The 57,671-nt window shown below is 70.9% G+C and carries 46 protein-coding genes; 22 read left to right on the top strand and 24 right to left on the bottom strand.

Annotated features, from left to right (window positions below):
* Positions 1–190: 190 nt before the first annotated feature.
* Both ACW9TB_RS14430 and ACW9TB_RS14435 read right to left on the bottom strand, forming a co-directional pair.
* The gene (locus ACW9TB_RS14430) at positions 191–2,962 is read right to left on the bottom strand and encodes an AAA family ATPase (protein WP_472748513.1); all 2,772 of its coding nucleotides are present in this window, start codon (positions 2,960–2,962) and stop codon (positions 191–193) included.
* A 175-nt stretch (positions 2,963–3,137) separates the two neighbouring features.
* Complete coding sequence (locus tag ACW9TB_RS14435; RefSeq protein ID WP_472748514.1) at positions 3,138–3,830, bottom strand: hypothetical protein; 693 nt, start codon at positions 3,828–3,830, stop codon at positions 3,138–3,140.
* Positions 3,831–4,361: 531 nt separating this feature from the next.
* Here ACW9TB_RS14435 and ACW9TB_RS14440 point away from each other — a divergent pair.
* Positions 4,362–5,642 carry a hypothetical protein gene (locus ACW9TB_RS14440; RefSeq protein ID WP_472748515.1) on the top strand — a complete coding sequence of 427 codons (1,281 nt, stop codon included), beginning with the start codon at positions 4,362–4,364 and terminating at the stop codon, positions 5,640–5,642.
* A gap of 19 nt (positions 5,643–5,661) precedes the next feature.
* Positions 5,662–6,183 carry an NUDIX domain-containing protein gene (locus tag ACW9TB_RS14445; protein ID WP_472748516.1) on the top strand — a complete coding sequence of 174 codons (522 nt, stop codon included), beginning with the start codon at positions 5,662–5,664 and terminating at the stop codon, positions 6,181–6,183.
* A 349-nt stretch (positions 6,184–6,532) separates the two neighbouring features.
* On the opposite strand, the gene ACW9TB_RS14450 is transcribed toward ACW9TB_RS14445, so the two are convergent.
* Positions 6,533–8,077 carry an MFS transporter gene (locus tag ACW9TB_RS14450; RefSeq protein ID WP_472748517.1) on the bottom strand — a complete coding sequence of 515 codons (1,545 nt, stop codon included), beginning with the start codon at positions 8,075–8,077 and terminating at the stop codon, positions 6,533–6,535.
* A gap of 362 nt (positions 8,078–8,439) precedes the next feature.
* Positions 8,440–11,643, bottom strand: a complete 3,204-nt coding sequence (locus ACW9TB_RS14455) for an AfsR/SARP family transcriptional regulator (RefSeq protein WP_472748518.1) — start codon at positions 11,641–11,643, stop codon at positions 8,440–8,442.
* 224 nt (positions 11,644–11,867) lie between these two features.
* Here ACW9TB_RS14455 and ACW9TB_RS14460 point away from each other — a divergent pair, with 224 nt between their 5' ends.
* Complete coding sequence (locus ACW9TB_RS14460; protein ID WP_472748519.1) at positions 11,868–12,194, top strand: carboxymuconolactone decarboxylase family protein; 327 nt, start codon at positions 11,868–11,870, stop codon at positions 12,192–12,194.
* Between the two features lie 211 nt (positions 12,195–12,405).
* Here the strand turns inward: ACW9TB_RS14460 and ACW9TB_RS14465 are convergent, their stop codons facing one another.
* The gene (locus ACW9TB_RS14465) at positions 12,406–13,665 is read right to left on the bottom strand and encodes a nucleotide sugar dehydrogenase (protein ID WP_472748520.1); all 1,260 of its coding nucleotides are present in this window, start codon (positions 13,663–13,665) and stop codon (positions 12,406–12,408) included.
* A gap of 324 nt (positions 13,666–13,989) precedes the next feature.
* Here ACW9TB_RS14465 and rffA point away from each other — a divergent pair, with 324 nt between their 5' ends.
* Complete coding sequence (gene rffA, locus ACW9TB_RS14470; protein WP_472748521.1) at positions 13,990–15,375, top strand: dTDP-4-amino-4,6-dideoxygalactose transaminase; 1,386 nt, start codon at positions 13,990–13,992, stop codon at positions 15,373–15,375.
* 139 nt (positions 15,376–15,514) lie between these two features.
* Entirely contained in the window at positions 15,515–16,390 is an 876-nt protein-coding gene (locus ACW9TB_RS14475) for a GNAT family N-acetyltransferase (RefSeq protein ID WP_472748522.1), read from the top strand.
* Here the strand turns inward: ACW9TB_RS14475 and ACW9TB_RS14480 are convergent.
* Positions 16,341–17,348 carry a glycosyltransferase family 2 protein gene (locus ACW9TB_RS14480; protein ID WP_472748523.1) on the bottom strand — a complete coding sequence of 336 codons (1,008 nt, stop codon included), beginning with the start codon at positions 17,346–17,348 and terminating at the stop codon, positions 16,341–16,343. The genes ACW9TB_RS14475 and ACW9TB_RS14480 overlap by 50 nt on opposite strands.
* A 175-nt stretch (positions 17,349–17,523) precedes the next feature.
* On the opposite strand from ACW9TB_RS14480, the gene ACW9TB_RS14485 reads away from it, so the two are divergent.
* The 5 genes from ACW9TB_RS14485 (at position 17,524) to ACW9TB_RS14505 (ending at position 23,394) form a co-directional block, all read left to right on the top strand.
* A complete protein-coding gene (locus tag ACW9TB_RS14485) occupies positions 17,524–17,898 on the top strand; it encodes a GtrA family protein (RefSeq protein ID WP_472748524.1) in 375 nt (124 codons plus the stop codon).
* A 123-nt stretch (positions 17,899–18,021) separates the two neighbouring features.
* On the top strand, positions 18,022–19,089 hold the full coding sequence (locus tag ACW9TB_RS14490) for a glucose-1-phosphate thymidylyltransferase (RefSeq protein ID WP_472748525.1): 1,068 nt from the start codon (positions 18,022–18,024) through the stop codon (positions 19,087–19,089).
* Positions 19,086–20,063, top strand: a complete 978-nt coding sequence (rfbB, locus tag ACW9TB_RS14495) for a dTDP-glucose 4,6-dehydratase (protein WP_472748526.1) — start codon at positions 19,086–19,088, stop codon at positions 20,061–20,063. Before ACW9TB_RS14490 ends, rfbB begins: the two co-directional genes overlap by 4 nt.
* Positions 20,064–20,227: 164 nt before the next feature.
* The gene (locus ACW9TB_RS14500; protein WP_472748527.1) at positions 20,228–20,932 is read left to right on the top strand and encodes a class I SAM-dependent methyltransferase; all 705 of its coding nucleotides are present in this window, start codon (positions 20,228–20,230) and stop codon (positions 20,930–20,932) included.
* A 125-nt stretch (positions 20,933–21,057) separates the two neighbouring features.
* Positions 21,058–23,394 (top strand): hypothetical protein, encoded by a 2,337-nt coding sequence (locus ACW9TB_RS14505; protein ID WP_472748528.1) that lies wholly within the window; start codon positions 21,058–21,060, stop codon positions 23,392–23,394.
* 85 nt (positions 23,395–23,479) lie between these two features.
* On the opposite strand, the gene ACW9TB_RS14510 is transcribed toward ACW9TB_RS14505, so the two are convergent.
* The 4 genes from ACW9TB_RS14510 to ACW9TB_RS14525 form a co-directional block, all read right to left on the bottom strand.
* On the bottom strand, positions 23,480–25,816 hold the full coding sequence (locus ACW9TB_RS14510) for a hypothetical protein (RefSeq protein ID WP_472748529.1): 2,337 nt from the start codon (positions 25,814–25,816) through the stop codon (positions 23,480–23,482).
* A 311-nt stretch (positions 25,817–26,127) separates the two neighbouring features.
* On the bottom strand, positions 26,128–27,261 hold the full coding sequence (locus ACW9TB_RS14515) for a glycosyltransferase (RefSeq protein WP_472748530.1): 1,134 nt from the start codon (positions 27,259–27,261) through the stop codon (positions 26,128–26,130).
* 37 nt (positions 27,262–27,298) lie between these two features.
* The gene (locus ACW9TB_RS14520) at positions 27,299–28,579 is read right to left on the bottom strand and encodes a hypothetical protein (RefSeq protein ID WP_472748531.1); all 1,281 of its coding nucleotides are present in this window, start codon (positions 28,577–28,579) and stop codon (positions 27,299–27,301) included.
* A gap of 129 nt (positions 28,580–28,708) precedes the next feature.
* Positions 28,709–29,734, bottom strand: a complete 1,026-nt coding sequence (locus ACW9TB_RS14525) for a methyltransferase domain-containing protein (RefSeq protein ID WP_472748532.1) — start codon at positions 29,732–29,734, stop codon at positions 28,709–28,711.
* 437 nt (positions 29,735–30,171) lie between these two features.
* Between ACW9TB_RS14525 and asnB the strand changes: the two genes are divergently transcribed.
* The 7 genes from asnB to ACW9TB_RS14560 all read left to right on the top strand — a co-directional run bounded on the left by asnB (position 30,172) and on the right by ACW9TB_RS14560 (position 39,552).
* Positions 30,172–32,082 (top strand): asparagine synthase (glutamine-hydrolyzing), encoded by a 1,911-nt coding sequence (gene asnB, locus ACW9TB_RS14530; protein WP_472748533.1) that lies wholly within the window; start codon positions 30,172–30,174, stop codon positions 32,080–32,082.
* A 341-nt stretch (positions 32,083–32,423) separates the two neighbouring features.
* Positions 32,424–33,737 (top strand): lipopolysaccharide biosynthesis protein, encoded by a 1,314-nt coding sequence (locus tag ACW9TB_RS14535; RefSeq protein ID WP_472748534.1) that lies wholly within the window; start codon positions 32,424–32,426, stop codon positions 33,735–33,737.
* A 140-nt stretch (positions 33,738–33,877) separates the two neighbouring features.
* Entirely contained in the window at positions 33,878–35,059 is a 1,182-nt protein-coding gene (locus ACW9TB_RS14540; RefSeq protein WP_472748535.1) for a glycosyltransferase, read from the top strand.
* Positions 35,056–36,081, top strand: coding sequence for an NAD-dependent epimerase/dehydratase family protein (locus tag ACW9TB_RS14545; protein WP_472748536.1), 1,026 nt, complete (start codon positions 35,056–35,058; stop codon positions 36,079–36,081). Before ACW9TB_RS14540 ends, ACW9TB_RS14545 begins: the two co-directional genes overlap by 4 nt.
* A gap of 57 nt (positions 36,082–36,138) precedes the next feature.
* Positions 36,139–37,128, top strand: coding sequence for an NAD-dependent epimerase/dehydratase family protein (locus ACW9TB_RS14550; RefSeq protein WP_472748537.1), 990 nt, complete (start codon positions 36,139–36,141; stop codon positions 37,126–37,128).
* Complete coding sequence (locus ACW9TB_RS14555) at positions 37,125–38,162, top strand: MraY family glycosyltransferase (RefSeq protein WP_472748538.1); 1,038 nt, start codon at positions 37,125–37,127, stop codon at positions 38,160–38,162. Before ACW9TB_RS14550 ends, ACW9TB_RS14555 begins: the two co-directional genes overlap by 4 nt.
* 1 nt (position 38,163) lies before the next feature.
* Positions 38,164–39,552: a tyrosine-protein kinase domain-containing protein gene (locus ACW9TB_RS14560; protein WP_472748539.1), complete on the top strand. Its 1,389-nt coding sequence runs from the start codon at positions 38,164–38,166 to the stop codon at positions 39,550–39,552.
* A 28-nt stretch (positions 39,553–39,580) separates the two neighbouring features.
* Here ACW9TB_RS14560 and ACW9TB_RS14565 read toward each other — a convergent pair whose 3' ends face one another.
* The 6 genes from ACW9TB_RS14565 to ACW9TB_RS14590 all read right to left on the bottom strand — a co-directional run bounded on the left by ACW9TB_RS14565 (position 39,581) and on the right by ACW9TB_RS14590 (position 47,214).
* Positions 39,581–40,282, bottom strand: coding sequence for an arsenate reductase/protein-tyrosine-phosphatase family protein (locus ACW9TB_RS14565; RefSeq protein WP_472748540.1), 702 nt, complete (start codon positions 40,280–40,282; stop codon positions 39,581–39,583).
* A 103-nt stretch (positions 40,283–40,385) separates the two neighbouring features.
* Positions 40,386–41,969 carry a DUF4012 domain-containing protein gene (locus ACW9TB_RS14570; protein WP_472748541.1) on the bottom strand — a complete coding sequence of 528 codons (1,584 nt, stop codon included), beginning with the start codon at positions 41,967–41,969 and terminating at the stop codon, positions 40,386–40,388.
* 481 nt (positions 41,970–42,450) lie between these two features.
* Positions 42,451–43,764: a hypothetical protein gene (locus tag ACW9TB_RS14575; protein WP_472748542.1), complete on the bottom strand. Its 1,314-nt coding sequence runs from the start codon at positions 43,762–43,764 to the stop codon at positions 42,451–42,453.
* Between the two features lie 178 nt (positions 43,765–43,942).
* Complete coding sequence (locus ACW9TB_RS14580; protein ID WP_472748543.1) at positions 43,943–45,142, bottom strand: PQQ-dependent sugar dehydrogenase; 1,200 nt, start codon at positions 45,140–45,142, stop codon at positions 43,943–43,945.
* Between the two features lie 154 nt (positions 45,143–45,296).
* A complete protein-coding gene (locus tag ACW9TB_RS14585; RefSeq protein WP_472748544.1) occupies positions 45,297–46,571 on the bottom strand; it encodes an MFS transporter in 1,275 nt (424 codons plus the stop codon).
* Between the two features lie 163 nt (positions 46,572–46,734).
* Positions 46,735–47,214: a GNAT family N-acetyltransferase gene (locus tag ACW9TB_RS14590; RefSeq protein WP_472748545.1), complete on the bottom strand. Its 480-nt coding sequence runs from the start codon at positions 47,212–47,214 to the stop codon at positions 46,735–46,737.
* 26 nt (positions 47,215–47,240) lie between these two features.
* Here ACW9TB_RS14590 and ACW9TB_RS14595 point away from each other — a divergent pair, with 26 nt between their 5' ends.
* The gene (locus ACW9TB_RS14595) at positions 47,241–47,777 is read left to right on the top strand and encodes a CGNR zinc finger domain-containing protein (protein WP_472748546.1); all 537 of its coding nucleotides are present in this window, start codon (positions 47,241–47,243) and stop codon (positions 47,775–47,777) included.
* A gap of 79 nt (positions 47,778–47,856) precedes the next feature.
* On the opposite strand, the gene ACW9TB_RS14600 is transcribed toward ACW9TB_RS14595, so the two are convergent.
* A complete protein-coding gene (locus ACW9TB_RS14600; protein WP_472748547.1) occupies positions 47,857–48,189 on the bottom strand; it encodes a winged helix-turn-helix domain-containing protein in 333 nt (110 codons plus the stop codon).
* Positions 48,189–48,665 (bottom strand): hypothetical protein, encoded by a 477-nt coding sequence (locus ACW9TB_RS14605; protein ID WP_472748548.1) that lies wholly within the window; start codon positions 48,663–48,665, stop codon positions 48,189–48,191. The genes ACW9TB_RS14600 and ACW9TB_RS14605 overlap by 1 nt, the downstream gene beginning before the upstream one ends.
* A gap of 1,505 nt (positions 48,666–50,170) precedes the next feature.
* Between ACW9TB_RS14605 and ACW9TB_RS14610 the strand changes: the two genes are divergently transcribed.
* Positions 50,171–50,923, top strand: coding sequence for an SDR family NAD(P)-dependent oxidoreductase (locus ACW9TB_RS14610; RefSeq protein ID WP_472748549.1), 753 nt, complete (start codon positions 50,171–50,173; stop codon positions 50,921–50,923).
* A gap of 156 nt (positions 50,924–51,079) precedes the next feature.
* On the opposite strand, the gene ACW9TB_RS14615 is transcribed toward ACW9TB_RS14610, so the two are convergent.
* On the bottom strand, positions 51,080–52,303 hold the full coding sequence (locus tag ACW9TB_RS14615; RefSeq protein ID WP_472748550.1) for an ABC transporter ATP-binding protein: 1,224 nt from the start codon (positions 52,301–52,303) through the stop codon (positions 51,080–51,082).
* A 177-nt stretch (positions 52,304–52,480) separates the two neighbouring features.
* Here ACW9TB_RS14615 and ACW9TB_RS14620 point away from each other — a divergent pair, with 177 nt between their 5' ends.
* Positions 52,481–53,479: a LacI family DNA-binding transcriptional regulator gene (locus ACW9TB_RS14620; protein ID WP_472748551.1), complete on the top strand. Its 999-nt coding sequence runs from the start codon at positions 52,481–52,483 to the stop codon at positions 53,477–53,479.
* Here ACW9TB_RS14620 and ACW9TB_RS14625 read toward each other — a convergent pair.
* Complete coding sequence (locus tag ACW9TB_RS14625) at positions 53,451–53,936, bottom strand: glutathione peroxidase (RefSeq protein WP_472748552.1); 486 nt, start codon at positions 53,934–53,936, stop codon at positions 53,451–53,453. The genes ACW9TB_RS14620 and ACW9TB_RS14625 overlap by 29 nt on opposite strands.
* 221 nt (positions 53,937–54,157) lie before the next feature.
* Here ACW9TB_RS14625 and ACW9TB_RS14630 point away from each other — a divergent pair, with 221 nt between their 5' ends.
* Both ACW9TB_RS14630 and ACW9TB_RS14635 read left to right on the top strand, forming a co-directional pair.
* On the top strand, positions 54,158–54,547 hold the full coding sequence (locus ACW9TB_RS14630) for an aggregation-promoting factor C-terminal-like domain-containing protein (RefSeq protein ID WP_472748553.1): 390 nt from the start codon (positions 54,158–54,160) through the stop codon (positions 54,545–54,547).
* 340 nt (positions 54,548–54,887) lie between these two features.
* Positions 54,888–55,382 (top strand): aggregation-promoting factor C-terminal-like domain-containing protein, encoded by a 495-nt coding sequence (locus tag ACW9TB_RS14635; protein WP_472748554.1) that lies wholly within the window; start codon positions 54,888–54,890, stop codon positions 55,380–55,382.
* A gap of 169 nt (positions 55,383–55,551) precedes the next feature.
* Here the strand turns inward: ACW9TB_RS14635 and ACW9TB_RS14640 are convergent, their stop codons facing one another.
* The 4 genes from ACW9TB_RS14640 to ACW9TB_RS14655 all read right to left on the bottom strand — a co-directional run bounded on the left by ACW9TB_RS14640 (position 55,552) and on the right by ACW9TB_RS14655 (position 57,589).
* Positions 55,552–56,271: a hypothetical protein gene (locus ACW9TB_RS14640; protein WP_472748555.1), complete on the bottom strand. Its 720-nt coding sequence runs from the start codon at positions 56,269–56,271 to the stop codon at positions 55,552–55,554.
* Between the two features lie 24 nt (positions 56,272–56,295).
* Positions 56,296–56,628, bottom strand: coding sequence for a DUF202 domain-containing protein (locus ACW9TB_RS14645; protein ID WP_472748556.1), 333 nt, complete (start codon positions 56,626–56,628; stop codon positions 56,296–56,298).
* 7 nt (positions 56,629–56,635) lie between these two features.
* Positions 56,636–56,977, bottom strand: a complete 342-nt coding sequence (locus ACW9TB_RS14650; RefSeq protein ID WP_472748557.1) for a YidH family protein — start codon at positions 56,975–56,977, stop codon at positions 56,636–56,638.
* Positions 56,978–57,187: 210 nt separating this feature from the next.
* Entirely contained in the window at positions 57,188–57,589 is a 402-nt protein-coding gene (locus ACW9TB_RS14655; RefSeq protein WP_472748558.1) for a hypothetical protein, read from the bottom strand.
* Between the last annotated feature and the right edge of the window lie 82 nt (positions 57,590–57,671).

Here is a 57,671-nt window from a genome sequence, read left to right on the forward strand (position 1 = left end):
TCCCCCGGAACCTCTGACGGACCTCCGGGGGAACCGGCCTCACGGCTCCCCCGGAACCTCTGACGGACCTCCGGGAGAACCGGCCTCACGGTTTCCCCGGAACCTCCGACCACAGCCCGTCCCGGCCTCGGCCGGGCGGGCTGTGGTCGTTTCTCCTCGTTTCCAATGATCAGCGGCCTGCGGGGAGCCCTCAGCGCGGGGGCCGCTCGTCGGTGCCGTTGTAGCCGAGGATCCGCATGGCGACCTCGGGGTCCATCGCCGCGGCGAGCAGCTGGGCCCGTTCCACGGCGCTGTCCCGCTGGGCCTCGGCCCTGGCCCTGGCCGCCTGCGACCCCCGGGTGACCGAGGCCACGATGGCCGCCCCCACGGCCGCCGCCAGTACGGCGACGAACACCACCGCGAGCGTGCCGGAACCCGGTGAGCCCGCCCGGCCCATCGCGGCCGTCCCGCCGTTGAGCACGTAGGTGCCCAGCGCCGTGAAGGCCGCCAGCGCGGCCAGGCTGGCCACGACCACGAACACCACCCGCGACCTCCCGCCACGCGGCGCGGGGGCGACGGGTGGCGGCGGTGACGCGGGCGACGGCGGTGCCGGGCGGCGCGCCGGGGTGTCGTCGCCCCAGGGCACGAAGTCCGGCTCGGCCACGGCCGCCGGGGCCACCGCGGTCGACACCGTACCCGGCATCGTGCTGGACACCGTGGAACCGTGGCCGTTGCCCGTGAGCACCGCGCCGTGGACGACCGCGGTGACGGGTTCGAGCCGGGGCAGGGCCGGTGGGACGGGCAGGGCGCGCGCCACGTGGCTGTGCTCGCGGTGCGCCCGCGCCGCCTCCAGGTGATACTCCTCGATCTCGGCGTAGAAGTCGTCAGAGACGTAGATGGAGCCGTCGATCAGCGGCCCTCGCCTGCGTTCCAGGATCGCGACCACATCGTCGCCGTTGAGTGTCTTGTGCGCCTCCAGCGCGTGCGCCAGGCACAGGACATCGCGCCGGTGCCCGCGCAGCAGTTCCTCGGTCCGGTCGAGCAGGCCCACCAGGTTGAACTCGATGCGCTCGCCCAGCACGTCGGGAGCGAGCGGCTGGCTGCCGCCCGGCGCCTTGGTGAACCCGATGCCCCCGCCACCGGGCTTGGGCATCGACTTGCCGCCCATGATCTCCAGCTCCTGCAGCGCGGGCACCGAGGTCACCCCCCGGCCCATGCCCCAGTGCGCCTCCATCAGCGCGGTGAGGTACGTCGCGGAGAACAGGTCGCCGGAGACACCGGAGGAGTTGTCCTCGCCGAAGAACATCCGCTCCCCCGCCAGGGAGGCGAGCGAGACCATGATGTCGGCCTCGTGCTCGGACTTCCAGCGGGTGAACTGGTCCTCGGGCTTGATGCTCGCGACCATGCCGAGGTAGTCGGCGCCCTTCTCGATCGTGGCGATGTCGATCTCGAGGTGGTAGCGGGTGCGGTACGCCGCCACGGCGTGGCAGGCCTCGTGCACGGCCACCGCGTGCCGCTCGCGCTCGATGTACTCCACGTCCTCGGGCGGGCCGAGCTGCTTGAGCCGCTTGGCGCGGGTCACGTCCGACCAGGTGATGACCTCCCGGCCGTCGCGTATCGCGGTGATGAGCGACTCGTTCACCAGGTCCTTGATCGTGGCACCGGTGGCGTAGGGCGTGATCGTCGCCAGCTTGTCCAGTTGCGCGTCGGTCAGCTCGTGGTCGACCTTGTCGAAGTAACCGCGGTAGGTGCGGACCCGGCCCGCCTTCGACGGGTAGCCCACCTTGTAGATGCGGTCGATACGGCCCGGCCGCAGCAGCGCCTCGTCCAGCGAGTTGGGCATGTTGGTGGCCATCATGACCAGGATCCGGTATTTCGGCGGCGGCTTGGGCCGCATGCCGAAGAGCCTTCGCACGTGCCGGTTGACGATGCCCCTCGGCTTCTTCAGGCCGGACAGCTCGGTGAGCAGCGCCTGTAGCGTGCCCGGGTCGCCACCGCCCCCGCCCATGCCGCCCATCATGAAGCGGCTGCGCCCGGTGTCGGGCTCCTTCGGCCCGGCCGCGCCCTGGCGGGTCAGCAGCCACCGGGTGTCCTCGCTGAGGTAGCCGAAGCCGTGGCATCCGGCGGTGTGCGGGGAGAAGCCGGGGCCGCCCCTGGGCCCCTGCTGCGCCAGCGAGCCGCGCTTGCCGAGAGAGTCGGCCTCGTCGAAGAAGACGATCACGCCGCCGTAGCGCAGCGAGAGCTTGCGGAGCTTCCTGAACAGCGACTTCACCTTCAGGATGCCGATGCCCATGAACATGTTGACGAACGCGCCGGGGTCGACGAACACGTACGGCTTGCCGGTCTCCCCGGCCACGGCCTCGGCCATCAGGGTCTTGCCGGTGCCCGGCGGGCCCCACAGCAGCAGGCCGCTGGGCACGTAGCCGCCGCGCTCCTCGATGGCGTCCGGTCGCTCCAGGAAGACGATGTTCTCCTTGACCCGCTCGACGACGTGGTCCTGGCCCCAGACGTCGGTGAAGCGGGTCTTGATGTCGTCGGGGAAGTACGTCTCCACGCCGCCCCGCGACAACAGCCAGAACAGGCCGATGAACTGGAAGGCGACGAAGAAGAACGCGAAGGCGAGCTGCGCCATGTACGGGAGTGCCTGCCAGAGCAGCGCGGGCGCCTGGAACAGCGCGAGCGCCGGGGAGGTGTCCAGCACCTCGCCGAGGATGAGGGCGAGCACCGCGATCCAGAACACCCACTTGATGGCGCGCGCCATCCTGAAGCGGTTCCAGTCGGAGAAACGGCGATGGGTCCAGCGCTCGAAGCCGCCGAACACGCCGCGCGTCCAGAACCGGTTGTATCCGGCGGAACGCTCGCTGACGAAGAAATGGAGCTGCCGCAGAAACTCGGCCCCCAGGAACCAGAAGATCCACGGTGCCGCGATCGCGGTGATGATCATCGCATCCTGGAACGTGATGATGCCCTCGTACGAGGCCATCTCACTCCACACCAGAATGAAATAGATGATCGTAAGAATGAGGAGGAATTTAATCCGGTCCCAGAACGGCATCTTCTTGCGCTTGTCGGGATGCGGATCCGTCGGACCGGAGCCGGGAGCCCGGAGTCCTTCGAAGTTGGGAGGTGGTGGAGGTGACTTCATGACGGGCTTCTCCTCACCCGGTGAGCCGCTTGACCTTGAACGATTGCGCGATCTTCTCGAATTCCCCGGCGCGCTTCCGGTAACAGGCGGCCGAGCAGCGGATCAGCAGGGTGGAGATCTGCTTTCCGTCCTCGGCCAGGTAGGAGGTGAGGTCGAAGGTCTCGATTCCGGCCCCCTGGATCGCGTAGTTGAACCGCACGTGCACGCCGCGCAGGCCGTCTCCCGGCTGGAGAACGTCGTCGGCGAGCAGTTCGAAGTCCTTCAACGGATAACCGGGGAGCTCCGCGAACTGCTTGCGCACCGTCTCGGTGACGGGCAGGACGGAGTCGCGCATGGTGTTCAGGGACAGCGAGTCCTGCTCATCGGGGAGAAGCTTGGCGATCCGGGCGAAGACGAACGGCTCGTCTCCGGTGCCGTAGCCGAGAAGATGGTTGGGAGACGGCTGGGTGTGGGCGTCGTAGGCGGCCGACCAGATGAGCTGCTTACGCAGCCGCGCGGTGGCCGATTCGGGATCGGCCCCGATGGTCGCCTTCTCCAGCGCCGTCTGGTCGACCTTCTGCCAGGCCGCCGGAACCTTGAAGTACGTCTGCCCCTCGTCGTGGCGGACGTAGGTGAATTCGGCACGTGCGCATCCCGTGAGCCCACCGGCCATGGCGGAGACGACCGCCACGGTTGTCACGGCGAACCCGGCCCTTGATCTTTTCACCAGGGCTGTACCTCCGCTTTACGGGTTAACGAGGTGGTTGTGCCCGCTTCTCACGCGACTCTCTCCTGTCCTGGCGTGCCTATCCAGAGAATCTTGACCAAATCTTTCCGGGAACCCGGCTTCACTTGTTACACAGTGCCGCTGTTGGATTCACGACATCATTGAACCTCGAACTTCCTTCACGGAACAGGGGCCAGAGAGGCCGCTTGGCCCACGTGCGCCCGGCTGTGAACGCAGAACAGACATGGACCCACGCATAACTCGCCCCCGGACGGACCCGCGAGAAGCCAAGGGCAATGATCTTCACCGCCATGGTCGCCCAGCTGTGTGGGAAGCCGATGTTCCGCGGTGGCCGTCGGCCGATGGATCAAACGCGGGATTCAAGTCGCTTGAACCCCTGAATACGACAGGGCGGACAAGGCAACGACCTCCGGCAGCGCGGTGACGTGCGCGCCACCAAAACCCTGAACGATCATCCCCGCCCGACGTACGCTCGGGGATACGGCGTCCATAGCGGGGAGATCACATATCGTGTCCGCCTTCGACCACACGCCCTCATGGGCGATCCGGCTGCGCGCCGAACGACGCGACCGGCTCTGGTCGCAACGGGACATGGCACGACGGCTCGCCGAAGCGGCCGACGAACGCACCCGCGCGTCCCTGCCCCAGCGTGAGTCACTGATCCGCCAGATCAAAAGCTGGGAAAAAGGCAGACACCACCCGAAAGACCCTTATCCCGTTCTCTACTCCCGAGCGTTCGGGATCACCGAAGCAGAACTCTTTACCCGTGAACCTTCGAGACTGCCGGTCACACTCCAGCGGCATCAGCTTGATGACTTACGGGCTGTGGAAGGACGCCCCCTCAACGAGGTCGCGCCGGGAACAAACAGTGCGGACATGATGGCGATGCACGCCTTCCGTATGGCTGACCTGCAAGCAGGCGGCGGACATCTATATGCGAACGTTGTCAACTATCTCCAGGCTGATTTAGCACCACGCCTGTTCGGCAGCGACAACGCGGACAACGATGCGATATTCACGGCCGCGACGGCCCTTACCGAGATGGCCGGCTGGATGGCACACGACTCCGGTCGCGACCGGCTGGCCGAACAGCACTTTGAGCGCTCTCTCAGTCTTTCGACGGTTAGCGGCGATCGCCAGCTCACGGCCCACGTTCTCAGCAGCATGAGCCACCTGTTCAGCCACATGGAAAGACCCGGGGAAGCAGTTACCCTTTCCCGTAGAGGGCAGGAGACCCTAGACGAGGGATCCGACAACCCCGGTCTTCGAGCCCGCCTGCTGACGATGGAGGCACGTGGACTGGCCATCCTCCGACAGAAAACAGAGTGCATACGACTACTGTCTCAGGCCGAGAAACTGGTGGGGAAACCATCTACCGAACCCCCTTCGCAGTGGGTGAGCAAGTTCGACGAAGGGTCGTTGGCAGGTGAGACGGCTCGTTGTATGCGGCAGCTTGGGGATCTCAACGAAGCGCGCCGACAAGCCGAACGCGTAATCACCTTGCGGTCGGCGGGCCGCACGCGCAGCCACGCATTCGGGAAGCTCGCTCTCGCAGCCGTCCTCATCAAACTGAAAAAACCAGATGAGGCTTGCACGGTCGCACGAGAAGTCCTCGAATCCACACGGTCTCTCGGCTCCTTTCTTGTGGTCAAGCAGCTCCACGAACTACGACAATCATTCATGCCGTACACCTCCGGAAACAAGGTGATTCTCGATTTCTTGACGCACTCGGAAGCGGCGCTGGAAGAACGATCGCGTCTCTATCGGTGGCGGACAAGGAGCGAGACTTGAAGTCACACGGGAGAAAATCATGAACCCGGAAGGTGCCATGTACGAGCGCGACCCACAGGCTTGGGAGTCCCACCTCGCCGAAGGAAATGCGAAACAGGCAAGGAAGCGGGTCAGCGCGGACATCATTCTTCGCGACGGCACAGGGCGAGTCCTGCTTGTCGATCCGACGTACAAACCGGACTGGGACCTGCCCGGAGGCATGGCGGAGGTCAACGAACCACCGGCAGACGCCGTACGCCGCGAACTGGCCGAAGAACTCGGACACGACGCACAGGTAGGTGACCTGTTGTGTGTGGACTGGGTTTCACCTCATGGCCCTTGGGACGATCTGCTTAGTTTCGTCTTCGACGGTGGCGTACTGAGCGACTCACAGATCGCGGATCTTCGTCTGCGCGACACCGAACTGGCCGCGTTCGAGTTCTGCGATGAGGCGCAGACGAAGGAACGACTACGGCCATATGTAAGCCGTCGGCTCGCCATGGCATTGGAAGCACTGACGACAGGACATATGCGCTACCTACAGGACGGCCACCCTCAGTAACAAATCATTCGTTTACCTCACGGGGCGCCTCCAAGCCGATGACCTCATAGACGGGGTCACTCCTGGTTACCCGATTCCGCAATCGGGAAATATCTATCAGACGAATTCCTTGATCCCTTTGAGGTTACTTAGCTTCGGCTCGCCGTAATCGCAAACAGGTTCGAATATCTCCCCTATTTCGTCAAGGACTTCCCAGACGTCCATGCCGCCTTCGTTTGGCAACCGATAGTTACCATCCGACTCGTACAAGAAGCCAGGAGACTTTCTTCGGGCTATCGGAATGAGCGCCCGCGCCAAAACTTCGCAGGGGCGCCCGTGCCGAGGATCTATGCCGGGGTGTCCGCGCGGGTTACCGGTGCGGCTCGGGGAGGAGTTCTTCGGGGATCACGTCGGGGACGCCGCGCAGGCTGACGAGCGAGACCGCCGCGAGTACGGCGATCATCGTCGCGGCGGTGATCGCCGTCACCTCGATCCCGGTGACGAAGGCCAGTCGCGCGGCCTCGGCGACAGCCTCTCCCAGCCGTCCCGGAAGCGCCGAGGCCGCCTCCAGCGCGGTGGCCAGCGACTCCGTGACGGGGGCGGCCACCTCGCCGGGCAGCCCCGCCGGGAGCCGGAGCTCGCCCCGGTAGACGCCGGTGAGGACGCTGCCCAGCACGGCGATGCCCAGCGCGCCCCCCAGTTCGAAGGACGTCTCGGAGATCGCCGCCGCGGCCCCGGCCCGTTCCCTGGGCACGCTCGCGAGCACGGTGTCGTTGGTCACCGCGAACGTCAGCCCGATGCCCACCCCGCAGACGATCATGGGGACGAGGAAGTAGAGGTAGGGGGTGTCGAGAGTGATCTGGCTGTAGCAGGCGAAGCCCGCGGCGGCCATCGCCAGGCCGAGCGCCACCACCCTGGCCCGGCCCCACCGGGTGATCAGCCCCGCCGCGAGGACCCCGCCGACCGCCGCCGACATGCCTCCAGGCAGTCCCGCGAGACCGGCCCGCAGCGGCGACCAGCCCAGGACGAGCTGGAAGTACCAGGCGAAGATCAGCGACAGCGCGGACATGCCGAAGATGGCGACGAGGTTGGCGCCGACCGAGGCGGTGAAGGCCCGGCGCCGGAAGAGGCGGACGTCGATCAGCGGCTCGGCGAGCCGGGTCTGCCGCCGGGCGAACAGCGCCAGGGCGGCGATCCCGACGGCCCCCGCCACCAGGACACCGGCGTTGGCGAGGCCGTGCACGGCGGCCTCCTTCACGGCGTAGATCACGCCGATCACCCCGGCCACGGACAGCGGCACGCTCACGAGGTCCACCCGCCCCGCGGCGGGGTTGCGCGACTCCGGGAGCACCGCGAAGCCGACGATCACGATGAGCGCCATCACCGGCAGGTTGATCAGGAAGACCGAGCCCCACCAGAAGTGGTCGAGCAGCAGTCCGCCGAGGACCGGTCCCAGGGCGAAACCCGCCGCGCCCATCCCGCTCCACAGGCCGATCGCCGTGGTCCGCTCCTTCGGGTCGGTGAAGACGTTGCGGATGATCGACAGCGTGGAGGGCATGATCGTGGCACCCGCCACACCGAGCAGGACGCGGGCGGCGATGAGCAGTTCGGGGGTGGGCGCGTAGGCGGTCACCGCCGAGGCCACGCCGAAGGCCACGGCGCCGACGAGGAGCAGCCGCCTGCGGCCGATCCGGTCGCCGACGTTGCCCATCGTGATCAGCAGCCCGGCGAGCGCGAAGCCGTACGCGTCACCGATCCACAGGATCTGGGTCGACGAGGGCCGCAGGTCCGCGACCAGTTGGGGAAGGGCGAGGTGCAGGACGGTGACGTCGACGGACAGGAGCAGTGTCGCCAGGCAGGCGACGGCGAGGGTCGCCCACCTGCGGCGATCCGTGATCGGAGAGTGGTCGTTCATGTCCGCCATCGTGATCGGCGCCGCTGACGGCCCGCGCACCCCCCGCTGACGGCCGTGGCGACAGCCGCTGCGACAGGCCACGCGCCGTCCGGGACCTCCCCTCCCCACCGGCCGGGCGGGGTCACGTGCCGAGCGTCGCTCCTTCTCGTACGCGGCGCCGCCGCTCCGGGCGGGGTCACGTGTCCAGCGTCGCGAGCACCTCGCCCGGCGACATGCAGGTCCCCGCACGCCACTCCCCCTCGTACACGGCGCCGCCGCTCCGGACGGGGTCACCTATCCAGCGTCGCGAGCACCTCGCCCGCGACACGCGGCTTCTCGCGCGTCGCTCCTCCTCCTACGCGGCGTCGCCGCTCCGAACGAGGTCACCTATCCAGCGTCGCGAGCACCTCGACCGGTGACATGCGCGTTCCCGCGTGCCACTCCTTCTCGTACGCGGTGTCGCCGGTTCGGGCGCGGACGGCCGTTGTGATGCCGGTGTCGGAGGTCGCCGCCGGGGTGCCGCTGAGGGCCGTGGCCGCGCCCAGCAGCCGGGCCGCTTCCTCGGCGTCGCCTTCCAGCAGCGCGACCTCCGCCAGGCCCTCGATCGCCGAGCCCGCCACCAACCGGTAACGCCGCAGCGCCGGTTCCAGCGCCCTGCGGTACCACGCCCTCGCCCCGGCCCCGTCCCCGCCCGCCGCGGTGATCCGGCCCAGGTCGACGATGACGCGCAACCGGACCTCCTCGGTGGTGTACCACTCCGGCGTGCACAGCTCCAGGGCCCTGAGGGCGAGGGTGAGCGCCTCGTCCAGGTCCCCGCGGAGCCTGGCGACCTCGGCGAGGCCGCGGTGGACCATGGCCATCACGTCGGGCGCCCCGGCCGGGCGGGCGTGTTCGGCCGCGCGGAGGTACTCGGCGTGAGCGGTCGCGAGGTCGCCGTCGCGTACGGTCATCGCGGCCTCGTGGCAGAGAAGCTCCGCGATGTCCTCCTCCGACCCGAGCTCCTCCGCCAGCCGGAGCGCCTCACCGGTCAGCGCGCGCGACGCGGCCCTGTCCCGCCGCAGGTCGGCGAGCCCGGCCAGTTCGGCCAGCGTGAGCGTGCTTCCCCAGCGCTCCCCGATGGAACGGAACAGCTCCAGCGCCTCCTCGAAGAAGCGCTCGGCGCTCCCTGCGTCGCCGCTGTGCAGATAGAAGTAGCCGTGCCCGAAGTGCGACAGCCCCCGCAGCCACGGCTCGGCGGCGGTGGGGACCGGCGGTGGCCCCGATGCCCAGGAGGAGATGGGCGGGCCGGTGAACATCGGCCACAGCATGCCCAGGAACGGCCACCGGTACGGCCGGTCGATCGACGGGATGAACGGGGCGATCGTCTCCAGCAGGGCGAAATACCGTGGTGACCGCGACTCACCGGAGGAGGCCACGAGCACGCACATGGCGTACTCCTCCTCCATCCCCTCGACTGGTCCCTCGGCTCGAACGGCTCCCGCCGCGGCCTCGGCGGGGAGCGAGCCGATCGCGCCCAGCAGGTCGGCGGCGAGGGCCGCGCCCTCCGAGCGGCGGCCCCGCAGCCACCAGTACATGGCGAGCCCGGCGAGCAGGCGCAGCCCCTGCCCGGTCCTGCCGGTGTCGACGGTCCAGCGCAGCGCGGCGTGCAGGTCGTCGTGCTCCTCGTCCAGCCGCCGCAGCCACTCCAGCTGCCCTGCGTCGCGCAGGTGGGAGTCCGCGGTGGCCGCCAGGTCCGCGTAGTACGAGGCGTGCGCCTCGCGGCGCGCCTCGGTCTCGCCGGTCTCGGCCAGCCGTTCCGCGCAGTACGCGCGGATGGTCTCCAGCATCCGGTAGCGCTCGCCCACCCGTTCGACGAGCGACTTCTCCGCGAGGGAACTCAGCAGGTCGACGGCCTCGTCCTCCCGCAGCCCGCACACCCGACCGGCCGCCTCCAGCGTCGCGCCGCCGACGAAGACGGTCAGCCGCCCGGCCAGCGACCGCTCGTCGTCGTCGAGCAGGTCCCAGCTCCAGGCGACCACGGCGCGCAGCGTCTGGTGCCGGGGCAGCGCGGTGCGGCTGCCGCGCGACAGCAGCCGGAACCGGTCGTCCAGCCGGGAGGCCACCTCGGCCACCGGCAGGGAGCGCAGGCGTGCCGCGGCCAGCTCCAGCGCGAGCGGCAGGCCGTCCAGGGCGCGGCAGATGCCCAGCACCTGCTCGACGTTGGCGTCGTCGACGCGGAAACCGGGGAGCACGGCCGCCGCCCTGTCGGCGAAAAGCCGTACGGCGGGGTAGGCCAGGGCGTCCGCCGCGCCGGTGCCCGTCCTCGGCACCGGCAGCGGCGCGACCGGGTGGAGCACCTCCCCGGTGATGCCGAGCGCCTCCCTGCTGGTGACCAGGACGCGCAGTCCCGGGCAGGCGGCGAGCAGGCGGTCGGCGAGCTCGGCGACCTCCGCGACCAGGTGCTCGCAGTTGTCCAGGACGAGCAGTACGGGACGGTCGGCCAGCACCGTGACCAGCCTGGCCAGGGGGGTGACCAGCGGGCGGCCGGAGGCGGGGAGCAGACCGGCGTCGCGGACGCCCAGCGCGCCGAGGACGGCCTGGGCCGCCTCCCCTCCGCCGAAGACGGGGGCCAGTTCCACGAAGCACACCTCGCCGCGCTCGCCCGCGGCGACCTCACCGGCCAGCCGGGTCTTGCCCGCGCCGCCGGGGCCGACGAGGGTGACCAGTCTCGCCTCGCCGAGCAGCGCGCGGAGCCGGGACATCTCCTTCTCCCTGCCGACGAAACTGGTCAGCGGAGCCCACAGCCCCGACCTGACGGGCGCGGCGGGACCGGCGACGGCGCCGGGAGGGACGGTGGGGGCGCCGGTGAGGGCGGGGTCGGCCCTGAGCACCGCCAGGTGCACGGCGGCCAGTTCCGCCGACGGGTCCACCCCGAACTCCTCACCGAGGATCCGCCTGGCCCCCTCGTACACCTCCAGGGCCTCGGCCTGCCTGCCCGAGCCGTACAGGGCGCGCATCAGCTGCCCGTACAGCCGTTCCCTGAAGGGGTGGGCGGCGGTCAGCCCCTGCAGCTCGGCGACCAGCTCGCGGTGGCGGCCCAGTTCCAGCTCCGCCTGAACGCGGTCCTCCACGCAGTCGAGCCTGAGCCTCTCCAGCCTGGCCGAGGGCGCCGGGGCGAACGGCGACTCCCCCACGTCGGCGAGCGCGGGACCGCGCCACAGGGAGAGCGCCTCGCCCAGCAGCCCGACGGCCCGATCGTGCTCGCCGGAGGCCAGGGCCCGGCGGCCCTCGGCGGCGAGCCCCTCGAAGCGGTGGGCGTCGACGGCGTCGGCCCCGGCCGCGAGCCGGTATCCCGCCGGGTGGAACTCGATGACCTCCTGGGCGCCGAGCGCCCTGCGCAGCCGCGAGACCTGGGACTGCAGGGCGTTGGCTGCGTTCGCGGGCGGGTCGTCGCCGTACAGGCCGCCGATCAGCCGCTCGGTGGTCACGACCCTCCCCGCGTCGAGGAGGAGCATCACGAGCAGCGCGCGCATCCCCTGCCCGCCCACGGCGACCACGCGCCCGTCGTCGAGCCGGATCCGGGTGGGGCCGAGGATGTCGAACCGCATATCCCGATTATCGGGGCAACCCGCCCGGCGCCGATCATCACCGATCGGGGTACGGGCGTGTAACGCCGGATGATCTCTGGTACGACATATATCTATATGTCAGGACTTTAAGGAAAAAAGATCTTTCCTTGTCGCCGGAAGGGGCGGGGGTCAGGCGGGGTAGGGACCCCACTGGCCGTCCCCGCCGGGAAACGGCCGCCGGGGGGCCCACACGGAGGTATTGGATGAAACAGGTCTACGGCTGGGACCACGGGGAGAACGAGCCCGGCGACCTCTTCGGGATGACCGTCGAGAACCTGTTCGCCGAGGTGTGGTCCAGGGAGGGGATCTCGAACCGTGACCGGCGCATGCTGCTGGTCGGCCTGCTCGTCGGCCAGGGCATGGACGAGGACGTCGGCCTCCAGCTGGACGCGGCGCTGCGGACCGGCGACCTCACCCCCGACGAGCTCCGCGAGATCGTCGTCTTCCTCACCCACTACGCCGGATGGCCCCGGGGCGCCAGGCTCAACAACCAGGTCGAGGAACTGATCGCCCGCGTCATGCGATCCTGACCGGGATCCGGCGGGGTTCGGCGGGGGTGCGCGCGCGGCCCTCGCCGAGACCTGGCGGAGGTCGGCGGGGCTCGGGGGTGAGCCTGCGGTCCTGACCGGGATCCGGCGGGGGTCTGCGGGGGGTGGAACGGGTGGCCGCCCGCTTCCCGTGGTCCCGGCGTCCGGGGTGCCCTGCGGTGTCTGCGGTGTCTGGAGCGTCTGTGGCGCGGGGTCACAGGCGCTCGACGTTGGGGCCCCGGCAGCGGTTGCGGGTGTCGAAGACGAGGACGCCCACCTTCTGGACGAGCTCGTAGTCGAAGCAGTCGTGGTCGGTGAGGACCACCACCGCGTCCGCCTCCGCGAGTTCCCGCTCCGAGAACTCGACGACCTCGACGCCCTGCGGCAGCAGGAAGCAGTCCACGTGCGGGTCGGCGGCCCGTACGTCCGCGCCCAGCTTGCGAAGGCCCCTGACCACGTCGATCGCGGGTGACTCGCGGCAGTCTCCGGCATTCTTCTTGTACGCGAGGCCGAGCGCGAGCACCCGGCTGCCGTTGACCGGCTTGCGCGACCGGTTCAGCGCGAGACCGACCCGGTGCACGACGTGGTCCGGCATGTGGGCGTTGATGTCGTTGGCCAGCTCCACGAACTGGAAGTTGTGCCCCAGGCTGCGCTTGACCTTCCACGACAGGTACGAGGGGTCGATCGGCAGGCAGTGCCCGCCGACGCCGGGCCCCGGGGTGAAGCGCATGTAGCCGAACGGCTTGGTGGAGGCGGCGTCGATCGCCTCCCAGACGTCGATGCCGAGCTGTTGCGCGAAGATCGACAGCTCGTTCACCAGGGCGATGTTGACGTGCCTGAAGGTGTTCTCCAGGAGCTTGCACAGCTCGGCCACCCTCGGCGAGGAGACCGGCACGACCTCGCCCACGATCCGCGAGTAGAACGCCCGGACCCGTTCCAGGGACGTCCCGTCGATGCCGGAGACCACCTTGGGGGTGTTCTCCAGGCGCCAGCGCTCGTTGCCCGGGTCGATCCGCTCCGGGCTGTAGCCGAGGTGGAAGTCGCGTGGCGCGAACAGCCCGGAGCCCTCCTCCAGCAGGGGCAGCAGGTACTCCTCCGTGGTTCCCGGATAGGTGGTGGACTCCAGCACCACCGTGACGCCCCGCCGCAGCAGGGGGGCGAGCGACTCCCCCGCCGCGCCGATGTGGCGCAGGTCGGGGACGCCCTCGCGAAGCGGGGTCGGCACGGTCACCACGCAGACGTCGAACCCCTCGGCGTCGGCGTAGTCGGCGGCGGCCAGGTAGCGGCCGGTGCGGTGGGCGGCGGCTAGCGTCTCGTCGCCGACGTCCTCGACGTAGGACTCCGCGGCGTTGAGCCGCTTGACCCTGCGGCGGTCGACGTCGATGCCCACCACGTCGAACCCGGCCTCGACGGCCCGCATCGCGAGGGGCAGCCCGACATACCCCTGGCCGACCACAACCAGTTTCTCCCCCATCTCGGGACCTCCACCGCCTCGGGAAAAAAGAGAATACGACACGACTTTAGGAGCAGGTATTATCGCGAGGCAGATTCAGCGTCAATCCGGGCGTGTCGCAACCCGCCCACACCGAAGTCCAGCACAATTCACGGTATATTCGGCTCTTTCCGACTGGAAATCATCTCCCCAGCTCAGGACGGCCAAGAAAGCCCGAACGGTCGGCGGAGAAAAGGCCCCGTCCGCCCGCATGTCGGTCCGCTCGAACGGTAAGGATCATCAGTAACATTCACCCGTGCATTCGACGTGCGGCATCGACGCTGAATCAAAGAAGAGGACCGGTTGATGGCGGGCGGCGCGCGTCCTCGCGTCCTTCCCCGCGATCCCGTCCCCGCCACGCCCCCGGTTTTCCCCGGCGCCGTCGCGGACACCCCGGCCCCGGTTTTCCCGGGCGCGGCCACGGACGCCCCGGCTCTCCCCGGCGCCATCTCGGACATCCCGACTCTCCCCGGTGCGACCACGGACGCCCCGACTCTCCCCGGCGTCCCCGCGGACATCCCGGCTCTCCCGGGCGCGGCCGCGGACGCCCCGGCGAGGATTCCCTTCAACCGGACACACCTGTCCGCGAACGAGCTCGACTACCTCGCGGAGGCCGTACGCCGGGGGTCCACCTCCGGAGACGGGCCGTTCACCAGGCGGGCGGCCGGGCTGCTGCGGGAGATGACCGGGGCCAGGCAGGTCCTGCTGACCACCTCCTGCACGCACGCCCTGGAGATGTCGGCGATCCTGCTCGACCTCCGGCCCGGCGACGAGGTGATCATGCCGTCGTTCACCTTCGTCTCGACGGCCAACGCCTACGCCCTGCGCGGGGCGGTACCGGTCTTCGTCGACTGCAGGCCCGACACCCTCAACGTGGACGAGCGGCTGATCGAGGCCGCGATCACCGAGCGCACGCGGGCCGTGGTGGTCGTCCACTACGCGGGGGTCGCGTGCGCCATGGAGAAGATCGGCGAGATCTGCGACCGGTACGACCTTCCCCTCGTCGAGGACAACGCCCACGGCCTGGGCGGCTCCTACCGGGGGCGTCCGCTGGGGGCGTTCGGCGGCGTGGCCGCGCAGAGCTTCCACGAGACCAAGAACGTGCAGTGCGGGGAGGGCGGCGCGCTGCTCCTCAACGACGCCGGGCTGGTGGCGCGCGCCGAGGTCATCAGGGAGAAGGGCACCGACCGCAGCCGCTTCTTCCGCGGCCAGGTGGACAAGTACCGGTGGGTCGACATCGGCTCCAGCTACCTGCTGTCGGACATCCTCGCCTCCCAGCTGACGTCCCAGCTGGAGTCGTTCGGCGAGACCCAGGCCCGGCGCCTCGCCGTCTGGCGGAGCTACCACGAGGGGCTGGCCGGGTGGGCCGCCGAGAACGGGGTCTCCCTGCCGACGGTCCCCGACGGGTGCGCGCACCCCGCGCACCTGTACTACCTGCTGCTCCCCGACCTGGCGAGCCGAGGGGCCTTCATCGCCCACCTCGGGGACAGGGGCGTGCAGGCGACGTTCCACTACCAGCCCCTGCACGCCGCCCCCGCCGGGTTGCGGTACGGCCGGACGGCCCCGGGCGGGTGCCCGGTCACCGAGGACGTCGCCGACCGCCTGGTGCGGCTGCCGCTCTTCGCCGACCTGGGCGCGGCCGGGGTGACGCGCGTGATCGACGCCGTACGGAGCCACAGGGTGGGCCGATGAGCCAGCGCAGACGTGACACGGAGCCACAGGGTGGGCCGTTGACGCAGCGGAGACGTGACCGGCATGTCGACGCCGTACGGATGACCCGGCGGAGACGTGACCGGGACATCAACGCCGTACGGAGTCATAAGGGGGGCCGATGGCCTGGCGGGATGTGATCGGGGCCGGGGTTCCGCGCATCGTGGAGTCCCCGCTCGACTCGGCCAGGTTCGGCCGTACGGTGGAGCGCCTCACCGTCCCCGCGGGGGCCGCGTCCCCTTTTCCCGCGGTTCGCGAGGCGGTCCTGGGGTCGGGGGCGGACGTCATCGTGCTCCGCTACCCGGCCGAGCATGTCGGCTGGTTCGCCGAGCTGACCGCGCTCGGCCGTACCGCCGTGTTCGCGGACTCGCTGACGTACTGGCGGCTGTTTCCTGGACGGGGGCGCGCGCCGGAACCACCGGCGGACCTCCAGGTGACGGAACGGGTCACCCCGGCGGCGGTACGGGAGTCGATCTCCGACTTTTTCGCCACCTACCAGAGCCACTACCTGGCCAATCCCCTGTTCGACGCCGCCGGGGCACTGGCGGGGTACCGGGAGTGGGCGCTGAGGTCGGCCGCCGAGGGAAAGTGCCTGGCACTGCGACAGCGAGGCACGGGCGAGGACGCCGACCTCTCGGACCAGGACGCCGACCCCTCAGCCGGGAACACCAACCCCTCGGATCCCGGCGCGCCCCGGGACGGGATTCTCGCGCTGGCCACGCTCTCGGACAACGACGACGACGGCGACGGCCTCCGGACGGAGATCCTGCTCGGCGGTGTGAGCTCCCGGGCGCGGGGACGCGGCCTGTACGCCCAGCTGCTGGCGGCGATCGAGCGGCGGGCCCTGGCCCGGGGCACCCGGGAGATCGTCACCTCGACCCAGGCGCACAACATCGTGGGGCAGCGGGCATGGGTGAGGTACGGGTTCGAGCCCGTCCAGGCCCTTCTCACCGTTCACCTGATCCGGAGCCCACTCCCGCGTGGACGGCGACGGTAGTGCCGCCCGGCTGCCGGGGGACGCCGAGGGCGGCCGACGACCCGACGCGCTCGCACACGACGTAGGTCGGCCGTCCCATGCCGTTCCCGTGGATGCGCCCGACGTACTCGCCGAGCACGCCGACGGCCATCAACTGGGCGGACGAGAAGAGGGCGACCATCGACGCGACGGTGGTGAACCCCGCCACCGTGGTGTCGCCGTTGGCGAAGTGCCACAGGACGACGCCGCCCAGCAGCAGGCCCACGACACCGGCCAGGAACCCGAGGTAGCTGGCGGCGCGGAGCGGGGCCGTGCTGTAGCCGAGGAGCATGTTCACCGCGTGCCGCATCAGCAGGCCGGGCGTGTAGCCGGACCGGCCGTGACCGCGTTCGACCATGTCCACCCGGACCGCCCCCACCCGGGTGGTCGCCCACGACAGGGCCACGTCGACGGAGGCGTGCGGCCCCGACAGTTCCTCGAACCCGTCGCGCAGGCGGGTACGGAAGGCCCGGAAGGCGCTGATCATCCGGGCGGTGCGGATTCCCAGGCCGCCCGCCATCGCGGCCTTGACCGACCGGGACGCGAGGTTACGGACCAGCCCGTGCTCCTCGTGGCGCGGGACGCCGTACACGAGGTCGAGGCGGTCGCCTTCGAGGGCGGCCAGCAGGAGGGGGATCTGCTCCGGCGGGTGCTGCAGGTCGTCGTCCATCGTGACGACGACCTCGAACTCCGCCTCCCTGATCCCGGCGACCAGCGCGTTGTGCTGGCCGTAGTTGCGGGACAGGTGGAGGGCGCGCACGCCCTCGACGCGCCGCGCGAGCTCGGCGGCCGTCCTCCAGGTGTCGTCCGGGCTCCCGTCGACGACGAGGATCACCTCGTGGGGGGCGGACAGCTCGCTAAGGACCGCCATCACCCTGGTCACCAGCGCCGGGAGGGTCCGCGCGGAGCGGTAACACGGAATAACCACCGACACGGACATTGATCCTCCGCCCATTTATTACAGCAGGATAAAATCCATTTGATCGCCACTCGGCGTCATCCGAAAAGGCCATGAGATGGTTCAAGCGAAAAATCGGACTAATCATAGAAAAAGCGCACATGACCGGCGGCGAGGTTTTATCCCCGCTCTTGGGGGACAGCGCATCACATACCTGATGGCGAGCGCCACGACGGCCCTGCTCTATTGCGCTCTCCTGGGTCTGGGATTGCTCGCCGCCAACGATGAGGTGCCGTACCTTCTCCTGGCCATGGCGGCCCATCTGACGACCGTGGTGATCGTCTACCCGTGGTACAGGCTGGTGGTCTTCCGGGCCTCCGGGCGGTCGTGGCTCACCGGTTACCTGCGCTTCTACGCGGTCGGGCTCGGCTTTCTCGGCACCTCCCTCGCCGGGCTCCCGGTGCTGGTGGAGCTGTTCGGCGTTCCCGTCATGGCGGCCCAGGGGCTGCTGCTGGCCGTCAGCCCGACGGTCAGCTACGCGATACACCGGGCCTGGACGTTCCGGGAACGCGTCAATGCCCAGGCCCGGTAACACCTTCCCTTTTTCTCCGCAAAAGCGATGACGGCGAACGACCACCGGCCGGATCTCCCCATAGCTTTCAACCGATGTTCGGCTGCCGTGGCCACGCGTTCCTTGCGGAGGGATCCAAGAGCGATGAAGGCACTTGTTCTGGCGGGCGGCAAGGGGACGAGGCTGCGCCCGCTCACCCACACGTCCGCGAAACAGCTCGTCCCCGTCGCCAACAAACCGGTGCTCCACTACGGGCTGGAGGCGATCAGGGACGCGGGGATCACGAGCGTCGGCATCGTCATCGGCGACACGGGCCCCGAGGTCAGGGCGGCCGTCGGCGACGGCTCGGGATTCGGCCTCGACGTCACCTACATCCGGCAGGAGGCCCCGCTCGGCCTGGCCCACTGCGTGCTGATCGCCCGCGAGTTCCTGGCCGACGAGCCCTTCGTGATGTACCTGGGCGACAACTTCCTGCTGGACGGCATCGCCAACCTGGTGAACGCCTTCCGCGAGGCCGACTACGACGCGCAGATCCTGCTCACGAAGGTCGCGGAACCCCAGTTCTACGGGGTCGCCGAGCTGGGGCCCGACGGGGAGATCGTCGGGCTTGAGGAGAAGCCGGAGAACCCGCGCAGCGATCTCGCGATCGTCGGCGTCTACACCTTCTCCCCCGTCATCCACGAGGCGGTCCGGGCGATCATGCCCTCGGCCCGCGGCGAGCTGGAGATCACCGACGCGATCACCTGGCTCATCCGCAACGGCCACCGGGTGCACTCGCACTTCGTCACCGGCTACTGGCGGGACACCGGGCGGCTGCAGGACATGCTGGAGTGCAACCGCATGGTCCTGGAGGCGCTCGAACCGAACGTCCGGGGGACGGTGGACGCGTTCTCCGAGATCACCGGACGCGTCGACATCGGGCCGGGCACGACCGTCGAGCGGTCGGTGATCCGGGGCCCGGCCATCATCGGCGCCAACACCAGGATCGACGGCTCGTACATCGGCCCCTACACCTCGATCGGCGAGGGATGCGTGCTGAGGGAGGCCGGGGTGGAGTACAGCATCGTCCTCGGGGACTCCGCCATCAGGGGCGTCTCGGGGCTCACCTACTCTCTGATCGGCAGGAACGTGGAGGTGACGAGGGCCGTGGGACTGCCCAACACCCATCAGCTCATGATCGGCGACCACAGCAGGGTCCAGGTGCGCGCATGAGGATCCTGGTCGCGGGCGGCGCCGGGTTCATCGGCTCCCACTACGTGCGGTCGCTGCTGTCCGGGCTCTATCCCGGATACGAGGACGCCCGCGTGACGGTGCTGGACAAGCTCACCTACGCGGGAAACCTCGCGAACCTCGGCCCGGTCACCGGCCATCCCCGCCACACCTTCGTCAGGGGCGACATCACCGACGCCCGGCTCCTCGCCGGTCTGATGCCGGGCCAGGACGTCGTCGTGAACTTCGCCGCCGAGACGCATGTCGACCGTTCGATCACCGGCCCGGGGAGCTTCGTCGTCACCAACGTCCACGGCACGCAGTGCCTGCTCCAGGCGGCCCTCGAAGCCGGGGTGCGCACGGTCGTGCAGGTGTCGACGGACGAGGTGTACGGGTCCATCGAGGCGGGCTCGTGGGACGAGACCCAGCCGCTGCTGCCCAACTCGCCCTACTCGGCGGCCAAGGCGGGGGCCGACCTGCTGTGCCGCGCCTACCACCGGACCTACGGGCTCGACACGCGGGTCACCCGCTGCGCCAACAACTACGGCCCGTACCAGCACCCCGAGAAGGTCATCCCGCTCTTCGTCACCAACCTGATCGACGGGCGCCGCGTCCCCCTGTACGGGGACGGCGGGCACGTCCGCGAATGGCTGCACGTCGACGACCACTGCAGGGGCATCCAGCTCGTGCTCGACAAGGGCAGGCCCGGCGAGGTCTACAACATCGGCGGCGGGGTCGAGCTGGCCAACCGGGAGCTCACCGAGCGGCTGCTGTCGGCCTTCGGCCTGGGCTGGGACATGGTGGAGACCGTGCCGGACAGGCCGGGGCACGACCGGCGCTACTCGGTGGACAGCCGCAAGATCCGGGCGATCGGGTACGAGCCCCGCGTGGGCCTCGACGACGGGCTGGAGCGCGTCGTGCGCTGGTACCGCGACCACGAGGACTGGTGGCGCCCCGCGAAACGCGCCGCCCGCTGACCGCGCGGGACACCCCGGCCCCGTCCACAGCGTCCACACCACCCACGCCGCCCGTACAGCCCACGCCGTCCGGCGGCTCCGGTGCTCCGCGAACCGCCTGCGAGGACGCGTAGGGACGCGTGGGAGCGCACGGGAGACACCACGACACACGTCCGGGAGGACACATGGAGGCCACGGAGATTCTCCGCACCGTCGAGGTGGAGGACCGCCACTGGTGGTACCGCGAGCGGCGTGCCATCCTCGCCCGCGAACTGCGCGAGCTACGGAGGCTCGGCCCGCCCGGCAGGGCGCTCGACGTCGGCGCGGCCGGGGGCGGCAACACGCGCGTGCTCGTGGAACACGGATGGGACGCCCTGGTCGCGGACCACTCGGAGACCGCCGTGGAGATCGCCGGGGAGCGCGGCCTGAAGGCGATCCACGCCGACGCGCGGGCCCTGCCCCTGCCGGAAGGGGAGTTCGACCTCGTCACGGCGTTCGACGTGCTGGAACACATCGAGGAGGACGACAGGGCCGCCGCCGAACTGGTGCGCGTACTCAGGCCCGGGGGAACGGCGCTCGTCACGGTCCCCTGCGACATGGCGCTGTGGTCGGCGCACGACGTGGTGTCCGGTCACGTCCGCCGGTACACGCGGGAGGAGCTGGACGCCCTGCTGACCGGCGCGGGCCTGGTCGTCGACCGCCTGTGGAGCTGGAACGTCCTGTTGCGGCCGGTCGTCGCCCTCCGCAGGAGGCGCATCTCCGGCTCGGACGTCACGGACACACCGCGCCTGGTGAACGCGGCCCTGAGCGCCGTGGTCGTGGCCGAGAGGTACCTGCCCGTCAGGTCGCTGCCGGGCGTCTCCCTCGTCGTCCGGGCACACCGCCCCTGACCCCGTTCCCCGCCCGTCCGGGACGGCCGGGAAAGGCGTGAAAACACGGCCAAGGACGGGGAAAGACATCGGCGTACGCGAGCGCCGGGCGCCGCCCGCGCCGCTCGTTTCACCAGGCTCGGCGCATGACAGAAACCCCGCCCCGCCGACCTCCCGCGCCGGGTCCGCTGCTGACCGCCGGAGCCGCCGGAGACTACGAGGCGGGCGACCCCGCGCCCCGGCCCCGCCGGACGGGGAGCCTCCGGGGGTGGGCGCCCACCGTGTCGATGACGGTCCTCGCCGGTACGGTGACGGCCCTCTACGGCGTCTCCGTCACGGACCTGGTCCGCTTCGGCCTCTACGTCGTGCTGGGCGTGGGGCTCCCCGGGGTGCTGCTGCTGCGGCTCCTGTACAGGGGCAGGCGCACGCTCGCGGAGGAGATGGCGCTCGGGCTCGCGCTCGGCTACGCCGTGGAGGTCTTCGCCTACGTCGGCGCCCGCGCCCTCGGCGTACCGCTGCTCGTCCTGGTCTGGCCGATCGGCACCTGCCTGCTCTTCCTCGCCGTCCCGAGGCTGCGCAGGCACTGGACGGTCGCCCGGTCCCGCCGGGAGCGGGCCCCCGCCTGGTGGTCGTGGTTCCTGGCCCTGCTGATGGCCTACCTGCTCGCCTGGAGCGCCGTGTCGTTCTTCAGGCTCAACGCCCTGACCTGGCCCGCGCTCGGGCGGTCCTTCCCCGACATGCCCTTCCACCTGGCGCTGATCGGCGAGCTGAGGCACCACCTGCCACCCACCGTGCCCATGGTCGCGGGGGAACCCCTCTCCTACCACTGGTTCGTCTACGCGCACCTGGCGGCGGCGAGCTGGGTGACCGGGGTGGAACCACTGGTGCTGCTGTTCCGGCTGGGCATGCTGCCCGTGCTGGCCGCGTTCGTCGTCCTGGCCGGGATGACCGGGCGGCGGGTCACCGGCTCCTGGGCGGGAGCGGCCCTCACCTCGGCCGGTACGGTGCTCGTGGCGACACCGAGCCTCTACCTCGGCAGCAACGGGGCCTTCACCTGGGGAGGGGTTCCCGACTCCGCGTGGGCGAGCCCCACCCAGACGTTCGGCGCCCTGCTGTTCGCGCCCGTCGTACTGCTCCTCGCCGACCTCCTGGAGCACCGCCGCCGGACCGCCGGGCACTGGCCGCTGCTGGGCGTCCTCCTCATGGCGACGGCGGGGGCCAAGGCCACCTACCTCCCGCTGCTGGGCGCGGGACTGCTGGCGGTGGCCGGGGCCGGGGCGGTCAGGCGGCGCGGGCCGTCCCGGCCGCTGCTCGCCGCGTTCGGGATGACCGTGGCGTGCTTCCTCTTCGCGCAGTTCGTCCTGTTCGACGGCGCGAGGCAGGCACTCGTCGTCGACCCCTTCTCCTTCATGCGGACGGTCTGGCGGGAGATGACCGGCGCGGGGGACGGGGCCGATCCCCCGCCGCTCTCGCTCCTGGGGATGGTGGCGGTGCTCCTGCTGTGCTGGGCCGTCACGTGGAGCGGGATCTCCGGCCTGCTGAGCCGTCCTCGGCTGCTCGTACGCCCCGATGTGGCGCTCATGCTCGGCATCGGCGCGGCGGGCGTCGGCGCGGCCGTGCTGCTCGGGCATCCCGGCCGGAGCCAGCTCTTCTTCCTCTGGGGCGCCTACCCCTACCTGGCGGCCGTCACGGCCCTCGGGATCGTCACCCTGGCGCGGCGGGCCCGGCAGTCGCGCCGGGCGACGCTGTACGCGGCCGGGGCCGGGCTGGCCTCGGCCTACCTGATCCCGCTGCTGTGCGGCGTCAGGATCCCCCTGGAACCGGGAACGAGCGACACCCTCCTCTACCTGCCGTACGTCGTGCTGCTGGCCGCGATCCTGTCGGCGGCGGCCGTCCTGGCCGTCACGGGCGGGCGCCTGCGCGCCTGGTCCCTCGTCGTCACCGCGCTCGCGGTCGTCGGCCTGCCCGCCGTCGTCCACGCGCGCGTCCTGTGGGTCGTACGCGGCGGCGAGGGAAGCGACCCGCCCCAGGCCGTCGCGTCGCCGCCGGAGGGCGCGCTCGACGCGGGGCGGTGGCTGCGCGACCACTCCGATCCCGGCGACCTGGTCGCCACGAACGCGCACTGCCGCTGGGGGCGTGAGGAGCCGTGCGACGGCAGGCACTTCTGGGTGGCCGCGCTGTCGGAGCGGCGCGTACTCGTCGAGGGATGGACCTACACCGCACGGAACACGGCCCGCTGGCGTCCGGAACTGCCCACGCTGGAGCTCCCGTTCTGGGACGACCGGCTCATCGCGCTGAACGACGCCGTCTTCGAGGCGCCCACCGGCGAGGCCGTCCGGGAGCTGCGCGAACGTCACGGCGTGAGCTGGCTCTTCGCCGACGAGCACCTCGGGGGGCCGGTTCCCGGGCTCGGGGCCTTCGCGACACCGCGATTCCGTGCCGGGGCCTACGCCGTCTACCGGCTGCCCGGCGGACCGGCGTGAGGGGGCGATGATCTAGGGACGGCCGCGCACGGGCTCCACATGCGCGTACGGCCGGGGCGGCTCCGCACGCGCGTACGGCCGGGTGTCAGGGGGCCTCCGAGGCGTCCGGCACCCGGTAGACGGCATAGGCCCCGGAGCGGAACCGGAGGTCGGCGAAGTCCCCGATGTTCCCCACGCTTCCACTGCCTTCAGTTCCCCCGGTCCCCCCGGGCCCTGGCTCCGGACCGGGTTCCTCGGCGAGGAGCCAGCGCACCCCGTACCGTTCCCCGAGCAGTCGTACCGAGGCCGCCGAGGGCTCCCGGAAGACCTCGTCGTTCAGCGCGATGAGCCGGTCGTCCCAGAACGGGAGTCCCGTCATCGGCTCGCCCGGCCGCCAGCGGTCCAGGTTCGCCGCCGTGTACGCCCACCCCTCGACGAGCACCCGCCGTTCCGACAGCGCGGACAGCCAGAAGTGGCGGCTGTCGCACGGGTCCGTACGCCCCCAGGCGCAGTGCGCGTTCGTGGCGACCAGGTCGCCGGGATCGGAGTGGGCGCGCAGCCACCGTCCCGCGTCGAGCGCGCCCTCCGGGACCTCCCGCGCCGCCGGGCGGCTCACCTGGTAGACGGCGCCCTCGCCGCCGCCGCGCACGATCAGCAGCGCGCGGGCGTGCCAGGCGGAGAGGGGGCCGACGGCGGTGACCAGGGCGATGACGAGGGCCCAGCCGCGAAAGCGCCGCCGCGCCGCGACCAGGACGACGGCCGCCGCCACCGCGAGAACCAGCAGGGCGGCGTACGGACGGTACAGGGCGGTCTCCGGCTCGCCCGGGGGCAGCGGGACCTCGACACCGGACAGCGTGCGGACCAGGTGGGCGACGGCCACCCCCGCGACCGCCGCGCACGCGACCGCCAGGACCGACGCCCGTTCCCCGCGCGCGACGACGAGGAAACCGTACGCGGCGACGACCGCCAGGTAGGGGTAGGCCCCCTGGAGGAAGTAGCCCTGGTTCATCGCGGGCCCCCCGAGCAGGACCACCGCGCCGACGCCCGCCGCGCCGACGCCGAGCATGAGCACCACACCGGGGCGTACGAGCAGCCGGGGCCGCCGGAGCAGCCCGGCGGCCCCGCACCACGTGACGGCCCAGCACAGCGCGTACAGCAGCGTGATCCCCGCCAGCGAGGCGGGCGGCGGCGCGGCGTTCTCCCCCAGGCCGGTCAGCTCTCCCCAGGTTCTGCGCATGAGCGAGAGAGGGTCGAGGATCGTCGCCTGCCGCGCGCCGCCGAACAGGACGAACTGCGCGTAGGCGAGGCAGGCGACCGCCAGCCCGAGCGCGGCGAGCGCGGGCCTCGGCGACCGGCGCCGCACGCCCGCCTCGACCACGGCCACCGCGAACAGCCCGGCGACGAGCATGGGCAGGTACGTGGCCTTCGCTCCCGCCACCGCCACCAGGAAGACGCCCAGCAGCAGCCACTGCCCGGCTCCGCGCCGCCGTCGCCGTTCGAGGAGGTCGACGAGGAGGAGGACCACGGGCACGAACAGCAGGGCACCGAAGGTCTGGGTGGGACTCTCCCACGAGGAGTGCTGGACACCCGTCCAGGTGAGCAGCCCGTTCGCGTTCGCGTAGAGGCTTGGGACCGCCACGAGGAGCGTGCCGCCGATGGCCAGCAGCGCACCCGCCCGGGAACCGGTGACGCGGTGCCCGACCGCCCCAACCAGGACGACGAACGCCACCAGCATGGGCGTCATCCCCAGCCGGAACAGCAGGACCAGCGGTTCCACCCCGGTGACCCAGCTCGCCGCCGCGAGGTGCGCGTAGACGAACCAGTGGTAGAGGAGCGGCTCACCGGCGACCACGGGCACCGTCGGCGGCACGTGGTGCCTCAGCTCGCCGACCAGTGCCAGGTGGTACGGCATGTCGAACAGGGACGTCCCGATTCCCGGCCAGGTGAGGGGGGTCGTCCTGAAGAAGGTGAAGGAGCTCCAGGCGGCCACGTACGCGACGAGCAGCGCGAGGGACCACGAGTACCAGGCGGGCGCGCACGGGCGGGCGCCCTCCGTGACGGGCTCCCCGCCGCGCTGACCGAAGGCGGGCGCGCACGGGCGGGGGCCGCCTCTCCAGTGCCTTCGCAACCGGGGGACGGCGGCGAAGGCCGTGTACGTGGCGACCGGCCACGCCAGGACGAGCGACGGCGCCCCGGCGGCGCGGGCGGCGACGTAGGCGAGCACCTCGACGGCGTAGCCGAGCGCGAGCCCGAGCGCGACCTCCTCGACGAGCGCGAGGCCGCGTGTCCCGTGTGTTCCCCGGTTTCCCCGATGCAGGGCCCGGAGCAGCAGCAGGCCGGGAAGTGCCAGGCCCAGCGCGACGTAGACGCCGAAGGACGCCAGGTCCACGGCCGACACCCCGTAGAAGGTCGTCACGGCCACGACGACGACGGCCGCGAACACCGCCGGTGCCCATCTCCCGATTCGCGGGGGTCGTTCTCTCCGATGGAATGTCTCCGGCGTTCCGGTATCCACGTCGAGTGGGCTCAGGGTGGAATCGCTACCGGACACCGACTTGACCATGCGGGTAAGTCTGGCGACGCGGGCGCCTTCCCCGGTCCCGGACATTCGCGTCCAACAATGTTTTGCCGGTCCTTTGCGCTGGCATTTTGCCCCGGGTTTTCATGCCGGACGGACCGGGGAGCACGGCCATTACCGGCATTCGTTTCGACGACCGCGTCGCGAACGCGGCACCCGGCCGCGCGCCGTGCGCCTCAGCGGCGCCGCGTCCCCGCCAGTTCCTCGTAGAGGTGCTCGAACCATTCGGCCGTCCCCGCGATCTCGACGCTCTCCGAGCTGGCGGCGGCTCCGGACCGCAGGCGGCGATGCGTGTCCGGCTCCATCGCCTTGAGGATCCCCTCGGCCAGGGCCTCCGGCGACTCCGGCTCGGTCAGGATCCCGTTCCAGCCCGAGGAGACCAGCTCCGGTATCCCCCCGACCTCGGTGGAGACCACCGGCACCCCGGCCGCGAGCGCCTCCATGACGACCACGGGAAGCCCCTCGTAGTGCGAGCTCAGCACCAGCAGGTCGGCCGCCGCCACCAGCCGCCTCGCCTCCCGCACCGGCCCCGGGACGCGTATCCGGTCCGCCAGCCCGAGCCGCTCCGTCTCCCTGACGATCCCCTCCCGCAGCGGCCCGTCCCCGGCCAGGAGGAAGAGCGCGTCCGGCCGCGTGCGGAGGACCTCTGCGGCGGCCCTGACCAGCAGCGCGTGGTTCTTCTCCGGCCGGAAGTTCGCGACGCAGACCACCAGGAATGCCTCCTCCGGCACGTCGAACCGGCGCCTGACGGCCCCCGCGCGCATCGCCCAGGAGCGCTGCCCGAGGACGTCCACGCCGTGCATCCGGACCAGCAGGCGGCGTGCCCCCCGGACCGAGGGGGAGCGTGCCACCTGCGACGAGACCGCGACCGTCCGGTCGTCGAGCCTGCGGACGACGTAGTCGAGAAGCGTGTTGACCATCCCCGTCAGGCGGCCGAACCGGACGGTGGCCGGTCGGCGGCAGTAGTGGACCGTCGACACCAGGACCGGCCGCCGGGGGGTGATCCTGGCGAACGGCCAGAGCACCGCGGCGGGGGTCGGCGAGTGCGCGTTGAGCACGTCGGGAGCGAGCCGGTGAACCGTTCCGACGAGGTGGGCGTAGGCCAGCGGGCGCGCCTTCGCGCTGAGGTCGACGACCGTGATCCCCGAGTCCCGCAGCTGTTCCACGAGCTCGCCGGTCGACGCCTGGAGGCACACGACCGTGTAGTCCTTGTTCAGCCGGGGAGCGCGCCGCAGCCGCTCGACGAGGAGCACCTCGACACCCCCGGCGTCGAGGGTCTTGACGACCTCGCACACGCGAAGATCCCTCATCTCGTCCTTCCTGGCCGGGGCGGCCGGGGCGGCGGCGTCACCGCGCCACCCGGGAGACGGTGACGCGTTCCGGGAAGATCTCGGGACGCGGCGCGTGCCGGGGGTGCCGGGACCGCCTCACGCGCCCGGCCTCGGTCCACGCGACCGCGGCCAGCACGCTGACGACCAGCATGATCGGCATTCGCTGGCGGAAGATCAGCCCCATGTTCGACATGGTCGTCGCGTAGGCGACCGTGCCGGGGACGACGAACAGCACGAGGGCGAACAGCAGCGCCCGGTTGTGCTCCCACAACCGGCGAGCCCCGCGTAGCGCGCTGTGGAGCAGGAAGTACCAGATAAGCGTGTCCACCTTTCCGAGCTGCAGCGCCATGCTGCCCCCCGTCCAGGGGAACGGGGCCAGGAGCGTGTAGAACAGCTTCGGGACGAGCGCGCCCCACGCGTCGCCGCCGTCCTCGAACAGCACCCCGGAGCCCCCCTCCGCGCCGGACCTGCGGACCATCTCCGACTGGCCCTGGTCCAGCTGTTCCTGCAGCGCCGAGAAGGATGCCCCGCCGTCCGCCTGCGCGATGAGCACCAGGACGGGGACCAGCACCAGGGTCGACACGACCAGGGAGTGGACGGACAGCTTCCGCCGTACCGGGGAGAGCCCGAACACCAGCGGCAGCGCGCACATGAGCACCATGTACGGCCGCACGTACCAGAGCGCCCACAGCAGCGGGACCACGGCGGCCAGCTTCCGCACGTCGAAGCGCCGCACGTTGGAGACCACGAGCCACAAGCAGGCCACGACGAGGAACGCGTTTATGCCGTCCTTGAACGTGTCGGACGTGTGGAGCAGGAGGGCGGGGAGGAAGGCGACCACGACCAGCAGCCGGAACGCGGCCCGCTCGTCGGCGCCGACGATCCGCGCGAACCGGTACATGACGATGCACAGCCCGCCGGACAGGGTGGCCAGGACCGCCGTGCAGGCGAGCGTGGCCGGTCCGTCGCACAGGTAGACGACGACCCCGAAGAGGTTGCACGGCACCTCCATGAAGTAGAGGGAGGGGATCTGGTCGGAGGTGACGAACCGGAAGTCCTCATACCTCCAGTACGCGGCGACCTCCAGCGCCCTGTCCAGGTAGACGAGGTTGTCGCCGCCGTACTCGATGAGGCCCGGCCGCATCACCAGGACGTGCACGACCAGGCGGGCGACGAAGGCGAGGAGCAGCACCGGGATCGCCCGGTTCGCCTGCTCGATCCCCAGACCGGCATAGGTGAGGAAGACCAGGAACGTCGCCATGAAGACGACGAGGAAGCACTCCATGAATGAGATCACCTCAGAAACGCATCGAGGTCATGCGCCGTGGGCCCGCCACGCGACCGGTGTGCCGGTGGAACCCCGCCGGGCACGGGTGAGAGAACGCTCCGGGCGGTCACGGGAACCCGTGGCCTCCCGGGCGGCCGGTCATTTGACGCCGCGGATCACGTACATCCCGCGCCGTCTCTCGACCGAGACGTCGCGCGGGGCCGGGTCCTCGGTCCAGCGCCTGATCCGCCGCCGGGTCTGGGGTTTCTCGTAGCGCGGGGCGAGCCAGTCGAACGTGTCCAGCACCGACCAGTTCCGCCTCGTCTCCTCGTCCCCCAGTCCCAGGTGCCGGTGGTTGGCCACCGGTACCAGCCGCGCGAGCCCCTGTCCCACGCCCGGGACGGCGCTGAGCGCCATGGACAGCGGCAGCAGGCGCGGCACCGTCCTCTCGACCAGGGTGTAGAGCCTCGCGGGGGGCATCCGCCGGGTGAGGGGGCGGATCAGCTGCCGCAGGTGGGGGTAGGCGACGACCGCCGCGTAGACGTCGACGCAGAAACGGCCCCCGGGTCTCAGGTAGCGGAGCAGTGTCCTGAACGTCCGTTCCGGGTCCGGGGTGTGCTGGACGACCCCGAGGCAGAGCAGGAAGTCGAAGGACTCCTCGGGGAACGGCGGCTCGTAGACGCTCGCCTGGACGAGTCTCAGGTTGGGGAAACGGCCGTTCGAGGCGGCGTTGGCATGGACCGCGCTGGAGATGTCGAAGGACGTCACGAGGGCGCCGGTCTCGCACAGCACCTCGGTGAAGCGCCCCGCCCCGCTGCCGCACTCGAGCACGCTCCGGCCCCGCAGCTCGTCGGCGGACCAGCCGCTCCCCGTCATCAGCCGATCACGGGAGATCGGCATGCCGACGTGCGAGTCGAGCTGCGTCAGCCGGTGCCTGTTCCACTGGAACCCGAATCCCTCGGCGTAGTTGTCCCGGGGAACGAACCGTGGAATCCCGTCGTCGACGGGGTAACCCGCCCCGCACCCGGCACACCGCAACCCGGCCCCGGTACCCCGTAGCTCGGCCCCGGCACAGCGCGACCCGGCTTCGTCGAAGAGCGAGCCGTCGCACCGGGGACAGCGCAACGCGGGGTGCCGGGGATCACCGGTACCCGTGCCGACCGTCGCGTCTTCCGCAAAGGTCATCCGACCACCCGTTCAGCGAGAGGGAGTGAAGGGCCGCGACGTCGCGTCCGGCTCCCGGCGTCCGCCGGGTGGGCGAGCACGCGCGCCGGGCACCCGCCGTCCACCACGTTCGTTCACAAGCTCGCACGTCACGGCCGCCGGGAGGCGCCCGGCGGCTCCCCGCGAGCAATGATCTTCGTGATCCTTACCCCCGGTTGGAGTTCGCCGCGACACGCCCCCGGCGCCAACCGCCCGCGAGCGGCCGGGGTCGGTTACTCTCGGCAAGATCGCGGTAACGGCCGGAAGCCGGACACCCCGGCCCGTACGAGGCACAGGGGCGCGGGCACAGGGGGCACCACGGGGGCAGGGTGTCACCGGCGCCGCCACGAGCAGTCGACATCAGAGCATCAGAGCCAGCGTTGGAGTCGGCGTTGGCGTTGGCGAGCAATGGGGGCCCGATGTGTGGGATAGCCGGAATGGCGTCGACGTCGCGTCCCGATCCCGGACTCGTCCGCCGCATGTGCGAGGTGATCGTGCACCGGGGCCCCGACGGCTCCGGTTTCCACGAGGACGAGCACGCGGCGCTCGGCATGCGCAGGCTGGCGATCATCGACGTGGCGACCGGCGACCAGCCCGTCCACGGCGAGAACGGCCGGGTCGTGTCGGTTTTCAACGGTGAGATCTACAACTTCGCCGAACTGCGGCGGGACCTGGCGGGCCGGGGCCACCGGCTGCGTTCCGCGGGCGACTCCGAGTGCCTCGTCCACCTCTACGAGGAGTACGGCGTCGACATGGTCCACCGGCTGCGCGGCATGTTCGCCTTCGCCGTCTGGGACCGCGACCGGCGGCGGCTGGTCCTGGCCAGGGACCGGGTCGGGAAGAAGCCGCTGTACTGGCGGTCCGACCACGCCTCGATCTGGTTCGGCTCGGAGCTGAAGTCGCTGGCCAGGGATCCCGGCATGCGCCGCGAGATCGACCCGGTGGCGCTGCACCACTACCTGACCTACCGCTACGTCCCCGCGCCGTGGTCGATCTACCAGGGTGTGCACAAGCTGCCCCCGGGCCACGTGCTGGTCTGGGAGCGGGGGCGGGTCACCACGCACCGCTACTGGGAGCTGGACCGCACCCCGCGGGTGGTGACGGACGAACGCGAGGAGGAGGAGCGCCTGCGCGAGCTGATCCTGGAGGCGACCCGGATCCGCATGGTGAGCGAGCGCCCCATCGGGGCGTTCCTCTCGGGGGGCGTCGACTCGTCGGCCGTGGTGGCGGCCATGGCCATGCAGAGCCGCGAGCGGGTCAAGACGTTCTGCGTCGGCTTCGAGGACAGCCGCTACGACGAGCGCGCCGAGGCCCGGCTGGTCGCCGAGCGCTACTCCACCGACCACCACGAGCTCGTCGTGACGGCCGACCTCCTCGGCGTGCTGCCCCTGCTCGCCTGGCACTTCGACGAGCCGTTCGCCGACTCCTCGGCCGTTCCCAGCTTCCATGTCGCGCGGCTGAGCAGGCGGCACGTCACCGTCGTGCTCAACGGCGACGGGGGCGACGAGTGTTTCGGCGGCTACCGGCGCTACGCCCTGATGAACCAGGCCGGCCGGATCCCGGCGATGCCCCGCGCCCTGGCCGCGCTGTCCGCCCGCGCCGGCACGCTCATCACCGAGCGGAGCGGGTACGGGTCGCGGAGCCGGTTGCTCGGCCGCGTCGTACGGTTCGCCGCGGAGCCTCCGTCGCGGCGCTACGCCGGTCTGATGTCCTGCTTCACGGCCGAGCAGAAGGCGGAGCTCTACACCCCCGCGCTCCGCGAGCGGCTGGCCGGGGTGGACAGTCACGGGCTGCTGGAGGACGCCTTCGGGGCCTCGTCCGCGGTGACCGCCCTCGGCCGCGTCCTGGACGTCGACACGACCACCTACCTCCCGTACGACCTGCTGGTCAAGGTCGACGTCACCACGATGGCCAACTCGATGGAGGCCCGCTCGCCGTTCCTGGACCACCGTCTGATGGAGTGGGCGGCGGGGCTCCCCGACCCGCTGAAGGTCCGCGACCGGCGGACCAAGCTGCTGCTCAGGCGGGCGGTCGCGCCCTGGCTGCCGGACCGGCTCCGGAACCGCCCCAAGCGCGGGTTCGGCGTGCCGCTCGCCGCATGGCTCAGGGGTGAGCTGCGGGAGCTCTCCCACGACGCGCTCACCGACGGCGTCGCCCGGGGCAGGGGGCTGTTCCGGCAGGAGGCGGTCCGGGAGTTGCTCCGGCAGCACGCCGACGGGGCCGACCACGGTGACCGGCTGTGGACGCTGCTGCAGTTCGAGCTCTGGCACCGGGCGCACGCCGTCCCGGACGGCCCCGTCATGGCGGAGATCGGATGCCCGGGGCCCTGAAACCACCCGGCGTCCCGAAGCTGCCCAGGGTCCCGAAAATCCCCAGGGTCCTGAGAACGCCCAGGATCCCGAAGCTGCCCGGCGTCCCGAAGCTGCCCAAGGTCCCGAAAATGCCCGGGGCCCTGAGGACGCCCAGGGTCCCGAAGCTGCCCGGAGCCCTGAAAATGCCCAGGGTCCTGAAGTCATCCGGCGTCCCTAAGACGTTCAAAGTCCCGAAGACGTTCAAAGTCCCGGAGGCGCCCAAAGTCCTGAAGGCATTCAAAGTCCCGAAGACGCCCAGAGCCCCGAAGACGCCCAAGGCCCAGAACGGGAGCGCGGCCCTCGTCCAGACCGTCCAGACGATGGCCAGCCACGTCCTGCGGCTGACCCTGGCGGCGATGACGGGCGTCCTGATGGCCCGTACCCTCCAGCCCGAGGGCCGGGGCGTCTACGCGATGCTCGCGACCACCGGCGGGATCGCGGTCGTCCTGGGCAACCTGTCGATCGGGAGGTCGCAGATCGCGCTGTGGCGGGACCCCGCGCGGCACCGCGCCCTGGCGGGCAACGGCCTGCTCCTCGGGCTGCTCCTCGGGCTCGTCTCCGCCGCGGTCACCCTGGCGGTCGTGACCGCGTTCCTCCCCCTCCCCTCGCCCCACCTGCTCGTCATCGCCCTGCTCGCGGTGCCGTTCGGCGTCGCGGCGGTCAACCTCAACGGGATCGCGCAGCTGCGCTCCCGCAACGACCTGGTCAACCGGGGGGTCGTCGCGTCCGCGCTCGTCCTGAACCTGCCGATCCTGGCGCTCGCGGCGACGGGGAACCTCACCGTCACGGCGGTGGTCGTCTGCTGGACGGCCGCCGTGAGCGCGCCCTTCTGGCTGCTCCTGAGACCGCTCGGCCTGCGCGCCATGCGCGTGGAGCCGGTACTCGCCCGCCACCAGCTCACCCTGTCGTGCCGGTACCACGTCGGGCTGGCGGCGTTCCACCTCCTGCTGACCGCCGACGTCTTCCTGCTGGGCGCCCTCGTCTCGCCCGCCGAGGTGGGCCTGTACACCGTCGGGGCGGCGTTCCTGACCTTCTCGCGGGTGCCCGCCGACGCAGTGGCGCAGGTCGCGCTCCCCCGCCAGGCGGTCGAGGACGAGCGCGACGCCAGGGACGTCAGCGTCCGCGTCCTGCGGCTCAGCCTGCTGCTGTCGTCCGTCTCCGCCTGCGCGCTGTCGGCGGCCTCGCCCGTGCTCGTCCCCCTGCTGTACGGCCCCGCGTTCACCGGCAGCGTGACGCCGATCCTCCTCCTGGCCCCCGGCATGGTCGCCCTGTCGCTGCTCCGGCCGGTCGAGCAGTATCTGGTGCGGCTGGACCGCCCGATGACGATGACCGCCGTCGCCTCCGCCGCCCTGGCCGCGAACCTGGCCATGAACGCCCTGCTCATCCCCCGGTGGGGGGCCGCGGGCGCCGCCCTGGCCGCGAGCGCCGCCTGCACCGCCATGGCGGCGGCCGAGATCACCTGGTTCGCCAGGAGGACCGCGACCGGGGCGCGGGAACTGCTGCCGCGCCTCTCCGACCTGCGTACCGCGGTCTCGGCGTTCTCCGACGCGGGTCACCGGGCTCCGGCCGCGCCCTTTCCCGGGCCGTCCGGAGAACGCCAAGGTATCCGCGGGCAAAGGAGAAAGAGCTGGTAAGACCCAGGTGTCCCGGCTGGATCACGTTTAGGTAGGGAGTAGGGAAAACCTCGCGCCACCCTCGTGATGGTGTCGGCGGACGGATCCGGCGGAGAACTAGTTTCTCCGACGTGAGCCAGGCCCGTCCCCAAGGAGCCCCTATGAAGCCAGACGGCCGGATTCGTGTCATGGAGATCATCGCGCGGATGAACGTCGGCGGGCCCGCGACCCAGGTCTCGGGACTCCACGGGCGGCTGAACCGCGAGGAGTTCGACCACCGCCTCTACACCGGCCACGTCGACGGCCACGAGGGCGACCACCTGCTGCTGCACGACGTGCGGGAACCGGTGCACCGGGTGCCGGGGCTCGGCCGCGCCGTCGATCCCGGCGACGACTACCGCGCCCTGTTCTGGCTGGTCAGCGCGATGCGGGAGTTCCGCCCGCACATCGTCCACACTCGCACGGCCAAGGCCGGTGCCCTGGGACGGGTGGCCGCCCGGCTGTCCCGCGTCGGCTCGGCCCGGGTGCACGTCTTCCACGGCCACCTCCTGCACGGCTACTTCTCACCGGTCAGACGCGGCCTGTACGTGGGCTCGGAACGGATCCTGGCCGCCATGTCGGACCGGCTGGTGACGGTGGGCTCCCGGGTGAGGGACGAGCTGCTCCAGGCGGGGATCGGCCGTCCCGAGCAGTACGTCGTCATCCCGCCCGGGGTGCGGCCGGGGCCGGTCCCCGACCGCGGCGCGGCCCGCGCGGCGCTGGGAATCCCGCAGGACGCGCCCGTGGTGGCGTACGTGGGCCGTCTCACCCAGGTGAAGCGGCCGGACCGGTTCGTCGCCGTGGCCCACGCCGTGCTCGGCCGCATCCCGGGCTGTCACTTCGTCGTGTGCGGCGGCGGCGAGCTGGGGCGGCAGGTCGAGCGGGACGCGGAGAACGTCCGCGACTCCTTCCACCTGCTCGGCTGGCGCAGGGACGTGGAGACGGTCTATGCCGCCGCCGACGTGGTCCTGCTGACCTCGGACAACGAGGGCACCCCGGTCACGCTCATCGAGGCGGGGATGTCGGGCACCCCGGTGGTCTCCACCCGGGTGGGAAGCGTCGCCGAGGTGGTCAGGGACGGGCACACCGGCCTGCTGTCGGGCCTCGACCCGGACGAGCTGGCGGCGCACACCGTCCGCCTGCTGTCCGACCCCGGCCTCGCCCGCCGGATGGGCGGCGCGGCCCGCGACTGGACGACGGACGCGTTCACCCTGGACCGCCTCGTCGCGGACACCGAGGGCCTCTACCGGTCGCTGTGCGAGACGCGCGGGCGGCGCCCGCTCGCGCGGGAGAACAGCCGATGAGAGTGCTGGTGACGGGCGGTGCCGGTTTCATCGGCGCGCACACCTGCCGGGCGCTGGCGGCCAGGCCGGACGTCGGGAACATCACGGTGCTGGACGACCTGAGCAGCGGGGACCTCGCCAACCTCGACGGCGTCGAGGCCGACGTCGTGACCGGCAGCATCCTGGACCGGGACCTGCTGACGAACCTGGTCGCCGGTGCCACGCACGTGATCCACCTCGCCGCCAGGCCGTCGGTGCCCCGGTCGCTGGCCGACCCGCTGACCTCGCACGCCGTCAACGCGACCGGCACCCTGAACGTGCTGGAGGCCTGCCGCGCCGGTCGGCCGCACCTGATCCTCGCCTCCTCCTCCTCGGTGTACGGCGACCGCCCGGAATCCCGCAAGCACGAGGACCTGCCCACCAGGCCGCTCAGCCCGTACGGGGCGGGCAAGCTCGCCGCGGAGGCCTACGCGCTCGCCTACGCGCACAGCTACGGCCTGCCGGTCCTGCCGTTCCGCTTCTTCAACGTCTACGGCCCGCTGCAGAGCGCCGGGCACGCGTACGCGGCCGTGATCCCGGTGTTCGTCTCCGCCCTGCTGCGGGGCGAGCCGGTCCCGCTGCACGGCGACGGCGGCCAGGCGCGGGACTTCACCTACGTGGGGTCGGTGACCGAGATCCTCGCCGACGCGGCCGCCCGCCGGGTGACGAGCGCGAAGCCGGTGAACCTGGCCTTCGGGACCCGCGTCTCCCTGCGGCACCTGATGGACCTCCTCTCCGAGATCCTCGGCCGGGTGGTGGAGCCGGTCTCTCTGCCGCCGCGCAGGGGCGACGTCCGGGAGTCCCGGGCCTCCCCGCGCCTGCTGCGCGAGCTGTTCCCCGGGGTGCGCCCCGTCTCCCTGGAGGACGGGCTCCGCACGACGGTGGCCTGGTTCGAGAGGACACGGGCCCCGGACGCCGAGACGGTGGCCGACATACCGGTGACCGGCGCACCCGTGACCGGCGCACCCGTGACCGGCGTACCTGTGGCCGGTATGCCGGTGTGAGAGGCCGTCTCCCGCCGACGACAGAGAACTCTCCAAGCACATGATGAGGAGAAGCCCGTGAGCGAGACACCACCAACCAGCTACCTGATAACGGGCGGCAGCGGATTCATCGGATCGCACCTGGCCGACGCCCTGCTCGCCCGAGGCGACTCCGTCGTCGTCCTGGACAATCTCTCGACGGGACGGCTGGAGAACCTCCGGCCGCACCCGAACCTGCGTTTCGTGCACGGGTCGGTCCTGGACGAGCTCATGATCGACGAGCTGGTCCACCGGTGTGACGTCGTCGTCCACCTGGCCGCCGCGGTCGGCGTCAAACTGATCGTCGAGCAGCCGCTGCGGTCGCTGACGACCAACATCCGGGGTTCGGAGATCGTCATCGAGGCCGCGCACCGGTACCGGAAGAAGATCCTGATCACCAGCACGAGCGAGATCTACGGCAAGAACTCCTCGGGCGCGCTGCGCGAGGACGCCGACCGCGTCCTCGGCAGCCCCGCCGTGGTCCGCTGGGCCTACAGCACCGCGAAGGCCGTCGACGAGATCCTCGCCAACGCCTACCACAAGGAACGCGGCCTGCCGACGATCATCGTCCGGCTGTTCAACACGGTGGGCCCCCGGCAGAGCCCGAGCTACGGCATGGTCATCCCGAGCCTCGTCCGGCAGGCGCTCTCGGCCGTCCCGCTGACCGTGTTCGGCGACGGGACCCAGACCCGCTGCTTCGCGCACGTCGCGGACGTCGTCGACGCGCTGCTCAGGCTGCTCGACGAGGACGCGGCGATCGGTGAGACCTTCAACATCGGCTCCGGCGACGAGGTGAGCATCATGGAGCTGGCGAAACTCATCATCGAGTTCACCGGGTCCACCTCCGGGATCGACCTCGTCCCCTACGCCGAGGCCTACGAGCGGGGCTTCGAGGACATGACCCGCAGGGTCCCCGACACCGCGAAGCTCCGCGCGCTCACCGGCTGGGTCCCGCGCCACAGCCTCGACGAGATCCTCGTCGAGATCATCAGGGAGGCCTCGGGGGAACCGGCGGCGTCCGCCCCGTGAGCGGGACCCTCGCCCTCGCCTCGGGAGCGGCCTGCGCGCTCAGCGCCACGGCCGTACTGCCGCTGAGGCGCCTCGCGGTCCGCTGGGACCTCGTCGACAGCCCCGGCGGGCACAAGGTCCACGCCCGCCCGACCCCGTACGTCGGCGGTGTCGCGATCGCGGCGGCCACCGTCGTGCCCACCCTGATCGCCCTCGGCCTCGCCGACCCGCAGATCACCGCGATCCTCCTCGCCGCGGCCACGGTGTCCGTCCTGGGCCTGGTCGACGACATCGCCCCCCTGCCCGCGGTCACCAGGCTGGCCGTGGAGACCGTGGTGGCGATCGGGGTGGTGCTCTCCGGTGTCCAGGCGACCGTGACCGGGACGTGGCTGGACGGCGTCCTCACGGTGGTGTGGATCGTCGTGATGACGAACTCCTTCAACCTGCTGGACAACATGGACGGCGCGCTGGGAACCGTCGCCGCCGTCACCTCGGCGCTCCTGGCCGCCACGGCCCTGGCACGCGGCCACACCGCGCTCGCGCTGCTCCTGTGCGCGCTCGCCTGCGCGTGCCTGGGGTTCCTGCCGTACAACTGGGCGCCCGCGAGGGTGTTCATGGGCGACTCGGGATCGCTGTTCATCGGGTTCACGCTGGCCTGTTCGGCGGCGGTCCTGGTCGGCGGACGGCCGCCGGGCGCGACGGTCGCCGGGCTGTTCCTGCCGACCTTCCTGGCGACCCTCGACACCTGCGTGGTCTTCGTCTCCCGGGTGCTGGCGGGCCGTTCACCGTTGCGGGGCGGCACCGACCACGTGTCGCACCGGCTGCGCCGCGCCGGTCTGGGGACCCGCGCGGTCGCGGTGGCGCTCGGCGCGGTCGCGGCGCTCACCGGCGCCCTCTGCCTGGCGATGGTCACGGGCCGGACGTCCCCGCTCGCCGCGACGGCCTCGGCCTGCCTCATCGCCGTCGTCCTCGCCCGCCCGCTGCGCGGCGCGAGCACCCGCGCACCGGCCCGCTCCCCCGAGCCCTCCGTGAAGATCCGTGAAAGGCGGCACTGACGTGGAACTCCTCCATTACCTACGGCTCGCGCGCAGGAACTGGCCGCTCATCCTGCTGTCGCTGCTCCTGGCGGTGGGCGCGGCGACCGCCATCACGGCGGGCACACCGCCGAAGTACGTCGCGACGATCTCCATGCTGGTCTCCGGCCACGACAGGGAGGGGAGCCTGTCCACCGCCTACCAGGCGGGGATGCTGTCGGCGCAGCGGGTGCACTCGTACGCGACCCTGCTCTCCAGCAGGCGGGTGGTCGGCCAGATCACCGGGGAGGAGGACGTGGAGCGCGTGCAGGCGAACATCACCGCGGAGGCCGTCCCCGGCACCGTGCTGCTGCGTGCCACGGTCGCCGACCCCAGCCCCTCACGGGCCGCCTCCCTGGCCAACGCCCTGGGCGAGCGCTTCGCCGAGCTCATCGACCAGATCGAGCGGCCCACCCCCTCCAGCCGTCCCATCGTGAAGGTCACGCTGGTGGACCGGGCGGAGACGCCCGAGACACCGGTCAGTCCCCGGCCGCTGGTCAACCTGGTGATGGCCCTGCTGGCCGCCCTGATCCTGGCCATGACCTTCATCGCCGTCCGGGACCGCCTGGACACCACGGTCAAGTCGGTGGAGGCGCTGCAGCACGCGTCGGGCGGCTCGACCCTGGGGATCATCGGCTACGAGCGGGACGCGCGGCACCACCCCCTGATCGTGCACAACCAGGGCCGGTCGTCCAGGTCCGAGGCGTTCCGGATGCTCCGTACCAACCTGCAGTTCATCGGCGTCGACCGGCAGCCGAAGTCGCTCGTGGTCACCAGTTGCCTGCCGGGCGAGGGAAAGTCGTCGGTCTCCGCCAACCTGGCGATAACCCTCGCCCAGGCCGGATGGCGGGTCATCCTGGTGGACGGCGACCTGCGCCACCCGACCATCCCCCAGTACCTCGGCATCGAGGGGGCGGTGGGCCTGACGGACGTGCTGATCAGCAGGGCCCTGCTGGAGGAGGTCGTCCAGGTCTGGGGCGAGCCGGGCGTGTCGGTCCTGCCGAGCGGGCAGATCCCGCCGAACCCGAGCGAGCTGCTCGGCTCCGACGGGATGCGCGAGGTGCTGGCCGAGCTGACCGAGACGTACGACATGGTGATCATCGACACGCCGCCGCTGTTGCCGGTGACCGACGCCGCGACGCTCGGCGCGCTCTGCGACGGCGCCCTCCTGATCACCCGTCACGGCAGGACCCGGCGGGAGCACATAGCCCGCGCCGCGCACCTGCTGTCGTCGGTCAACGCCCGGGTGGTGGGGAACGTGCTGAACTTCGTCCCGGTCAAGGACACCGCGTACTTCGGATACCGGTACGGATACGGATATGGCTACGGCCACGAGGCGAAGCCCCAGCTCAGGCATCCCGTGAGTGTGTGAGCAGCCACATTCGGATACGGATACGAGACTAAAAGGCATCCCGTGGGTGTGTGAGCAGCCACAGCGGGACGGCGAGCGCTCTCGCGATGCTCCGCCCTGCCGCCCGGTGGGCGAGCCGGGAACCTCCGTGAGGGTCGGCGATGTCGGGTTCGTCCACCCGTACCAAACCGCGCAGTGCCCGCGCCTCGTCGACCAGGGCGCGGGCCCGCCGCGCGGGATCGCGATACCGGATGATCCGCTCCGGCGGCACGGCCCGCACCAGCGCGCCGAACTCGGCGATGGTGAAGGTCCGTGTGACCGCCGCGAGATGCAGGGCCACCGTCTGCCCTCGGTGCCCGCCGGTGGCCGTGAGCACCAGGTCCGCGTCGGCCACCAGCCCGGGGACGAGGAGGCGGGAGCCGAAGTCCGCGGGATCCCCGCCGAGCCGTACCAGCGTCCGCCGGGCGTGCGCCGTCATCTCCAGGCCCGGCTGGGCGTGGGTGCCCGCGCTGGTCACCCGGAGCGCCGGGCACGGCCCGAGCGCCGAGCGGGTCAGCCGCTCGGCGAGCGGGGAACGGCAGATGTTGCCCGTGCACACGAACAGGATGCGGAAGCGGACACCCTCCCCGGGCGCCTTCCGCGCGTTCCCCCAGCAGCGTGGGCCGCACCCCTCGTGCCCGGTCTCCCGGTTCCCGGTGACCCCGGTCGTAGGGCTCCGCGCGCTCCCGGCGTCCCGTGGTGAGACCCTCATGACGAGAGGGTAGGTCGGCCCCGGCCCGCCACCGCCCGCGGCACACCGCCCTTTGCCCTTTGTCCCGACGCTCTTTGTCCCGGCTTCGTACCGATGCGTACCCTCAAGGGGGACATCCGCGCGGGTCCTCGGTGACGCGGGTCCGCTGCGGCCGGACGAGCGGCTGGACCGGGACCAGCGGCGGTTCCCCCGAGGCGACCTCCGTGAGGTCGAACTCCAGGGACCTCGACTGGCCGGGGGCGAGTTCCAGCATCGTCGAGTAGACGGGGTGTGACCGCTCCATCCCCCGGACGACCGCCGTCCGCTCGCCGTCGAGCCTGACCTCGGTCATCCGGCCGCCGATCCCGCCGTACAGCGACACCCAGAGCAGGTTGGAGCCGGGGACGTGCCGTCGCGAGGGGAGGTCGAGCCTGCCGGTGACGTAGGAGGGCAGGTCTCCGCCGGGGACGTCGTTCCCGAGCCGGATCCGCACGGTCGAGGAACGCAGGCCGCCCCGGCAGGGACCCAGCGCGTAGTCCAGGGAGCGGTTCAGGTAGTAGTCGAGCTTGTTTCCCGCGGAGTTGTTGACCACCAGTCCCGCGAACGGCCCCGGCCCCGACGGCAGCACGCCGCCGACCGGGGTACCGGCCAGGAACCGCTGCTCGGCCCCGTGACGGCTCCAGACCTGGAGCCGCCGGTCGCCCACCATCGCGGACAGCACGGGCATCAGCCCGGCGGGGTCGGCGAAAAACGCGGGCAGCGCCTCACCGGCGGCACGGGCGACCTCGATGAGGAACCGCTTGCGCGCCACGGGGTCGGTGTAGCGGGCGTAGGCCGCCCGCTCGGTGAGGTCGACGACGTTCCCCGAGGTCACCTGCTCCCCGCCGGGCAGGGTGACCGGGCCGGTCAGCCCCAGCAGGTGCGACAGCCCGACCGGGTCGGTGGCGATGGCGCCGTCGAGCCGCGTGCGGGCCTGCCGTTCCCACAGCCCGGTCCAGGTGGCGGCGGCGTACGGGAAGTGCGGGGAGAGGTTGGAGACGGACAGCATCCTGGCCGCGCCCGGCCCGTAGCGGCCACGGAAGTCCCGGCCGTGGTCGGCGACGGGAACGGGGCTGGCGGCGAGACTGTCGTTGGGGGCCAGCCGCTCGACGGTGATCCGGCCGCGGTCGGCCCGCAGGATGCCGAAGGCTCCCACCAGGCCCCCGGTGCCCCGCGCCTCGGCGTTCGTCTGGAAGGCCAGGAAGTAGCGGCGCGGACCGTCGGCGCCGAGCATCGGGGGGAGCAGCGCGGCGGCGGTCGCCACGTCGCCCAGCCCGGCGCGCAGCCGGTCGATCTCGCGCAGCGCCGTGCCGCGCGCCCGGTCCAGCCGGTCCACTCCGGTACGCGCCGGTACGGCCGCCAGGCGGGCACTCACCCGCGCGAGCCGGGTCACGGCGTCGTCGAGGACCGGCGCCGCCCTCTCGGCCGTGGCCAGCAGCCGCCTCGGGTCGCCCGGCGAGGACGTGCCCGCCGCGACGAACGCCGCACCGGCCCGCCGGACGCCGTCCAGCACGTCGGTCAGCTCCGCGACCCCCTCGGCCATCGCCCGTACGGTCGTCGCGGCGTCCCCCAGCACCGGGACGTGGGTGAGCAGCGACCAGTCCGCGCCCGAGGTGAGCCGCCGCGCCTCGGCCGCGTGCCACCGCGCCTCGGAGAGCGGCGCCGCCATGAGACCCGGTTCACCCGCGCCCACCACCGCACGCAACCGGAGCAACGCGTTCTCGGCCGCCTCCAGATGATCTCGTACGCTCAGCCCGAGATGGGCGGACCAACCCCCCGCCGGTACGGCAACAGCGAGAACCAGCAAACAGACCACAACGACCCGACGACGCCTTCCCCGCGACACCGAACCAGACAACACCGGGCCAGACAGAACCAAACCAGACGGCATCGAACTAGACGGGGCCAAGCCAGACGACACCGAACCGGACAGCACCGGATCAGACGACACCGGGCCAGACGGAACCGCATCAGACGTGACCGGCCCAGATGGGATCACGTCAGACGGAACCAGCCCAGACGACACTGAACCAGATGGAGCCGAACCAGACGACGCCGCGTCAGACGGGAGCGGGCCAGACGGGAATGAATCAGACGAAGCCGCGTCAGACGAGAGCGGGCCAGAGGGCACCGAATCGGACGGCACCGGGCTAGAGGACGGTGCTGGAGGATCGGCGGCGCCGCACGGAGATCAGGATGCCCACGGCCCCGGCGGCCAGCAGGCCACCGCCCACCGCGGCCATGACCGTCAGGTGCGCTCCGGTGAAGGGCAGCCCGCCGCCGTCGCCCTTGTCCAGCGAGGTCCCGCGAACACATCCCCCGGTGCCCTTTCCGCAGTCGTCACCGCAGCCACCGCACCCCCTGAACCCGCTGCCGTCACCGTCACCGAACCCATCACCGTCACCCCTATCGGCGTCGGGATCGGCATCGGCGATGAGGCGCGCGAGGCTAGCCGCGGCGAGGGCGAGGGACTCCCCGGCGGAGGCGAGGACCGCGGCGGCCTTGGCGATCTCCTCGCCCTCGGCGGCCTCCCGCGCGGCATCGGCGGCGGCCACCGCGGCGTCGGAGTCGAACGGCGCCGCGAGAACCGCGACGCCACCGGCCTCGGTGGCGACGTCCCCGGCCTCGGCAGCGATCTCCCAGGTGCTCCTGGCGATGTCCCCGGCCTGAGCGGCGATCCTCTCGGCCTGAGCCGCGAGCGACGCGGCATGGGAGCCACCCTCCGCAGTACCGAACTCCTCGGTACGGGACCCCGCAGTGCTGGACTTCTCAATGCCGGACCCCGCAGTACCGAACTCCTCGGCACCGGACCCCGCAGTGTTGGCCCCCTCGGTACCGAACTCCTCGGTACCGGAGCGGGCTTCGCCGGAGACGGTCCGCCGCGCCACGAAGGAGACCCTCGCGGCGGGCACGACCCCCATGGCGGCGGGTGCGCCCCTCATCCTGGCAGGTACGACCCCCATCCTGGCGGGCGCGACCCTCGCCGCACTGGACCCGCCACCCTGTGCGGCGCGGAGCCCGGCCCTCGCCGAGGCGATGGAGGCCAGCTGCGGGCCGAAGTTGGCTCCCCCGACGGCACCGGCGATGTTCTGTACGGCGGCGGCGACGTTCACGGCCGCGAGGGCGACCGCCCCGGCCGCGGCGGCGGCACTCGCGGCGGCGGCCTGGACGTTCGCGGCGGCGGCGGCGAGTCTCGCGGCGGCGGCGGCGAATGCGATGGATGGCGGGTACGGAGCGACCGCCGATGTCCGGAGCCCGGCTCCAGCGGCCACCTCCCTGCCGATCCCGATTCCAACGATCGCCTCCCTACCGATCCCGGCTCCAACGATCGCCTCCCCACCAGTCCCGGCTCCAGCAATCACCGCCCTACCGGCCCCGGCGATCGCCTCCCCACCGGTCCCGATCCCCGCACCGCTCCCGGCCATCACCGCGAGAAGAACGGACAGGATGAACTTTCCAGCCATCTCGGGCTCCCCATGGCGAATACGTCAAACCAGGAACAGACGCTTGACGCACAAACGACATGACTCCGGAACCCGTTATATTTTCCTATTCGAAAAACCCACTCGCCCGGCTCACGTTCCTTACCGAACGATCGCCGACTGTTCTCTGATCATTTAGGCCGAGCGACGTCGGACGTGGTCACGGCGCGGCCTCGACCCGATAGACGGGCCCCGACAGGCTGAGCGCGTACAACTCGCCGTCGTGGTCCTGGCCGAAGGACGACAGCTGCTCCACCGTGCCGAGGTCGTCGCCCTGCCCCGATCCACCGGGAGGCGCGGCCTTCACCCAGCCCGCGCAGAAGTCGCCGTAGACGAACCGCCCCTCCAGGCCGGGGATCTTCTTACCCCGGTAGACGTATCCGGCGATGACCGAGCAGTTGCCCCCCTCGCCCAGGGGATACTCGATGACCGGATCCACCAGCTTCCCGCCACCACCGCCACCGCCCTCGAAGGGATGGGTGCCCTCCTTCAGGTTCCAGCCGTAGTTGCGGCCCCCCTCGCCCTTCGGCTCGAAGTCGACCTCCTCCCAGGCGTTCTGGCCGACGTCGCCGATCCACATGTCGCCGGTCTTCGCGTCGAAGGTGAAGCGCCAGGGGTTGCGCAGGCCGTACGACCAGATCTCCGGCTTGGCGCCCTGCTTACCGGCGAACGGGTTGTCGCGGGGAACCTTGTACGGGGTGCCGCGCGGGTCGATCCTGAGGATCTTGCCGAGCCAGGTGTCCAGGTTCTGGCCGTTGCCCTGCGGGTCTCCCCCGCTGCCGCCGTCGCCGAGGGCGATGTAGAGGTACCCGTCGGGCCCGAAGGCGAGCTGCCCGCCGTTGTGGTTGGCGTACGGCTGCCGCTGGGTCAGCACGTCCCTGCGGCCGGTCGCCTTACCGCCGGAGAAGGCCCATTCGGTGACGTGGGTGTGCCCTTCGCGGTCGGTCCAGTTGAGATAGAGGAAGTCTCCGTCCGGGTGGAAGGCCACCCCGAGCAGTCCCTGCTCGTTGCCCGTGCTGATCTCCTGGGAGAGGTCGACGACGGGCGCCTCGGCGACCTTCCCGTCCGTCACGGCGCGCAGCCGTCCCGTCTGCTCGGCGATGTAGAGCGTCGGATCGTCCTCGCGCAGGGCCATCGCCACCGGCATGTCGAGCTGTGCGAACTCGGTGAAGCGGACCTTCGGGGCCGTCTTCGCCCCCGTCTCCCCGCCGGGCTCCGCCCGCGAGGCCGTGGCCGTGGCCGTGGCCGTGGGAGGAGCGGATCCGGAATCAGCAGACTCGGTGGCCCCGGTGGAGGAGCAGGCGACCAGGGCCGCGCTCAGCAGGGCCAGGCCCAATCCTGTCCGGCGGGAGATCGGCACGGTTCTCAGCCTCCTGTGTTCGTAGCCTGCTTAGATGATCACCTGTACGCGCCTGCCGCCGCGAAGGTTCCGGCCGCACCGGGCGTTTCCCGCACGCCCCTTCCCTCCCCCTGCCGCGTACGCCCATTCTCCCCGGCGGGCCCGATGCCAGAGCCTAGGCGATCGCCCGCCGGCGTTCCCCGCGAGCCGTGACCGTCAGGGCGGCGGCGGTCATCGCGCAGAGCAGGCCCCAGGCCGGTACGAAACTGCCGGTCAGGTCCCTGAGCAGGCCGAGAACGGGCGGCGCCAGGACGACGGCGATCTGGTTGACGGCCATGGCCAGGCCGAGGACGAGTCCCGTCCTGCCCGGCGGCGCCGATTCGGCCACGTAGGCGACCCACGGGCCGTACCAGCCGATCCCGAAGAACCCGAGCCAGACGAACAGCAGGCAGGCCGCCACGGGCGAACGCCCCACCGGGGTCATCAGCGCCGACATCCCTACGATCACGGCGGCCATGCAGGTCAGGACGCAGACGTAGCGCCCGGACCCGCTGCGGTCGCTCCAGGCCGCCAGGCAGACGCGGCCCGCGGCGCCCGCCCCCTGGACCGCCACGAAGACGAGGGCCGCCGTACCCGCCTCGACGGCCGTCGCCTCGTAGAGGTACAGCACGGTCAGGATGCCCACCCCGCTGTGCACCGAGACCATGCTCGTCCCGGACAGGATGATCTTCACCATGGACGGTTCACGGAGCATACGCAGCCGGGCACCGAACCACGACGCGAGCGAGGCGTGCGGCCCCGGGCCACGAGAAGCACCGTCCCGGGGAGGCCTCTGGGAAGCGCCGTCCCGAAGAGGGCTCTGGGCGGGCGGCCGACGGTAGAGGCACATGAAGGCGACGGCTCCCGACAGCGCGACGAGCGCACCGGCCACGAGCGTCGCCCGCCAGCCGAGAGCGGCGGCGAGGACGGGAAGCACGGCCGCGGCGAGGACGCCGCCCAGCGGCAGGCCCGCCTGGCGGATGCCCATCGCCAGTCCCCGCTGGGACGCGCCGAACCAGGACGCCACCGACTTGCCGCCGCCGGGCTGAACGGTGCTGTATCCCGCGCCGACGACCAGCAGGACAAGGAGCAGGGACGCGTACCCCGGCGCCAGGCTGCCCACCCCCAGGCTCACGGCGACGACACAGGCGCCCACCCCGACGACCCAGCGCTCGTTGTGACGGTCCAGCAGCTCCCCTGCCACCAGCAACCCGACCAGGGGGACCAGCTGGGCCGCCGAGAGCAGGAGACCCAGCTGAGCCGTGTTCAGGCTCAGATCGCGTTGCAGGTGGACGCCCATCGCCCCGATGCCCTGCACGAAGAACCCGGAGGCGGCCTGGGTGAAGGTGGCGACACCGAGGATGACCCACCGGTATCGCCACGCGTGGTGCGCCGGCTCGCCGCCGCTCATCCGGCTCCCCGCTCAGGATGACGCGCCACCGGGCCGGTCACGGCCACACGCCCGGTCACCCGGTACGGCCGAGCATCCGTCACAGGCGCGCGGCCGACACCCCGGTACGGCCGGGCGTTCGTCATAGGCGCGCGGCCGGTCACCCGGTACGGCCGGGCGTTCGTCACGGGCGCCAGCACAACGCGGGGTCGGGGTGGTCGAAGAAGCCGAGTTCCCGGTAGAGCGGCTCGCCCTCGCGAGAGGCGTACAGGTCCACCCGGACGGCCTCACGTTCGCGGAACCAGCCGAGCAGGCCCCGCATGATCGCGCGGCTGTGGCCACGCCGCCGGTACGCCGGATCGGTGACCACGCCGATCACGTGCCCGATCCGGCCGTTCCGCGAGTGCGGGCCGGGAAACCACTGCTCGACGGTGCCGATGCCGCAGGCGGCGAGGCCCTCGTCGCCGTCCACGACCAGGACGCACGCGTCGTCCTCCGCCAGCTTCGCCCTCAGAACCTCGGCGAGGACGTCCCGCCAGCCGTCGCCCGCCGACGAGGGATTGAAGAAGTCGCCGCCGAGGTCCTCGAACAGCAACGCCCGCAGGCGTACGAGTTCCGCGACGTCGTCCTCCGACGCCTGCCGTACATCGGTGTGGTGTGTCATGCCGACAAGGGTGATGTAATGGTCTTATGCACCTCAACCCTTACGGCGAAGATGTGGTGAACCTGGCCGCGGACCTGGCCAACCGGCGTCCGGCGACCGCCGGGGAGCTCTCGGACCGCTGCCGCGCCGCCGGGCTCGTACTGGAGCGCCCGGTCACGTCGCGGGACCTGGACCGTACCCACGCCGCGCTGGAGGCGTGGGAGAAGGTCGTCGACGCCACCGACGAGCACGAGCGCGCCGAGCTGCTCAACCGCATGCTGGCGGAGTCCGCCGCCCACCCGCGACTGACCGACCACGCGGGCAGCGGCTGGCACCTGCACTACCGCGACGACAACCGGCCGCTCGGCTCCGTGCTGTTCGCGCTCATCTCCGTGGGCACCGCGCTGCACCTGGCGGGACGGGGCATGCACCGGCTCCGGCGCTGCGCCGTGACCGAGTGCGCCACGATCTTCGCCGACACCTCCCGCACCGGGCGGCAGCGCTACTGCTCCCAGCGATGCGCCAACCGCGACGCGGTCCGCCGACACCGCGCGAGCCGTACGGTCAGCGCTTGGGACGCTTGAGGCGCTTGACCTCGGGATTCCCGGGCCGTGACGGTTCACGCGAGGAAAGGAAAGCCCTGGACGCTCAGGTCTCGTCCGGCTACCTGGCTCTCGCGTCCGGCGCGGTCGCCCGCTCCACCGGGGTGCGCGCGGCCTCCACGATCCGCTCCAGAGCGGCCGCGTGCCGCCGGAAGGCCTCCCTGCCCTCCGGGGTGAGCCGTACGTGGGTGCGCCGGGCACCGTCGTCCCGCGTCTTGCGCACCGCGACGTAACCGGCACCGGCCAGCGCGGAGATCTGCTTGGACAGGGCCGAGTCGCTGGTCTCGACCGCGTCGCGCAGGAAGCCGAAATCCACCCATCCGGCCGGCGCCAGGAGTGCCACGATCGACAGCCGGGCCGGGACGTGCAGGAACTCGTCGAAGGACGGGTCCATCACCCTCGCCCGTCCTGCCGCCGCATGATCGACTTGGCGGCCATGCGGAGCAGCGGCGTGACCGCGACGTACGCCAGGGCCGTGACGGCCGCGGCGAGCGTGTCCTTCGCGGGCAGGCCGAGGGCCTCGGCCGCCCACTCGGACGCGAGAAAGGGCAGCACGGGGCCTGCCGCCCAGCCCAGGTAGAACAGCAGCTCCAGACGGTCGGACACCCCCACGAAGCGCGGGCGCACCGAGGCCCTGCACATGCGGAAATGTTGCGCGAACACCATCCCAACGAACAGGCCCAATCCGAGCACGAGAGCGGGACCGTCCCAGGGTTCCGGGAGGTCGGTCGAGGCGTATCCGATGAACAGGCCCACGGCCATGAGGGTCATGTAGGGGAGGGCGACGAGGTGGCGGGCGAGCTCGTCGCGAGTCCTGTCCTGCAGGCGGCGTATGTCCTGGAGGGTGGTCTGTGCGTCCTGAACGTTCATGGGGGCGTCCTCAGCCGTCCGACTACTTTCCTGCGAGGAAAGTAGCACCTGTTTTCCTTGCGGGAAAGTAGGTTTCACGACAACATTCCGGCCGGTTCCGCTCAGCCCCTGACGAAGGCGCGCGGAGCCTCCCGCCACCTCGAACTCGCCGCGATCCTCGGCACCTCACACCGGCCACCGACCGCGGCCTCCGGTTGACACGCCCCATATCACTTTCACTCAGCGTGACCACCGCGGTGACACCTGACATGCCTTCACACTCGCGACCAGCAGGCCCGCAATGAGAGGAGAAGGAGCACCACGAGCTTCGAGCGTGCCCGACCCCGACTGCTATCTCAACCAGAAAGTCGGGATAAACCTGCAGCTCAAACCCACAGTTGACATCTCTCGACATCGGAACCGACGGGCGCGCACGCCGATCCGATCTTGTGCAATCTGATCCAGAATAGTACGGTGCTGAAGGTACGAATTGCGCAGATAATGGCGAGGCGTCACGATTTATTGGAACGAACTGGCTCTGCAGTATCTCAACGGGGATGACAGCTCGGCGACGAACTCGGGGAAGGGGCAGCCTCGGTTCGTCCATCGGCGGCCATCTGACTGCTGCCTCGAAACATGTCAGTCGACCAAATCGACAAACCATACCGTGTGGCCACACGAGCTCGAATTCGACGCCTCGCAGCGCCTTCTTCAAAGGTCCATCGAACGAGGGGAACAGTGTGCGACGCGCTCTAACACAGACGGCGGCAACCCTGATGGCGGCGGCAGCCTTGATGGCCGGAGGAACCCTCCTCTCGGCTCCCGCACAAGCAGAATCAGGGAGCCAAATACAGGCCCAGGCCCCAAGCGCGGGCGTGTGGGTGAATTACAAAAACTACGCCACACACGGAGCCTGCAGGCAGCAGGGGCGCGAAATGCTGGGCGCCGGAGTCGTCATCGACTTTACCTGCGATTGGAACAGCCCCTCGTGGCTGCTGCGGGTCCGCATTGAGTAAGTAAGGCCGCGGCACCCGTATTCTCAAGTGGCGATAGCGAGCCGCCGGGCTCGCTATCGCCGACCAACCGCCGGGTCGGCACCTCATGGTCGAAGCTCGCGAACACGGCCCGCCCGATCACGGTGACTTTAGCGTCAGCGATCTTGGGCACTTTCTGTTGAAACAGGTGGGCGGTCGCCGAGACCGAGTCATCAAGCTCTTGCTCGATGACGCGCTGCGTCCATATCGCGGCGACACAACCATCCGAGCCGCGCGGAGCACCTCGGAAGGACCTGTAGACGATCGGGCCGTGCTCGGCGGCGAACTTACGCGCCTTGGCAATCAGGCCAGTCCGAGCCGAGCGGCCGTCTGGAGCTGGGCGGGCTTGAAGTCGGCACGGGTATTCGCCGCCGGTCGTCCTGAGTCTGGCCAAGAACGGTCAGGCCGCTCACCGAGGTGAAATCCCCGAGCTGATCTCTCGCACCGATGCGGGACGGCCGGGACCGGTCGTGTCGTCCCTAGACTGCAGGCATGCCAACCGCACTGATCACGGGGGCGACGGCCGGCATCGGTGCCGCCTTCGCCCGCCGCCTGGCCGCCGACGGATTCTCACTCGTCCTGGTGGCCCGCGACGAGAAACGTCTCGTCTCCGTCGCCGAGGAGCTACGCCTGCGGTACGGGGTGAGCAGCGAGGTGCTCACCGCCGACCTGGTGACCGACGAGGGCCTGGAGGCGGTGGAGCGGCGGCTCCGCGAGGGGGTGGACCTGCTGATCAACAACGCGGGGTTCGGCCACCGGGGTCACTTCCTCGACGTACCCGCAGAGGAGGAGATGCGGATGCTCAAGCTGCACTGCGAGGCGGTGCTGCGGCTGACGCTGGCGGCGCTGCCGGGGATGCGGGAGCGGGACCGGGGCGCGGTGATCAACGTGGCCTCGGTGGCGGCGTTCTTCACCCGGGGCTCCTACAGCGCGTCCAAGGCGTGGGTGGTCAGCTTCAGCGAGTCCACGGCCATCGAGATGGCCGGGAGCCGCGTGCGGGTCATGGCGCTGTGCCCGGGGTTCGTGCACACCGAGTTCCACGAGCGCGCCTCGATGGACAAGTCGGGCATCCCCGAGTTCTTCTGGCTGTCGGCGGACAACGTCGTCCGCGAGGCGATGCGCGACCTTGCCCGTGGCGTACGGGTGAGCATCCCCGACCTTCGCTACAAGGTGATCGTCAGGGTCGGCAGGCTGCTCCCCCTCGGCCTGATCGGCCAGTTCTCGCGCCGCCTCGCCCGCCGCTGAGCTGAGCAAGGCCGCCGAACAGCCGACGGAAGGCCGGAGGACCGACGGCAAAAGACGGAAAGGGCCCGCGCCACGGGAGGGGGTCGTGGCGCGGGCCCTTCCGGCCTGCGGTGATGGTCGAGAACGGGCCCTGGCAGCGGCGGCCCGCTCGGCGGATCAGACGCGGGCGTTGGCCTCGTGACCGATCGCCAGACCCGAGACCGGGTCGAAGAAGTGCAGGTTGTGGGTGTCGACGATCAGCTCGATGTTCTGGCCGGGACGGACGTGGCTGCGGGAGTTGACCCGGGCGGTCCACAGCGACTTGTCGCCCACCAGCGGCAGCGTCGCGTCCTCCTCGCCGTCGTCGGCGGCGGCGGCCACCGTGTCCTGGTGCTGGACCGGCGGGGCGTCGATCAGGAACAGCACGTTGATCTCGGAGCCCAGCTCCTCGGTGACCTCGGCGCGGACCGGCAGGCGGACCCAGCCGGAGGACGAGCCGTTGGCGGCGATCGAGTCGTCGAAGTCGGAGGGGCGGATGCCCAGGATGATCTGCTTGCCGAAGTACTGGTCGAGGCCCTGCTTCTCGGTGAAGGTCTCGGCCGGAACCGGCAGCTTGAAGCCCGCGAAGGTGACGGCCGCGCCGCCGCCGTCGCTGCGCACCAGCTCGGCGTTGACGAAGTTCATCGACGGGGAGCCCATGAAGCCCGCGACGAACAGGTTGACCGGCTTGTCGAAGAGGTTCTGCGGGGTGTCGACCTGCTGGAGCAGGCCGTCGCGCAGCACGCAGACGCGGTCGCCGAGGGTCATGGCCTCGACCTGGTCGTGGGTGACGTAGACGGTCGTCACGCCCAGGCGCTCGTGCAGGGTGTTGAGGGAGGCGCGCATGGAGACACGGAGCTTGGCGTCCAGGTTGGACAGCGGCTCGTCCATGAGGAAGGCCTGCGGCTCGCGCACGATGGCGCGGCCCATGGCGACACGCTGGCGCTGGCCACCGGAGAGGGCGGCGGGCTTGCGCTTGAGGTACTGGTCGAGGCCGAGCATCTTGGCGGCCTCGCCGACGCGCTTGGCGATCTCCGCCTTGGGCATCTTGCGGAGCTTCAGACCGAAGGCGAGGTTCTCCTCGACGGTCATGTGCGGGTAGAGCGCGTAGTTCTGGAAGACCATGGCGATGTCACGGTCCTTCGGGGGGAGGTGGTTGACCACCCGGTCGCCGATGGCGATCTCGCCGCCACTGATGTCCTCAAGCCCGGCGATCATCCGCAGGGCGGTGGACTTGCCACATCCGGAGGGACCGACCAGCACCATGAACTCCCCGTCCTTGATCTCAAGGTCGAGGCCGTTCACGGCTTTGACGCCGCCCGCGTAGATCTTGTCGACTTTGCTGAGAACGATGGATGCCATGGAAGTCCTTGTCGCCTCGGGCCAACCCCGCGTTCACCCGATATTGGATACGTTTTCATGCATCTCATCGGAAACGGACATCCGTGTCAAGAGGTTGCCCGGTTCTGGCCTGTCAGCAGGACAGTCGTTGTCGTTCCGCACTGGATTGAGCCCGGAAATCATGATGGAATCGTTTCCATGAACATGCGTCGTACGACGATCAAGGACGTCGCCGGGGCAGCCGGGGTGGGGGTCGCCACGGTGTCCCGGGTTCTGTCCGGCGGGTCGGCCAGCTCGGAGACCAGGGAGCGGGTGCTGACCGTCGCCGCCCAGCTCGACTACCGGCCCAGCGCGCTCGGGCGCAACCTGCGCCAGCGGCGTTCGGGCGGCATCGGGCTGCTGCTGCCCGACATCACCGACACCTTCTACGGCCGGGTGGCCGACGGCGTTCTCGCCTGCGCGCGCTCGGCGGGCGAGCCGGTGATCGTGGGCGCGACCGGCGACGACCCGGAGTGCGAGGCCGAGCTGATCGGCATGCTGCTGGAGCAGGGCGTGGACCGGGTGATCGCGATCCCCTCGGGCGACGGCGACAGCTGGGCGCCGACCCTGCGGGCCGGGGTGATCACGGTGTTCGCGCACCGGCTCTCGGCCGGGCGCGACGACATCCCCGCGGTGGTCGCCGACGACCGCGCGGGGGTCAGGACGGCCGTCGACTATCTGACGGGGCTGGGACACCGGCGCATCGCCTATCTGGGCGGCCCGGGGCAGGAGCAGCGCCTGTCGTTCTTCAGGCAGGCCCTGGGGCCCCTCGTCGACGAGGAGCTGGTCGTCGTCGCCCGGGGCAGCCGCGACTCCGCGTACGCCGCCGCGGCCGGACTCTTCCAGCACCGGCCCGACCTGACCGCGGTGCTGGCCGGGGGCAACCTGCTGGGCGAGGCGGCCGTGCTGGCGGCGCGGGAGCTGGACCTGCGCATCCCCAGGGACCTGTCCCTGATCATGTTCGACGACGTGCCCTGGGCGGAGCTGTGCTCACCGCCGCTGACGGTGATCGCCCAGCCCGCCAGGGACATCGGCTACCGCGCCGCCGAGCTGGTGCTGCGCGGCGGCGCCAGGAAGCCACGTGGCGTGCTGCTGCCCACCGAGCTGATCGTCAGGGGCAGCTGCGCGGCTAGAGGGACTTCTCGATCGCCGCGATGAGGGCGGGGTCGCCGGGCTCGACGGCCGGCCGGAACCTGGCCAGCACCTCCCCGTCCCGCGAGACGAGGAACTTCTCGAAGTTCCACTTGACGTCACCGGCCTCCCCCTCGGCGTCGGGGGTGGCGGTCAGCGCGTCGTAGAGGGGGTGCCTGTCGTCGCCGTTGACATCGGTCTTGGCCAGCAGCGGGAAGTCGACACCGTAGGTGGTGGAGCAGAACTCCTGGATCTCCTCGGCCGTGCCCGGCTCCTGGCCGTAGAACTGGTTGCACGGCACGCCGACGACGGTGAAGCCCCGGTCGCCGTAGGTCCGCTGGAGGTCGACGAGACCCGCGTACTGGGGGGTGAGGCCGCATTTGGAGGCGACGTTCACGACGAGGACGGCCCTGTCTCCGGCCAGCGCGGCCAGCGTGGTGGGCGTGTCGGAGAGAGTGCTGATGGCGATATCACGGATTCCCATGATCCGCAGCCTAATCCCCTTGTCACATTTGAGAGTTATGTCGTCCATAAAGTGAAATGTGACTGACGCCACAGGTGAGACGACGCCCGCCTCACCAATGCTTTGATCATTCTCTTACCGATCTTTGACAGGACTCCTGACAGGCGCTGTCGACTGGCCCGCCGCCGAATCGCCGGGCATCGTGTCGGCGGTCCCCAGTCCTCAACGCACAAGGGAGTCCCATGTCGACGCTACGCCGTACCGGTGCGCTGGTGATCACCTCGGTGCTCACCCTCGGCACCACCACGGTCGCCCAGGCGTCCTCGGCGAGACCGGGCAACCAGGCCGTCGCCAGGCCGCTGGTGTCCGCGCACGGCTGGAACAAGAGCCAGTTCGACTGCCTCAGCAGGCTCTGGACCAGGGAGAGCAACTGGAACCACCGCGCCCACAACCGCTCGTCGGGTGCGTACGGCATCCCGCAGGCGCTGCCCGGCGGCAAGATGGCCAGCGCCGGGCGCGACTGGCGCACCAACCCCAGGACGCAGATCAGGTGGGGACTCGGCTACATCAAGCAGCGCTACGGCTCACCGTGCCGGGCGTGGGCCCACTTCGGGACGCGCGGCTGGTACTGATCAGGGAACGGTGCCCTGAAACCCCATGCCGGGGTGATTTTCACACCGTCTCCCAGCATGGGCGATTCGCCGGTCGTAATCGGCCCTTCTCCGAATCACCCGTAGATCCCGAAGATCGGGCAAACACCTTCCCTTCGCGTGTCCCATCCGCCGTTCGGCGCTCTCTCGCGTACTAGAAAGCCGCCTAGAGAGATCGCCGCGGCGTCTCATGCCGGAAACAGGCCGGAGAGACCGCGCGGACGTCCCCGTCCGAGCCACGGGCGCCGGATCGTCAGGATGCGGGAGGACACCCACGTGCCCTCCCGCGCCTTCCGCACGCGGCCCGAGGACAAGGATCCACGTGAACAGCTACCGCGTTCTGCGCAACACCGTCGTGACCGTGCTGGCCGCCTCGACAATGGTCGGCCCGTCCACGACGGGACAGGCTGAGAGCACCTCCGAGACGTCCAGGAAAGGGACGGCGAGGACGGTGCACCGGCTCACCTGGGTCACCCAGGTCAAGCCAAGGGTGAAAGCGGTCGCGAGAACCGCGAAAGGCAGGAACAAGACGATCGCCTATCGTCTCGTGTCCCGCCGGGCGTGGCCGCACAGCCAGTTCCGCTGCCTGGACAGTCTCTGGACCAGGGAGAGCAACTGGAACCACCGCGCGTACAACCGATCGTCGGGTGCGTACGGCATCCCGCAGGCGCTGCCCGGCTCGAAGATGGGCGGCAGCGGCAGGGACTGGCGCTACAACCCGAGCACACAGATCCACTGGGGTCTGAACTACATCAAGAGCCGCTACGGGTCACCGTGCGGCGCGTGGGGTCACTTCCGGTCGAGCAACTGGTACTGACCCATCAGGAGAGTGTCCAGGGGAAGGGAACGCTCTCCTGACGCCCGGGGCCCCAGGGCCCCGGGCGTCACCCCCCGGAAACCGGCCGCGTTCGCCTTCTGACCGGTACGGTCGTGTTCGCCTATTGATCGGTACGGTCGCTTGCACCTCTTGACCGGCCACAGCCCTGTCACGGCAGATCGAGGGCGCTCAGGCCCAGCAGGAGTGCCTGCCGGTCGCGGGTGGTCAGTGTCTCGTACGGCCGCGCGGCGCGGCGGTTCGTCTCCGCCTCGATCCGGTCGCGGACGGGTCCCGGGGGCAGGGCGATGATCTGGGCCGCGGTGAGCCCCTCCCGCCGCCACGCCTCGGCGTGCGCGTCGGCGCGGTGGTAGCGCAGCACGGCCAGCCGGTTGAACAGCAGCACGCCCGGCGGGGTCCCCACCGGCTCGTGGGGCGGTGAGGCCTGGGCGAAGGCCGCGCCTCCTCCGGCCGTACCGGGCTCCAGGAGCCTCCCCGCGAGATCGGCCAGCTCGGCCAGCCGGTCGGCCTGGGCGGCCCACAGCTCGCCGGTCACCGCCGCGTGCACCTCGTACAGGGAGTCGATGAAGGACAGCGCGGTCGCGGTCGCGTGCAACGCGCCGTCGTCGACCAGGGTCCCCTGGGCGATCTGTACGTCGATCTCCGGCCGGGTGACGGGGTTGTAGCGGTAGAGGGCGGCCAGCCCCTCGACGGTGAGCGGCCTGGCGGGGAGCACGAATCGAAGATCGACCAGCAGGTCCGTCTGGAGGCCGGACCGCTCGGTGAGTTCCCTGCTGAGCGGCCTGCTCGCGATGTGGACGCCGAGATTGACCGCGTCGATCAGCGAAGCGATCGACACCGCGTAACCGGGCAGATCGTCGAAGCGTGACATGCTGCGATATCTTGCCGCATTTTTTTACCTTCCGAACCGTCCCAGAACGAAGGCGATGGCTCCGGCCACGGCGGCGAGGGTACCGATCCAGGCGATGAGGGCGTCGGCCCGGTTGTCGAGGGGACGGCTCCCGTGCAGGGCGTCCTGGGCACGCCGGTAGCGGAGGCCCGTGTGGGTCAGCAGCAGGACGGCGCAGAACACGGCCGGGACGAAGGGGATGACGGCCACCTCTGGCGCCCCCGCGCGCAGGGCGACGCCCGCTCCGGCCAGGCTGGTGACGGCCAGCATCGCGGTGGTGCGGACCCAGGCGAGGCGGGTCCGCTCACTCTGCAGGCCCGCGTCCCAGAGCCTGTTCACCGGGGGCTCACCGCGACAGCAGGATGAGGATCAGGGCGAGTACGGCGACCACCGCCACGCCGTACCCGAACAGGGGTGCGAGGGCCGGGGGCGGGAGCGGGGTGGAGCTGCGCAGGGCGCGCTGGACGCGGCGCCAGCGGGGGTAGGCCATCGCGGCGGCGAGGGCGGACAGCGACACCAGGACCACCGCGAGCAGGGTACGCATCCACGGGACGAAGACGTCGGCGGAGACGGCGGCCATGGCCACGCCGCCCGCGCTCAGCGCGAGCGACGTACTCAACCAGGTCAGGTACGTACGTTCGTTGGCAAGGGTGAACCGGGGGTCCGGCTCGTGGTCCGGAGAGTTCATGAACTTTCCTGGGTCTTCATAGGAATGACGGTATTTCAACCACATTCCCCCTAGAGAACCCGGGATTTCCAGAAATGCCCGCAGGCACCTCAGGGCCCGCCCACCCGGGCGGCGGGGCTCACCCGCCACCGGGGCGAGGGGCGCCGACGCGGCGGCCTCACCGGGCCGCGCCGCGCCGGGCCATGTCGTGTCATGCCTTGCCGGCGGGGGTTATCCGCAGGCGTTGGTCAGCTGCTGGACCCACTGCACCGAGTCGGTGGCCACCTTCTGCGCGGCGTCGACGGCACCGTTGGCGTCGGTGACGTTGAAGCCCTCCAGGGTGCCGGAGACGCCCTCGGCGGCCTCCTTCAGCGAGGTGTTGGCCGCCTTGTCGGCCAGGTCACCCAGCTTGGCGCCACCGTCGTTCAGCGCCTTCTCCATCGCGGCGGGGTCGTTGAGCAGCCCGGAGACCTTGGCGGCGGTCTCGGTGACGATGCCCGCGGCCTGCACGCACTGCTGGGCCTTGTCGATGCCCTGGCTCACCTCTTGGATCTCGGAGCAGCCGGTGGTGACGAGGGCGGCGGCCAGCACAGAGGCGGCGAGGACGGGAATTCGTCGCGGAAGGGGTCGCATGTCCCGACCCTACCCAACGAGCCGCCACGACAGGCGCCGCCGTACCGGCTCGTTACCCGCCCGCCCGCTCACGAGCCGGATC

The sequence above is a fragment of the Streptosporangium sp. H13245 genome (assembly GCF_055690525.1).

Coding starts and splice junctions, on each gene's coding strand:
- ACW9TB_RS14485 (WP_472748524.1), top strand. CDS start 17,524: ATGGCGAGCGCCACGACGGCCCTGCTCTATTGCGCTCTCCTGGGTCTG.
- ACW9TB_RS14505 (WP_472748528.1), top strand. CDS start 21,058: ATGACAGAAACCCCGCCCCGCCGACCTCCCGCGCCGGGTCCGCTGCTG.
- ACW9TB_RS14515 (WP_472748530.1), bottom strand. CDS start 27,261: ATGAGGGATCTTCGCGTGTGCGAGGTCGTCAAGACCCTCGACGCCGGG.
- ACW9TB_RS14545 (WP_472748536.1), top strand. CDS start 35,056: ATGAGAGTGCTGGTGACGGGCGGTGCCGGTTTCATCGGCGCGCACACC.
- ACW9TB_RS14430 (WP_472748513.1), bottom strand. CDS start 2,962: ATGGCCTCGTACGAGGGCATCATCACGTTCCAGGATGCGATGATCATC.
- ACW9TB_RS14445 (WP_472748516.1), top strand. CDS start 5,662: ATGAACCCGGAAGGTGCCATGTACGAGCGCGACCCACAGGCTTGGGAG.
- ACW9TB_RS14640 (WP_472748555.1), bottom strand. CDS start 56,271: ATGTCACGCTTCGACGATCTGCCCGGTTACGCGGTGTCGATCGCTTCG.
- ACW9TB_RS14460 (WP_472748519.1), top strand. CDS start 11,868: ATGAAACAGGTCTACGGCTGGGACCACGGGGAGAACGAGCCCGGCGAC.
- rffA (WP_472748521.1), top strand. CDS start 13,990: ATGGCGGGCGGCGCGCGTCCTCGCGTCCTTCCCCGCGATCCCGTCCCC.
- ACW9TB_RS14540 (WP_472748535.1), top strand. CDS start 33,878: ATGAAGCCAGACGGCCGGATTCGTGTCATGGAGATCATCGCGCGGATG.
- ACW9TB_RS14585 (WP_472748544.1), bottom strand. CDS start 46,571: ATGAGCGGCGGCGAGCCGGCGCACCACGCGTGGCGATACCGGTGGGTC.
- ACW9TB_RS14600 (WP_472748547.1), bottom strand. CDS start 48,189: ATGGACCCGTCCTTCGACGAGTTCCTGCACGTCCCGGCCCGGCTGTCG.
- ACW9TB_RS14650 (WP_472748557.1), bottom strand. CDS start 56,977: ATGAACTCTCCGGACCACGAGCCGGACCCCCGGTTCACCCTTGCCAAC.
- ACW9TB_RS14605 (WP_472748548.1), bottom strand. CDS start 48,665: ATGAACGTTCAGGACGCACAGACCACCCTCCAGGACATACGCCGCCTG.
- ACW9TB_RS14465 (WP_472748520.1), bottom strand. CDS start 13,665: ATGGGGGAGAAACTGGTTGTGGTCGGCCAGGGGTATGTCGGGCTGCCC.
- ACW9TB_RS14535 (WP_472748534.1), top strand. CDS start 32,424: ATGGCCAGCCACGTCCTGCGGCTGACCCTGGCGGCGATGACGGGCGTC.
- ACW9TB_RS14620 (WP_472748551.1), top strand. CDS start 52,481: ATGAACATGCGTCGTACGACGATCAAGGACGTCGCCGGGGCAGCCGGG.
- ACW9TB_RS14595 (WP_472748546.1), top strand. CDS start 47,241: ATGCACCTCAACCCTTACGGCGAAGATGTGGTGAACCTGGCCGCGGAC.
- ACW9TB_RS14570 (WP_472748541.1), bottom strand. CDS start 41,969: ATGGCGGCGCCGCTCTCCGAGGCGCGGTGGCACGCGGCCGAGGCGCGG.
- ACW9TB_RS14610 (WP_472748549.1), top strand. CDS start 50,171: ATGCCAACCGCACTGATCACGGGGGCGACGGCCGGCATCGGTGCCGCC.
- ACW9TB_RS14480 (WP_472748523.1), bottom strand. CDS start 17,348: ATGTCCGTGTCGGTGGTTATTCCGTGTTACCGCTCCGCGCGGACCCTC.
- ACW9TB_RS14475 (WP_472748522.1), top strand. CDS start 15,515: ATGGCCTGGCGGGATGTGATCGGGGCCGGGGTTCCGCGCATCGTGGAG.
- ACW9TB_RS14615 (WP_472748550.1), bottom strand. CDS start 52,303: ATGGCATCCATCGTTCTCAGCAAAGTCGACAAGATCTACGCGGGCGGC.
- ACW9TB_RS14500 (WP_472748527.1), top strand. CDS start 20,228: ATGGAGGCCACGGAGATTCTCCGCACCGTCGAGGTGGAGGACCGCCAC.
- ACW9TB_RS14565 (WP_472748540.1), bottom strand. CDS start 40,282: ATGAGGGTCTCACCACGGGACGCCGGGAGCGCGCGGAGCCCTACGACC.
- ACW9TB_RS14455 (WP_472748518.1), bottom strand. CDS start 11,643: ATGCGGTTCGACATCCTCGGCCCCACCCGGATCCGGCTCGACGACGGG.
- ACW9TB_RS14630 (WP_472748553.1), top strand. CDS start 54,158: ATGTCGACGCTACGCCGTACCGGTGCGCTGGTGATCACCTCGGTGCTC.
- rfbB (WP_472748526.1), top strand. CDS start 19,086: ATGAGGATCCTGGTCGCGGGCGGCGCCGGGTTCATCGGCTCCCACTAC.
- ACW9TB_RS14590 (WP_472748545.1), bottom strand. CDS start 47,214: ATGACACACCACACCGATGTACGGCAGGCGTCGGAGGACGACGTCGCG.
- ACW9TB_RS14450 (WP_472748517.1), bottom strand. CDS start 8,077: ATGAACGACCACTCTCCGATCACGGATCGCCGCAGGTGGGCGACCCTC.
- ACW9TB_RS14525 (WP_472748532.1), bottom strand. CDS start 29,734: ATGACCTTTGCGGAAGACGCGACGGTCGGCACGGGTACCGGTGATCCC.
- ACW9TB_RS14575 (WP_472748542.1), bottom strand. CDS start 43,764: ATGGCTGGAAAGTTCATCCTGTCCGTTCTTCTCGCGGTGATGGCCGGG.
- ACW9TB_RS14625 (WP_472748552.1), bottom strand. CDS start 53,936: ATGGGAATCCGTGATATCGCCATCAGCACTCTCTCCGACACGCCCACC.
- asnB (WP_472748533.1), top strand. CDS start 30,172: ATGTGTGGGATAGCCGGAATGGCGTCGACGTCGCGTCCCGATCCCGGA.
- ACW9TB_RS14490 (WP_472748525.1), top strand. CDS start 18,022: ATGAAGGCACTTGTTCTGGCGGGCGGCAAGGGGACGAGGCTGCGCCCG.
- ACW9TB_RS14655 (WP_472748558.1), bottom strand. CDS start 57,589: ATGCGACCCCTTCCGCGACGAATTCCCGTCCTCGCCGCCTCTGTGCTG.